Origin of the sequence: Azospirillum sp. (assembly GCF_035628975.1) — a bacterium.
Taxonomy (GTDB): domain Bacteria; phylum Pseudomonadota; class Alphaproteobacteria; order Azospirillales; family Azospirillaceae; genus Azospirillum.
The window spans coordinates 55,614-111,230 of sequence record NZ_DASPIS010000067.1 but is presented as its reverse complement, the minus strand read 5'-3'; the positions used below and the strand labels follow the sequence as shown (position 1 = coordinate 111,230).

The 55,617-nt window shown below is 68.2% G+C and carries 52 protein-coding genes and 1 other RNA gene (2 of these 53 running past the window's edge); 24 read left to right on the top strand and 29 right to left on the bottom strand.

The features are described from left to right. From VD964_RS15565 to VD964_RS15555, 3 genes are all read right to left on the bottom strand, one after another. On the bottom strand, positions 1–147 hold the 5' end (the start) of the coding sequence (locus tag VD964_RS15565) for an HAD family hydrolase (RefSeq protein ID WP_324869454.1). 594 nt of this gene lie to the left of the window's left edge; only the first 147 of its 741 coding nucleotides appear in the window; it begins with the start codon at positions 145–147; its stop codon lies beyond the left edge, outside the window. A 92-nt stretch (positions 148–239) separates the two neighbouring features. Beyond that, complete coding sequence (locus tag VD964_RS15560) at positions 240–638, bottom strand: hypothetical protein (protein WP_324869453.1); 399 nt, start codon at positions 636–638, stop codon at positions 240–242. A 196-nt stretch (positions 639–834) separates the two neighbouring features. Further along, positions 835–1,266, bottom strand: coding sequence for a Fur family transcriptional regulator (locus tag VD964_RS15555; RefSeq protein ID WP_044550826.1), 432 nt, complete (start codon positions 1,264–1,266; stop codon positions 835–837). A gap of 382 nt (positions 1,267–1,648) precedes the next feature. On the opposite strand from VD964_RS15555, the gene VD964_RS15550 reads away from it, so the two are divergent. Next, entirely contained in the window at positions 1,649–2,926 is a 1,278-nt protein-coding gene (locus tag VD964_RS15550; RefSeq protein ID WP_324869452.1) for an ATP-binding protein, read from the top strand. A 116-nt stretch (positions 2,927–3,042) separates the two neighbouring features. Here VD964_RS15550 and htpG read toward each other — a convergent pair whose 3' ends face one another. The 7 genes from htpG to VD964_RS15515 form a co-directional block, all read right to left on the bottom strand. Further along, a complete protein-coding gene (gene htpG / locus VD964_RS15545) occupies positions 3,043–4,923 on the bottom strand; it encodes a molecular chaperone HtpG (protein ID WP_324869451.1) in 1,881 nt (626 codons plus the stop codon). Positions 4,924–5,194: 271 nt separating this feature from the next. After that, entirely contained in the window at positions 5,195–6,835 is a 1,641-nt protein-coding gene (locus VD964_RS15540) for a hypothetical protein (RefSeq protein WP_324869450.1), read from the bottom strand. Positions 6,836–6,930: 95 nt separating this feature from the next. Next, the gene (locus VD964_RS15535; protein ID WP_324869449.1) at positions 6,931–7,599 is read right to left on the bottom strand and encodes a glutathione S-transferase family protein; all 669 of its coding nucleotides are present in this window, start codon (positions 7,597–7,599) and stop codon (positions 6,931–6,933) included. A gap of 134 nt (positions 7,600–7,733) precedes the next feature. Beyond that, positions 7,734–8,195 carry a GNAT family N-acetyltransferase gene (locus VD964_RS15530; protein WP_324869448.1) on the bottom strand — a complete coding sequence of 154 codons (462 nt, stop codon included), beginning with the start codon at positions 8,193–8,195 and terminating at the stop codon, positions 7,734–7,736. 118 nt (positions 8,196–8,313) lie between these two features. Continuing rightward, a complete protein-coding gene (locus tag VD964_RS15525; RefSeq protein ID WP_324869447.1) occupies positions 8,314–9,618 on the bottom strand; it encodes a TAXI family TRAP transporter solute-binding subunit in 1,305 nt (434 codons plus the stop codon). Between the two features lie 96 nt (positions 9,619–9,714). Then, entirely contained in the window at positions 9,715–10,209 is a 495-nt protein-coding gene (locus tag VD964_RS15520) for a HupE/UreJ family protein (protein WP_324869446.1), read from the bottom strand. A gap of 122 nt (positions 10,210–10,331) precedes the next feature. Next, positions 10,332–10,892 (bottom strand): hypothetical protein, encoded by a 561-nt coding sequence (locus VD964_RS15515; RefSeq protein ID WP_324869445.1) that lies wholly within the window; start codon positions 10,890–10,892, stop codon positions 10,332–10,334. Positions 10,893–11,233: 341 nt separating this feature from the next. Here VD964_RS15515 and VD964_RS15510 point away from each other — a divergent pair, with 341 nt between their 5' ends. Then, on the top strand, positions 11,234–12,721 hold the full coding sequence (locus VD964_RS15510) for a DNA polymerase Y family protein (RefSeq protein ID WP_324869444.1): 1,488 nt from the start codon (positions 11,234–11,236) through the stop codon (positions 12,719–12,721). A 133-nt stretch (positions 12,722–12,854) separates the two neighbouring features. On the opposite strand, the gene VD964_RS15505 is transcribed toward VD964_RS15510, so the two are convergent. Then, the gene (locus tag VD964_RS15505) at positions 12,855–13,811 is read right to left on the bottom strand and encodes an acetyl-CoA carboxylase carboxyltransferase subunit alpha (protein ID WP_324869443.1); all 957 of its coding nucleotides are present in this window, start codon (positions 13,809–13,811) and stop codon (positions 12,855–12,857) included. Positions 13,812–13,995: 184 nt separating this feature from the next. Between VD964_RS15505 and VD964_RS15500 the strand changes: the two genes are divergently transcribed. After that, positions 13,996–14,748, top strand: coding sequence for a class I SAM-dependent methyltransferase (locus VD964_RS15500; protein ID WP_324869442.1), 753 nt, complete (start codon positions 13,996–13,998; stop codon positions 14,746–14,748). 51 nt (positions 14,749–14,799) lie between these two features. Here VD964_RS15500 and VD964_RS15495 read toward each other — a convergent pair whose 3' ends face one another. Further along, complete coding sequence (locus tag VD964_RS15495) at positions 14,800–15,363, bottom strand: HNH endonuclease (protein ID WP_044550074.1); 564 nt, start codon at positions 15,361–15,363, stop codon at positions 14,800–14,802. Between the two features lie 411 nt (positions 15,364–15,774). Between VD964_RS15495 and VD964_RS15490 the strand changes: the two genes are divergently transcribed. Both VD964_RS15490 and gluQRS read left to right on the top strand, forming a co-directional pair. Beyond that, a complete protein-coding gene (locus VD964_RS15490; protein ID WP_014248815.1) occupies positions 15,775–15,942 on the top strand; it encodes a hypothetical protein in 168 nt (55 codons plus the stop codon). Positions 15,943–16,002: 60 nt separating this feature from the next. After that, positions 16,003–16,890, top strand: coding sequence for a tRNA glutamyl-Q(34) synthetase GluQRS (gene gluQRS / locus VD964_RS15485; RefSeq protein WP_324869441.1), 888 nt, complete (start codon positions 16,003–16,005; stop codon positions 16,888–16,890). On the opposite strand, the gene VD964_RS15480 is transcribed toward gluQRS, so the two are convergent. The 5 genes from VD964_RS15480 to ffs form a co-directional block, all read right to left on the bottom strand. Beyond that, positions 16,867–19,050, bottom strand: coding sequence for an NAD(P)/FAD-dependent oxidoreductase (locus VD964_RS15480; protein WP_324869440.1), 2,184 nt, complete (start codon positions 19,048–19,050; stop codon positions 16,867–16,869). The two genes, gluQRS and VD964_RS15480, sit on opposite strands and share 24 nt — an antisense overlap. A gap of 326 nt (positions 19,051–19,376) precedes the next feature. Then, positions 19,377–19,970: a recombination mediator RecR gene (gene recR, locus VD964_RS15475; protein WP_063635356.1), complete on the bottom strand. Its 594-nt coding sequence runs from the start codon at positions 19,968–19,970 to the stop codon at positions 19,377–19,379. A gap of 181 nt (positions 19,971–20,151) precedes the next feature. Further along, positions 20,152–20,475 carry a YbaB/EbfC family nucleoid-associated protein gene (locus VD964_RS15470; protein WP_109110420.1) on the bottom strand — a complete coding sequence of 108 codons (324 nt, stop codon included), beginning with the start codon at positions 20,473–20,475 and terminating at the stop codon, positions 20,152–20,154. 3 nt (positions 20,476–20,478) lie between these two features. Beyond that, complete coding sequence (locus VD964_RS15465) at positions 20,479–22,359, bottom strand: DNA polymerase III subunit gamma/tau (protein WP_324869439.1); 1,881 nt, start codon at positions 22,357–22,359, stop codon at positions 20,479–20,481. A 104-nt stretch (positions 22,360–22,463) separates the two neighbouring features. Next, positions 22,464–22,561: signal recognition particle sRNA small type (gene ffs / locus VD964_RS15460), an RNA gene on the bottom strand. 150 nt (positions 22,562–22,711) lie between these two features. Between ffs and VD964_RS15455 the strand changes: the two genes are divergently transcribed. Continuing rightward, on the top strand, positions 22,712–23,890 hold the full coding sequence (locus tag VD964_RS15455) for an AAA family ATPase (protein ID WP_324869438.1): 1,179 nt from the start codon (positions 22,712–22,714) through the stop codon (positions 23,888–23,890). Positions 23,891–23,951: 61 nt separating this feature from the next. Here VD964_RS15455 and VD964_RS15450 read toward each other — a convergent pair whose 3' ends face one another. Further along, positions 23,952–25,145, bottom strand: a complete 1,194-nt coding sequence (locus VD964_RS15450; RefSeq protein WP_324869437.1) for a phosphoglycerate kinase — start codon at positions 25,143–25,145, stop codon at positions 23,952–23,954. A 294-nt stretch (positions 25,146–25,439) separates the two neighbouring features. On the opposite strand from VD964_RS15450, the gene VD964_RS15445 reads away from it, so the two are divergent. Both VD964_RS15445 and VD964_RS15440 read left to right on the top strand, forming a co-directional pair. Continuing rightward, a complete protein-coding gene (locus VD964_RS15445; protein ID WP_324869436.1) occupies positions 25,440–27,044 on the top strand; it encodes a CHAD domain-containing protein in 1,605 nt (534 codons plus the stop codon). 11 nt (positions 27,045–27,055) lie between these two features. Further along, positions 27,056–27,679: a ParA family protein gene (locus VD964_RS15440; RefSeq protein WP_324869435.1), complete on the top strand. Its 624-nt coding sequence runs from the start codon at positions 27,056–27,058 to the stop codon at positions 27,677–27,679. A 21-nt stretch (positions 27,680–27,700) separates the two neighbouring features. Here VD964_RS15440 and VD964_RS15435 read toward each other — a convergent pair whose 3' ends face one another. From VD964_RS15435 to VD964_RS15425, 3 genes are all read right to left on the bottom strand, one after another. Then, positions 27,701–28,483 carry a methyltransferase domain-containing protein gene (locus tag VD964_RS15435; protein WP_324869434.1) on the bottom strand — a complete coding sequence of 261 codons (783 nt, stop codon included), beginning with the start codon at positions 28,481–28,483 and terminating at the stop codon, positions 27,701–27,703. Positions 28,484–28,574: 91 nt separating this feature from the next. Then, positions 28,575–28,850 carry a hypothetical protein gene (locus VD964_RS15430; protein ID WP_310111745.1) on the bottom strand — a complete coding sequence of 92 codons (276 nt, stop codon included), beginning with the start codon at positions 28,848–28,850 and terminating at the stop codon, positions 28,575–28,577. Positions 28,851–28,882: 32 nt separating this feature from the next. Then, positions 28,883–30,352 carry a HAMP domain-containing sensor histidine kinase gene (locus VD964_RS15425; protein WP_324869433.1) on the bottom strand — a complete coding sequence of 490 codons (1,470 nt, stop codon included), beginning with the start codon at positions 30,350–30,352 and terminating at the stop codon, positions 28,883–28,885. Between the two features lie 118 nt (positions 30,353–30,470). Between VD964_RS15425 and rfaE1 the strand changes: the two genes are divergently transcribed. The 3 genes from rfaE1 (at position 30,471) to VD964_RS15410 (ending at position 32,886) form a co-directional block, all read left to right on the top strand. Further along, positions 30,471–31,916, top strand: coding sequence for a D-glycero-beta-D-manno-heptose-7-phosphate kinase (gene rfaE1, locus VD964_RS15420; protein ID WP_324869432.1), 1,446 nt, complete (start codon positions 30,471–30,473; stop codon positions 31,914–31,916). A gap of 197 nt (positions 31,917–32,113) precedes the next feature. After that, positions 32,114–32,323: a cold-shock protein gene (locus tag VD964_RS15415; protein WP_149222407.1), complete on the top strand. Its 210-nt coding sequence runs from the start codon at positions 32,114–32,116 to the stop codon at positions 32,321–32,323. Positions 32,324–32,511: 188 nt separating this feature from the next. Continuing rightward, positions 32,512–32,886 carry a DUF6481 family protein gene (locus VD964_RS15410; protein ID WP_324869431.1) on the top strand — a complete coding sequence of 125 codons (375 nt, stop codon included), beginning with the start codon at positions 32,512–32,514 and terminating at the stop codon, positions 32,884–32,886. A gap of 172 nt (positions 32,887–33,058) precedes the next feature. Here VD964_RS15410 and VD964_RS15405 read toward each other — a convergent pair whose 3' ends face one another. Next, entirely contained in the window at positions 33,059–33,217 is a 159-nt protein-coding gene (locus VD964_RS15405; protein WP_014248797.1) for an entericidin A/B family lipoprotein, read from the bottom strand. A 173-nt stretch (positions 33,218–33,390) separates the two neighbouring features. Here VD964_RS15405 and VD964_RS15400 point away from each other — a divergent pair, with 173 nt between their 5' ends. Continuing rightward, positions 33,391–33,978 carry a Uma2 family endonuclease gene (locus tag VD964_RS15400; RefSeq protein WP_324869430.1) on the top strand — a complete coding sequence of 196 codons (588 nt, stop codon included), beginning with the start codon at positions 33,391–33,393 and terminating at the stop codon, positions 33,976–33,978. 159 nt (positions 33,979–34,137) lie between these two features. After that, entirely contained in the window at positions 34,138–35,535 is a 1,398-nt protein-coding gene (lpdA, locus tag VD964_RS15395; protein WP_324869429.1) for a dihydrolipoyl dehydrogenase, read from the top strand. Between the two features lie 102 nt (positions 35,536–35,637). On the opposite strand, the gene VD964_RS15390 is transcribed toward lpdA, so the two are convergent. The 4 genes from VD964_RS15390 to fsa all read right to left on the bottom strand — a co-directional run bounded on the left by VD964_RS15390 (position 35,638) and on the right by fsa (position 40,475). Continuing rightward, positions 35,638–37,818, bottom strand: a complete 2,181-nt coding sequence (locus VD964_RS15390) for a methyl-accepting chemotaxis protein (RefSeq protein ID WP_324869428.1) — start codon at positions 37,816–37,818, stop codon at positions 35,638–35,640. A gap of 313 nt (positions 37,819–38,131) precedes the next feature. Beyond that, positions 38,132–39,082, bottom strand: a complete 951-nt coding sequence (locus VD964_RS15385) for a tyrosine recombinase XerC (protein WP_324869427.1) — start codon at positions 39,080–39,082, stop codon at positions 38,132–38,134. After that, positions 39,079–39,801, bottom strand: coding sequence for a DUF484 family protein (locus VD964_RS15380; RefSeq protein ID WP_194909774.1), 723 nt, complete (start codon positions 39,799–39,801; stop codon positions 39,079–39,081). Before VD964_RS15380 ends, VD964_RS15385 begins: the two co-directional genes overlap by 4 nt. A gap of 17 nt (positions 39,802–39,818) precedes the next feature. Next, positions 39,819–40,475, bottom strand: a complete 657-nt coding sequence (gene fsa, locus VD964_RS15375; protein ID WP_063635338.1) for a fructose-6-phosphate aldolase — start codon at positions 40,473–40,475, stop codon at positions 39,819–39,821. A 105-nt stretch (positions 40,476–40,580) separates the two neighbouring features. Here fsa and VD964_RS15370 point away from each other — a divergent pair, with 105 nt between their 5' ends. Together VD964_RS15370 and VD964_RS15365 are read left to right on the top strand one after the other, a co-directional pair. Further along, positions 40,581–42,887 (top strand): primosomal protein N', encoded by a 2,307-nt coding sequence (locus VD964_RS15370; protein WP_324869426.1) that lies wholly within the window; start codon positions 40,581–40,583, stop codon positions 42,885–42,887. A 196-nt stretch (positions 42,888–43,083) separates the two neighbouring features. Then, the gene (locus tag VD964_RS15365; protein ID WP_324869425.1) at positions 43,084–43,590 is read left to right on the top strand and encodes a cache domain-containing protein; all 507 of its coding nucleotides are present in this window, start codon (positions 43,084–43,086) and stop codon (positions 43,588–43,590) included. A gap of 151 nt (positions 43,591–43,741) precedes the next feature. Here the strand turns inward: VD964_RS15365 and VD964_RS15360 are convergent, their stop codons facing one another. Then, positions 43,742–44,125: a hypothetical protein gene (locus VD964_RS15360; protein WP_324869424.1), complete on the bottom strand. Its 384-nt coding sequence runs from the start codon at positions 44,123–44,125 to the stop codon at positions 43,742–43,744. Between the two features lie 383 nt (positions 44,126–44,508). On the opposite strand from VD964_RS15360, the gene VD964_RS15355 reads away from it, so the two are divergent. The 9 genes from VD964_RS15355 (at position 44,509) to gstA (ending at position 53,643) form a co-directional block, all read left to right on the top strand. Continuing rightward, positions 44,509–45,078 (top strand): F0F1 ATP synthase subunit delta, encoded by a 570-nt coding sequence (locus tag VD964_RS15355; protein ID WP_324869423.1) that lies wholly within the window; start codon positions 44,509–44,511, stop codon positions 45,076–45,078. Further along, the gene (gene atpA / locus VD964_RS15350; RefSeq protein ID WP_014248784.1) at positions 45,078–46,607 is read left to right on the top strand and encodes a F0F1 ATP synthase subunit alpha; all 1,530 of its coding nucleotides are present in this window, start codon (positions 45,078–45,080) and stop codon (positions 46,605–46,607) included. Before VD964_RS15355 ends, atpA begins: the two co-directional genes overlap by 1 nt. Positions 46,608–46,694: 87 nt before the next feature. After that, positions 46,695–47,582, top strand: a complete 888-nt coding sequence (locus tag VD964_RS15345) for a F0F1 ATP synthase subunit gamma (protein WP_324869422.1) — start codon at positions 46,695–46,697, stop codon at positions 47,580–47,582. Between the two features lie 85 nt (positions 47,583–47,667). Then, positions 47,668–49,089: a F0F1 ATP synthase subunit beta gene (gene atpD / locus VD964_RS15340; protein ID WP_324869421.1), complete on the top strand. Its 1,422-nt coding sequence runs from the start codon at positions 47,668–47,670 to the stop codon at positions 49,087–49,089. A 145-nt stretch (positions 49,090–49,234) separates the two neighbouring features. After that, positions 49,235–49,651: a F0F1 ATP synthase subunit epsilon gene (locus VD964_RS15335; RefSeq protein ID WP_324869420.1), complete on the top strand. Its 417-nt coding sequence runs from the start codon at positions 49,235–49,237 to the stop codon at positions 49,649–49,651. A gap of 259 nt (positions 49,652–49,910) precedes the next feature. Then, positions 49,911–50,735, top strand: coding sequence for an acyl-ACP desaturase (locus VD964_RS15330; protein WP_324869419.1), 825 nt, complete (start codon positions 49,911–49,913; stop codon positions 50,733–50,735). A gap of 415 nt (positions 50,736–51,150) precedes the next feature. Further along, positions 51,151–51,465, top strand: a complete 315-nt coding sequence (locus tag VD964_RS15325) for a hypothetical protein (protein ID WP_324869418.1) — start codon at positions 51,151–51,153, stop codon at positions 51,463–51,465. 14 nt (positions 51,466–51,479) lie between these two features. Continuing rightward, positions 51,480–52,931: a methyl-accepting chemotaxis protein gene (locus VD964_RS15320; RefSeq protein ID WP_324869417.1), complete on the top strand. Its 1,452-nt coding sequence runs from the start codon at positions 51,480–51,482 to the stop codon at positions 52,929–52,931. 97 nt (positions 52,932–53,028) lie between these two features. After that, positions 53,029–53,643, top strand: a complete 615-nt coding sequence (gene gstA / locus VD964_RS15315) for a glutathione transferase GstA (protein ID WP_324869416.1) — start codon at positions 53,029–53,031, stop codon at positions 53,641–53,643. 75 nt (positions 53,644–53,718) lie between these two features. Here gstA and VD964_RS15310 read toward each other — a convergent pair whose 3' ends face one another. After that, a complete protein-coding gene (locus VD964_RS15310) occupies positions 53,719–55,236 on the bottom strand; it encodes a DEAD/DEAH box helicase (protein ID WP_324869415.1) in 1,518 nt (505 codons plus the stop codon). A gap of 297 nt (positions 55,237–55,533) precedes the next feature. Continuing rightward, positions 55,534–55,617, bottom strand: partial view of a superoxide dismutase family protein gene (locus VD964_RS15305; RefSeq protein ID WP_324869414.1) — the end only. The gene runs 471 nt beyond the window's last position; the window shows 84 of its 555 coding nt (coding positions 472–555); its start codon lies beyond the right edge, outside the window — the gene reads right to left on this strand; it ends in the stop codon at positions 55,534–55,536.

Below are 55,617 nucleotides of genomic sequence, written 5' to 3'. Positions count from 1 at the left end.
GAAGTCGAAGAAGGCGACGCCCAACGGACCGCAGACCGGCAAAGTGGAGGCCGGCAAATCGAGATGCTGCGCCGGCAGGAGCGCCGCCGACGTGAGGCTGATCCGGGGGGGCTGGGGCGCGGGATCGGGTAAGGGGGTGGTCTGCATGCGCCGTTTATCCGGCCGCCGCGGTATGGCGGACAAGGTCTTTTACGGCAACCCTGGGGACGATTCCCGGTCTGCCGCAAGCCGAAGGGCCGTCAATGCAGCATCGTCGGGCCGCAGGGCGTCTCGAACAGCGGGCCGTCCTCCGCTCCGTCTTCGGACTCCTCCTCGACCTCCGCGGCATCCACCCCGTCCTCCAGCTGTGCGATCAGGTCGCCGGAGGCCTCCTCCAGACCGGCCTTGACGGCGATCAGCAGGTTGATGATCTCGCCGTTGTCCTGCTCCAGGCTGCGGACCCGCTCTTCCAGCCGGTCGATGCGGCGCAGCAGCAGATCCGACAGGCGGTCCAGCCGCTCGAGAACGGGATCTGGTCCGATTGGATTTGGGCCAGTGTGATTTGGGCTGGAGCCCTGGGTTTTGATCGGTTCGGTCCCGGACGTGGTCGGCGGGCTTTCGGGCCGGGTGTCGGGGCGGTCGTCGTGGCGGTCATCCATGGTGCGGCCGGTTCCGGTCAGTGAGGTTTGCTCCTCGCCTAACCTTGGGCCATCGGCCCGCAAGGTCCAGCCCGGCACCCGATGCACCCCGCAAGCGATGGCCGCCTGACCCGCCCGTTGCGCGTGTGGCGATTCCGGATGGGGGTGAAATCAGCCGCCACCTCTTGTGCGCAACGCCGCAGAGTCCGTTATATAGTTAAGACTCAGATTTATCGGCACGCCGCTTGCGCGGGACGCCGTACAGTTCCAGCCGATGGCCGATCAGGTCATAGCCCAGTTCGCGGGCAATGCTTTCCTTCAGCCGTTCCATTTCATCATTGGTGAATTCTATGACTTCACCGGAATCGACATCGATCAGATGATGGTGGTGATCGGTTCTTGCTTCTTCATAGCGCGCGCGTCCATCGCCGAAATCGAGGCGGTCGATCACATGCGCTTCCTCGAACAGCCGCATCGTCCGGTAGACGGTGGCGATGGAAATGCGCGGGTCGATGGCGGATGCGCGGCGATGCACCTCCTCGACGTCGGGATGGTCCGTTGCCTCCGACAGCACGCGCGAGATGACGCGGCGCTGGTCGGTCATCTTCAATCCCTTCTTCACGCACAATTCTTCGAGGCGCGAGGGCATGGACATCCCCTGTAATCCTGTTCTGTGTGACGGGCGGCGGATCGCCCCTCCGGGTCTCCCTGATGCCCGGGATGCCGGCAGCAAATGCCGGCCGGCCGGACAAGTCCGGTCGGCCGAACGCGGCACCCCGAATACCCGACCATCATACTGTGTTTCGGAACCATTCTCAAATGCCCAGGTCACAGCCGGACGGCCGAACGTGCAAAAGCCTTTCCTTCCATGGTCATAGGGCTTTTGTATAGGTCTGCGGCGGGGTGGATGGCCGGAGCGGAAACCAATTGCTCATAATCCGCTGCTAGGTTTTGCCGCTGGAGCGCCGCGCATCCTGCGACCGGTGCCGACCGGGCATGATCGCGCCGGAGAGGGGAGGGGGTGAGACGCCGTGACGCCATTCGATCCGCCACTTCCCGCCGCGGCCGCCATGCCGGAGGCGCACATGGACGAACCCGCCTTCACCGCCGCCGGGCTGGCGGTTCCGGTGCCGCCGCTGGCACCCGGACAGGATTGTGCGGCAGCGGCTGCCCGATTCAACCGCCAGCCTGATTTGCCTGCCCTGCCGGTGGTCGATGGCGAGGGGTGCGTCGTCGGTCTGCTGGAGCGCAGCCGTCTTCCGCCGGACGGGGGAAATGATGCCTCGACTGTGGAGGTGTCCGCTCTCATGGATCCCCATCCGCTGCTGGTGGAGGGGACGACCCCGCTGGCGGAGATCGGGCGGCGGCTGGCCCGGCTGAAGCCGGCGGCGCTGGTGACCGGCTTCCTGGTGGTGGACCAGGGCCGCTATCTGGGCGTCGGCACGGTGACCGGGCTGATGGCGCGCTCCGCCGAACAGACGGATCTGCGTGCCCGGCAGCTGGAGGAGGCGCGCCGGCAGGCCGAGCGGGCGATCCGGGCCAAGACCGCCTTTCTCGCCAACATGAGCCACGAAATCCGCACGCCGCTGACCGCGATGATGGGGTTTGCCGAGCTGCTGGAGCAGGAGGTGGCGGGGCCGCACGCCATCCCGCTCTATCGCGACTATGCCCGCGACATCGCCGAGAGCGGCCGGCACCTGATGGAGCTGATCAACGACCTGCTCGACCTGTCCAAGGCCGATGCCGACCGGTTGGAGCTGGTGGACGGGACGGTGGACGTGGTGCGGGTGGCGATCGTCACGGCGCGGCTGCTGGCCGAACGGGCGGCGCGCCATGGCGTCCGCATCGTCACCGCCGTGCCCACGGACTTGCCGCCCTTGCGCGCGGATGAACGCAAGCTGCGCCAGATGCTGCTGAACCTGCTGTCGAACGCGGTGAAGTTCACGCCGGTCGACGGGGTGGTGACGCTGGGCGCCCGTCTGGCGGCCGGCGGCACGCTGTGGCTGTCGGTGCACGATACCGGCATCGGCATGACCGGGGAGGAACTGGCGAAGGCGCTGGAGCCCTGGGGCCAGATCGACAGCGCGCTGGCCCGCGCCCAGGTCGGCACCGGGCTGGGCCTGCCGCTGACCAAGCGCCTGATCGAACTGCATGGCGGCCGCCTGGACGTCGTCAGCCGCCGTGACGAGGGCACCGTCATGTCGCTGGTCTTCCCGGCCGACCGGGTGGGACGGAGCGGCCCTTCTCCCCTTGCGGGGCGGGGTCGGCCAAACGCCGAAGGCGTTTTGCCGACCCGCGGGATGGGATGAGGGGGGCCGGCCGAAGGCCGGGAAAGTTGCCCTTCCCCCTCACCCCCAACCCCTCTCCCGCGAGAGGAGAGGGGCTTTTTCCGGATAGCGCTTGCAAATACTCCTGGGAGCGATCCTTACGCCAGTCCCTTCTCCATCGCGCTCGCCAGACGGCGGGCGAAGGCGGCGGGGTCGGGCAGGGGCTCGCCCTCGACGATGCGGGCCTGGTCGAGCAGCAGCCACGCCGCATCCTCCAGCGCGTCGGTGGCGCCGCTGCCCTTGGCCCGTTCGGCCAGCCGCTTGATCAGGGCGTGGGACGGGTTGATCTCCAGGATGCGCTTGCCGACCTCGCCGTTCAGCTGCTTATGCTGCTTGAGCAGGCGTTCCAGATGCATGTCCATGTCGTTGTCGTCGGCCACCAGACAGACGGCGCTGTCGGTCAGGCGTTCGGACTTGCGGACATCCTTCACCGCGTCGGACAGGGTCAGCTTCAGCAGGGCCAGCAGATCGGTCAGCTCGCCCTCCGGAGTCTTCTCCTCCGGCTTCTCGGTCTCCTCGCCCTTGATCTTGCCGAGGTCGGCACCGCCGCGGGTCACCGACTTGAACGGCTTGCCGTCATAGACGCCGACCGACGGCATCCAGAACTCGTCCACCGGGTCGGTCAGCAGCAGCACCTCCACACCCTTGGCTTTGAAGCCTTCCAGCTGCGGGCTGCGCAGCAGGGTGTCGATGTCGTCGCCGCTGATGGTGTAGATGGCGTCCTGGCCTTCCTTCATGCGGGCGACATACTGCTCCAGCGAGACGAGATCCTCGCCGGCGGTGGTGCGGAAGCGCAGCAGCTTCAGCAACTCGTCCCGGTGCTCGTAGTCCTCATAGAGGCCTTCCTTCAGCACCGCGCCGAAATTCTCCCAGAAGCTGTCGTATTCGGCCGCGTTCTCGGTGTCCTTGGCCTTCTTGGACAGTTCCGACAGGACGCGCCGGGTGATGCCGGCCTTGATCTTGGCCAGCATGGGGTTGTGCTGCAGCATCTCGCGGCTGATGTTCAGCGGCAGATCCTCGCTGTCGACCACGCCGCGCAGGAAGCGCAGGTAGGGCGGGATCAGCCCTTCCGCCGCGTCGGTGATGAAGACGCGCTTGACGTACAGCTTCACCCGGTGGGCGCGCTTCGGATCGAACAGGTCGAAGGGCTTGGTCGAGGGCACATAGAGCAGGTTGGTGTATTCCAGCGCCCCTTCGGCCCGCCAGTGCAGGGTCAGCCACGGATCGTCGAAGGCGTGGCCGACATGGTGGTAGAATTCCTTGTACTGGTCGGCGGTGATCTCCGACTTCGACCGGGTCCACAGCGCCGACGCGCTGTTCAGCGCCTTGGCGTCCTCACCCTCGCCGAACAGGATCGGGATGGCGATGTGGTCGGAATATTTGCGGACGATGCCGCCCAACCGGGCCTCGTCGAGATACTCGTCGTCGCCTTCGCGCAGGTGCAGGACGATCTTCGTGCCGCGCGACAGGCCGTCGGCCTCGGCGATGGTGAACTCGCCCTTGCCGTCGGACTCCCAGCGCCAGCCATGGGGCTCGCCGGCCTTGCGGGTCAGCACGGTGACCTTGTCGGCGGCCATGAAGGCGGAATAGAAGCCGACGCCGAACTGGCCGATCAGGTTGACGTCCTTCTTGCCGTCACCCTTCTCCGCACCTTCCAGCGACTTCATGAAGGCGGCGGTGCCGGAGCGGGCGATGGTGCCGAGATTCTCGACCAGATCCTCGCGGTTCATGCCGATGCCGTTGTCGGCGACGGTCAGGGTCCGCGCGTCCTTGTCGACCAGCAGGCGGACCTTGAGGTTCGGATCGTCGGCCGAGAGTTCCGGCTGGGTCAGGGCCGCATAGCGCAGGCGATCGCAGGCGTCCGACGCGTTGGAGACCAGTTCGCGCAGGAAGACTTCCTTCTCGCTGTAGAGCGAGTGGGCGACGATGTCGAGCAGACGGCTGACCTCGGCTTGAAAACTGAGCCGTTCCTCGGTCATGGGGGCACCTTCGTTGGTTTTGCACGGGTGGGCGTCAAGACGGCGGAGATATGTGAAAGCGTCCCTGCCGTTCAAGAGGCTTGTGCCGTGCAACCGCGGGAGGTGTGCGGCGGGGTGTCGCGGTTGGGGTGAAGCGTAGACTTCGGTTGCCCCCTCCCCGACCCTCCCCCTCTTCGAGGGAGAGGGAGTCAGTTGCAGAGCGGCGGCAGTCCCCTCTCCCTCGAAGAGGGGGAGGGTTAGGGAGGGGGCAACCGCCGCCCGGCGCTTCCCCTTACTTCTTCTTCGGTGCCGGAGCCGGTGCCGGCTCGCTGCCGCCAGCCAGCAGGGCGGTCATGTCGGCGCCGTTCAGCAGGAGCTGGCCGGCATCCGTCACGTCGATCTTGTAGGTGCGGATCTCGGCGCCGCTGTCGTCCTTGCCGGCCTGGCCCAGGGCCTGGACCATCGCCAGGCCGGCCAGCAGATCCTGCGTCTCCTGGTCGGGCTTGGTGCCCGGCGCCGGCTGCATCGCCTTCACCGCGGCGTCGATGCCGCGCAGCAGGACGGTGGCGCCGCCGGTGACGCCGAAGGCGGCCTGGGTCGCGACCTTGACCGCGCCGGTGGCGGTGCCGGCGGTGGCGGGGGTGTCGAGGTTCAGCGCGTCGATGCGCAGCTCGGTCCCGGCCTCGCCCATCGCGGCCATCGCCTGCTGCATGATGACGTCGGACGACGGCGGGGGCGGCGGGGCCTTGGCCGGCTTGGCGCCCTTCTTCGGCGGCGGAGCCTCTTCAGCCTCGGCGGTCTTGGCGAGCTCGGTGAAGGCCTTCCACAAGGCGGTGTTCGGCAGTTTGGCGACCGACAGCTTCATTTCGAAGGCGCGCGGGGTGAAGGCGGCGGGTGCCGGGGACGGCGTCATGGCGAAGTCGCGGGCCTCGATGCCCATGCTGACGGTCGACAGCGCCTGGTCGAGATCGGTCAGGCCGCTGCGGAAGGCGAGCTGGCCCAGCGTGATCTTCGTGCCGTCCTCCGGGTTGACGGCCGACAGGTTCGTCAGGCGCATCGCGCCGGTGATGCCGCCGAACATGCCCTGCATCTTCGGCAGCAGTTCCGAAGGCGTCGGCGGCACGCCCCGGGCGGCGGCCTGCTCCGACAGCTTCTGCAGCGCGCTGACCTTGGTCAGGTCGACTCGGCTGTAGGCGGCCTCGGCGGTGACGCCGCCGATCTTCACCAGCTCCTTGTTCTTCTCGTCCAGCACCGACAGGCCGCCGAAGGCGAAGGCGGCCGGGCCGCTCCACAGAGTGGCGCCGCCGGCACCGGCCTCAGGCTTCAGGTCCTGGACCATGGTCATGGAGGCGATGGAAATCTTACCCTTGCCGTCGGCGGCGCTGACGGCGATGTCGTTGTAGGCGCCATCGACCGCCAGCAGGGTCTCCAGCTTGCCAGACCAGGTGCTGGTGAAGGACTGCTTGCCGATGGAGATGGTGGCCGCGTCGACATACTCGTCGTTGTCGTCCAGGTTCTGCACCTTGATCGCGCTGGGCAGCGTGATCGAGACGCCGTACTGGCCGTCGTCCTTCGGCGTCACCGACAAGAGGACGGTGCCGATGTCGAACAGGGTGCCTTCGGCATCCTCCGCCGACAGGCGCGGCAGGGCGACGTCGTAATGGTCGCCGGCCGGCTTGACGGTCGGGTCGCCCTGCCATTCGAAACCGATGCCTTCGCCATCCTCGGTGGGCGGCGGGAACCAGCGGGGCAGATCCTTCTTCAGCGACGCGGCGAGCGCCTTGGCGCCTGCTTCGTCGACCGCGGGGGCGGCGTGGGCGGCCTGGGAGAGTGGCCAGCCGGCCACCAGTGCCAGCATGCCGCCGGCGATCAGGGCAGGCCGCAGGGAACGGACCGGCAGGGCCGGGACGGACGAAAGACGGCGCAGACGCATCGAGGAACAACTCCCAACTTACGATTTTGGGAGCACGTTAAGCCTGATACGCGAGGCCGGTCCATGCCTCTGATGCGTCAGTTCCTAAGATGGCGTTAAAAATCCAGATCGGCGTAGTGCCGGGGTGGCGGGCAACCGGTGACGTTGTCGGCCAGCAGGGCGCGGAAGCTGGGGCGCGACTTGATCCGGGCGTACCAGTCCTTGGTTTCCGGACTGCGGTCCCACGGCACGTTGTCGATATAGTCCAGGCAGGACAGCTGGGCCGCGGCGGCGATGTCGGCCAGCGTGAAGACGGTTCCCGCCAGCCAGGGCCGCCGTTCCGACAGGAAGGCGATATAGTCGAGATGGTAGGTGATGTTGGCAAGACCGGCGCGAATCGCCGGCGCGAAGGGATGGCCCTGGCCGGACAGCCGCTTGATCAGCTTCTCGCCCACCAGATTCTCGCCCACCTCGCGTTCGAACTTGTACAGGAACCAGTCGGCGATCCGCCGCACCTCCGCCCGCGCCGCGACCTCCCGCGGCAGCAGGGGCGTGTCGGGATAGGCCTCCTCCAGATATTCGATCACGGCGAGGCCGCCGGCGACGACGGTCCCATCCTCCTCCACCAGCACCGGCACCTCGCCGGCGGGGTTCATCTTCAGGAATTCGGTGCGCCTCTCCCATGGTTTTTCGACCACGGGTTCGAAGGGAAGGCCCTTCTCGGCGAGCATCACGCGCGCGACGCGCGACAGGGGGTGGATCGGGTGGTGGTACAGGGTTCGCATGGCGGCGGGACTTTACCGCAACGCGGCACGCGAAAACAGTCCGCGCATCGGCGCTTGCGCGTCTCGTTGGGGGAGGGGCGACGGGGATTCCGGCAAGAGGGGCAGCAAGGAAAGATGGCGGATGAGCGGGCGCCTCACCCCGCCCGCGACAGGCGGTAGAGCACCAGTGCGTCCCCTTCGTTGGATGGCGCGGTCACCGGCGTCCAGCCGTTGCGTTCGTAGAAGGCGCGGGCGGCGGCGTTGCGGGCGGCGCAGGCAAGTTCGGCCGGGCGCTGGCCGCCGCGCAGCAGGCCCAGAGCCTCGCGCAGCAGGGCGGAACCGATGCCGCGCTTGTGCCATCCGGGGTCGATGAACAGGTTGTGGATGATGCGGGCCTGCGGATCGAGGGAGACGAAGCCGACCACCGTCCCGTCCGCCTCGGCGACCAGCACCGCATCCTCGCGCACGCAGTCGTAATAATCGTCCAGTCCGAAGCGGTCGGCGGGCTGCCAGGAAAAGGCTTGGCGGCGGCCATGCAGGAAGATCTCGGCGCAGCGCGTCGCGTCGGCGCTGCGGACGGAACGGATCGCGATGCCCCTCCCTTCGCCGGCCGGCATGCCTCCTCCCCTCTGCCCGTTGCGGTCGATCGTCTGGATCAACCGGATGGGAAACAGAATATTCCCTCGGCAGGCCGTCCGGGAACGGTCCTTTCGTCTCGTCCGATGAGCGGGCGCCTCAGCGTGCCGTCTTCTCCCCCGCAGCCTGATCCTTTGGGGTTTTATCCCCGGCAGACCTGTCCCCCGCCGGCTTGTTCCCAACCGGCTTGTCTCCGGCGGGCTTGTCTCCGGTGCCGGAACCGTTCTCGGGTGTTGATGCGGGCGCGCGATTCTCCTCGTTGGCGGCGTTGCCCAGCAGGCCGGCCTCCCGGTAATAGCGCTCCGCTCCCGGATGCAGGGGGACGGAGACGTTGGCGACTGCGCGGGCGGGGTCGAAATTGCGGCCCTGCGGATGCCCGTCGGCCAGGATGCGGCGGGTGTTCTCGTGCCACAGCGCCCGGACGACGCCATAGATCAGGTCCGGATTGCGGTCGGCGCGGGTCAGCAGTTCCGCCCCCAGGCTCAGCGTCGGGGTGGCGGCGCTGCCGGGATAGGCGTTGGCGGGGATCTCGTCCTCGATATAGAAGCGCTGGGTCCGCAGCAGCCGGGCGGCCGGCTCGCCATCCAGCGGCACCAGGCGGATCGGCACGCGCGCCGCCACGTCGGCGACCGCCGACACCGGAAAGCCGCCGACCATGAAGAAGCCGTCCAGTTCGCCCTTCGCCAGACGGTCGGCGGCCATGCCGGGCTTCAGGTAGTGCGGCGTGATCGTCGTCTCCGACAAGCCGTAGGCGTCCAGGATCAGCCGCGCCTCCACCAGCGTGCCCGATCCTTCCTCGCCCAGCGAGATGCTGCGGCCTTTCAGGTCGGCCATGCGGTCGATGAAGCCGTCGGAACGGACGACGATCTGGATCGCCTCCGCATAGAGCATGCCGAGCGAGCGCAGCTCCGCGAAGGGGCGCTTCCCGGTGAAGTTGCCGGTGCCGCTGTAGGCCCAGAAGGCGACGTCAGCCTGGGCGAAGCCGGCTTCCACCGTGCCGGCGCGCAGCAGCTCGATGTTGTCGACGGAGCCGTTGCTGGCCTGCGCCACCACGATCAGGCCGGGGATGCCGCAGCTTCCGCCCTTGTCGCAGGGCCGGGACCCCGGCGGGTTGGAGATGGCGTTGGCGATCAGCCCGCCGATCGGGAAATAGGTGCCGGCGGTGGTGCCGGTGCCGATGCGGAAATAGCGCAGGTCCTGCGCCGCCGCCGGCCGTCCTCCGCCCGACGCCAAGCCGCCGACCGAAGCCAGCAGCGGCGGCAGCGCCAACCCGCCCAACAGGCGGCCCAGCAGTCGCCGGCGGGTCAGTGGGCTGATCGGGGGGGCCGCATCGGAATGCGTCTGAAGCCCCTTCGAGGGGAGCCCCGGCGGGGTAAGGCAGGCTTTGGCGGCTGCGCGGGGCACCGGGGCGTTCCGTTCGTCTGGCCCGGTCATCCGGGCTGGGAAGAGGGGTGCCTTCAAAGATTTCCGCGCAACCCCCTCATTTCAAGGCGCAACCGGTCAAATCACGCCGACGAGGTCGAGAACGCCCGCGACTGCTACCGCACCGCCACACACGCGCACCGCCCGGTCCGACTCGGCCTGCGTCACCGCGATCGACAGGCCGAGCCCGCCGCAGGCCACCAGCATCAGCCCGGCGGCGAAGCCGGCCCAGTAGAGCGGCGGCCCCTGGTGGGTATGGCCATGGAACACCGCGGCGACCGCGGCGACCAGTACCGCCAGCACGGCCGGCGCCCGCACCCCCAGCGCCACCAGCGATCCGATCACGACCAGCGAAGCCGCCAGCCCCGGACCGGCATAGGGCAGCCGCAGCCCCATCTGCGCGGCGAAGCCCGCCGCCAGCGCCGCGGTCACGGCGGCGGCCGGCACCTGCCAGACCGCAGTGCCGCCGGCCTGCCCCGCCCATAGGCCGATGCCGAGGATGCCCAGCAGATGCTGCAGCACCCACACCGGCGTGGTCAGCCCGTTGCCGAAGGCCCCCGTCACCGTCGTCATGCGCCCGCATCCTCCGTCCGTTCCGAATCACGGGGCCGGTATGGCGGCAGAGCGGGTGCGGGGTCAAGCCGCCAAGGCGGAGGCTGCCGGGAGGATGCTGCCGGAGGGATCCTGCCAGGAGATTAGCGTGCCAGCGGGTCGCCCCATTGGCGCAGGTCGTTCTCGCGCTTCATCAGGTCGCGCTGGCCCAGCGGGTCGAGCCGCCCCATGGCGTCGTCGGTGCGCATGCGGTCCACCTCCGGCCGGATCAGGTCGCGCTTGAAGGCGTCGGTGGCGCTCTGCGAGGAGGGCGGGGGCGGCACCGGGATCGGGCGCGGCGGCTGCGGCAGGGCGGCCGGGTCGGGCGGGGGCGACGAACTGCCGCGGGGACGTTTGGGGGGCGGCCGGTCGGCGTTTCCCGAGTTGGTGTCTCTGGGGTTGGCGCGGGGCTGCGCTTCCTCGGCCTGCCGCGGCCGGGCGGCGGTGCCGGGGCTGGAGTCGCGCGACTGCTCCGCCTGGATTTGGCTCCAGGTCCGCCGCTCCCCGCCTCCCGGAACGAATGTCTGGTTGTAGACTGGCGGGAAGGCCTGGGCGCGGCCGGGGGCATCGTCGCGCAACTCCGACGGTGCACAGGCGCCTGCGGCCAGCAGAAAAGCCAGCGGTAACAGACGGCGGACGACGAGAGGCGGGAGATGTGGGGTCATGAACTGAATGTCGGCACTGCCGAACGTTTCGGCAAGATGACCCTAAAGGAGGGACTCCCCTCGCAGCCAAGCTGGCGCTAAAGTGTTCTTTCTTTGTTCTGATTGTTGGTTCCCGTATGACGCGCTTCCCTCGCCACCCGCCCTTATCCCCCTCTCCCCCCCGGGGAGAGGGTCGGGGTGAGGGGGAGCCGCTGCAGGATGCTGGCAAAGGTCCCGCCGCGCCTCCCCCTCACCCTAACCCTCTCCCCGGGGGGGAGAGGGGATTGGGTCGTTGGGGAGGAAGGCGCCGCATCCTCGCCCTGTGGCTGCCGCGGCTGCCCACCGATGCGAGGGAGCGGAGCATGCCGCCCGAGTTGCGGGCCCGCCCCTTCGCCCTGCTGCGGACGGAACGCCAGCGGCGGATGGTGGTCGCGGTCAACCGGGCGGCGGCATCGGCCGGCATCGCTCCCGGCCATACCCTCAGCGACGCCCGTGCCCTGGAACCGGCGCTGGAGGTGGCGGAGGCAACGCCGGAGGCCGATTCGGTCCTGCTCGACCGCATCGTCGACTGGGCGCGACGCTACAGCCCGTGGACCGCGGCGGACGAACCGGACGGGGTGGTGATCGACATCACCGGCTGCGCCCACCTCTTCGCCAACCATCCATGTGAGGGCCTATGTGAGGGCGAGACGGCGCTGGCCGCCGACCTGACCGGCCGGCTGCGCGCCGCCGGCTTCAGTGCCCGCGCCGCCATCGCCGACACCCCCGCCGCCGCCTGGGGGCTGGTGCGGTTCGGCAGTCCGGAGGACCGGCGGCTGGAGCGGCTGGACGGCCTGCCGCTTGCCGCCCTGCGCCTGCCCGTGGAGATGGTGGAGGGGCTGCATGCGCTGGGATTGCGCCGGATCGGCGACCTGCATGCCATGCCGCGGGCCGGCCTTGCGGCGCGGTTCGGGGGTAGGTTGTTGCAACGATACGATCAGGCCTTCGGCCGACTGGACGAACCGATCTCCCCGCGCCGGCCGGTGCCGGAGCACCGCGAGCGCCTGACCTTCGCCGAACCGATCGCCACGCCCGAATCGATCGCCGGGGCGCTCCGCCATCTGCTGGGCCGGCTGTGCAAGGGGCTGGAGGCGGCGGGGCAGGGGGTGCGCCGGTTGCGGCTGGACGCCCACCGCACCGACCAGCGGGTGGACGACGAACCGCAGAGCCTGACGCTCGGCACCAGCCGCCCGACCCGCGATCCGGCGGCGCTGGCCCGGCTGGCCGCCCCGCTGCTGGAGCGGATCGACCCCGGTCCGGGGCTGGAGACGCTGGTGCTGTCCGCGACGGAGACGGGGCCGCTCACCGCCATCCAGACCGGCATCGACGGCGAGGGGATTGACGGCCAAGGGATCGATGACCGGCTGGCGGAACTGGTCGACCGGCTGGCTCTGCGGCTGGGGGAGCGGGCGGTGCTGCGGCTGGTCCCGCGGGAAAGCTGGCTGCCGGAACGCTGTGTGGCGCCTTTGGCGCCGGTGGAAGCCTTGCCGCTGCCGAAGCCCTGGCCGGCTGGCCGGCCGCGGCCCTTGCGCCTGCTGACCCCGCCCGAACCGATCGAGGCCACCGCCCCGCTGCCCGACGATCCGCCGCTGCAGTTCGTCTGGCGCGGCCTGCGCCACCGGGTGAGCCGGGCCGAGGGGCCGGAGCGGATCGAATGCGAATGGTGGCGTCCGGAGGGATCGCTGGGGCTGGCCGTGCGCGATTACTACCGCGTGGAGGATGGCGCCGGCCGCCGCTTCTGGCTGTTCCGCGCCGGACTGTACCGGCCGGGGGAATGGCCGCGCTGGTTCCTGCACGGATTTTTGGGGTGAGGTGGTGTTGCCCCCTCCCTAACCCTCCCCCGCTTTGCGGGAGAGGGGACTGCCGCTGTACTTTTGCAAAGCTCCTGCCCCCTCCACCGCCGAGGGCGGGGGAGGGATGGGGAGGGGGCACACAGGCGAGGACTTACCCCAGCCCCTTCTGCCCCATCTCCAGGAACTTCTCGCGGCGCTTGGCGCGGAGCGTGACGCCGTCGAGGTCGTCAAGTTCGCCCAGCGACTCCTCAATGCAGTCGCCGAGCTTCTTGATGGTCTCGGCCGGGTCGCGGTGGGCGCCGCCGATCGGCTCGCTCACCACGCGGTCGATGACGCCCAGTTCCTTCAGGTCCTGGCTGATCAGGCGCAGCGCGATGGCCGCCTCGCCCGCCATGTCGGAACTGCGCCACAGGATCGACGCGCAGCCTTCCGGCGAGATCACCGAATAGATGGCGTGTTCCAGCATCAGCACGCGGTCGGCGGTGGCGATGGCGATGGCGCCGCCCGATCCACCCTCGCCGATGACCGAGGCGACCATCGGCACGTTCAGCCGCAGGCAGCGCTCGATGCTCTTGGCGATGGCCTCGGCCTGGCCGCGCTCCTCCGCCTGCACGCCGGGGAAGGCGCCGGCGGTGTCGACCAGCGAGACGACCGGCAGCTTGAAGCGGTCGGCCAGATCCATCAGGCGCTGGGCCTTGCGGTAGCCTTCGGGCTTCGCCATGCCGAAATTGTGGCGGACGCGCGATTCGGTGTCGTTGCCCTTTTCCTGGCCGATCACCACCACCGAACGGCCGCGGAAGCGACCCAGACCGCCGATGACCGCGCGGTCTTCGGCGAAATGGCGGTCTCCGGCCAGCGGCGTGAAGTCTTCGATCAGGCCGTGCACATAGTCCAGGCAATGCGGACGATTGGGGTGGCGGGCCACCTGAACCTTCTGCGCGGGCGTGAGCTTGGCGTAGGTCTGCCGCAGGAGCTTGTCGACCTTGGCCTGCAGCTTTGCAACCTCGTCGGCGATGTTGATGTCGCCGGCGTTGGTCAGGTGCCGCAACTCCTCGATCTTGCCTTCAAGCTCGGCGATCGGCTTTTCGAATTCCAGGAAGGTCTGCATGCCGGACACGGGTGGTTGGCGGGGCGCACGAAAAAGCGCGCGCTTGGTTAGCACGCCCGGCGCGCCTGCGCCACAGCGGAAAGATGCGGGACGGCCTGGGAAGGGTTCCGCGACGAACCCACAGGGTTTATCCTCATCCGCCGCGGAATTCCAACCCTAATCATTCCGGGGCGACTCCAGACCGATGACCTCCTTCAAGGACCATTTCTCCGGCCATGCCGGCGATTACCGCGCCTTCCGGCCGACATACCCGGATGCTCTGGCGGATGCATTGGCCGATGCGGCTCCGGCCCGCGGCCTGGCCTGGGACGTCGGTTGCGGCAACGGGCAATTCTCCGTCGCGCTCGCCGCCCGCTTCGAAGCGGTCCATGCCACCGATGCCAGCGCGGAGCAGATCGCGCAAGCCGAACCTCATCCCAACGTCCGCTACGCCGTCGCCCCGGCGGAGGACGGCGGCCTGCCCGACAACTGCTGCGACCTGATCGTCGCGGCGCAGGCGGCGCACTGGTTCGACCTCGACCGTTTCTATGCCGAGGTGCGGCGGGTGGCGAAGCCGGGGGCGGCGGTGGCGCTGGTCTGCTACGCGTTGCAGCAACTGGACGATCCAGTGCTCGACCCGGTGGTGGAGCGTTTTCACAACGGCACGCTGGGCCCCTACTGGCCGGCCGACCGCTGGAAGGTGATCGACGGCTACCGCAGTATGGACTTTCCTTTTCCTGAGCCACCGGTGCCGCCGCTGGCGATGGAGGCGGTGTGGTCGCTGCCCCGGCTGCTCGGCTACATGAACACCTGGTCGGGGGTGAAGGCGGCGACCAAGGCGCTCGGCCGGAACCCGTTGGAAGACTTCGCGGAGGAGATCGCGCCGCTGTGGGGCGAGTCGGAGCGCGAGCGGCGGATCCGCTGGCCCCTGACGGTCAGGCTGGGACGGGTGGAGTAGAGTGGAGGCAAGGCCCCGCCCCCGCCCCCGCCCGTATCGCATATCGCGGTCCTACATCGGGTCCAGTTCCGAATCCCAATAAAGAAAATCCCGCCAACTCTCGTGAAGGAAGTTTGGCGGGAAGGCGCGTCCATTCTCTTGCAGCTCGTAGGCGGTGGGCTGGAAGGGCGGACTGAGCGGGATCATCCCGCAGACATGGGGAAGGCGGTCGCCCTTCGCCAAGTTGCAGGCCGAACAGGAGGTGATGACGTTTTCCCACGTCGTCCGACCACCGCGGGACCGCGGAATCACATGGTCGAAGGTCAGGTCGTGGGTGGGGAAGGGGCGGCCGCAATACTGGCAGGTGAAGCGGTCGCGCAGGAAGACGTTGAAGCGGGTGAAGGCCGGACGGCGCGTTGCCGGAATGAACTCTTTCAGAGAGATGACGCTGGGCAACCGGACTTCGAAACTTGGGGATCTGACGACCCGGTCATAGTGCGATACGATGTTGACCCGCTCCAGAAAGACCGCCTTGACCGCTTCCTGCCAGGACCATAGCGACAAGGGGAAGTAACTGAGCGGGCGGAAATCCGCGTTCAGCACCAGAGCCGGACAGTGATCGGGTGGTGGAGCCAATGGCCACTCCCTTGTCTGAAACCGTGTCTGGATCCCGGCACGCGACACCAAGGCGGCTTTGTGCGCGGGGGCGTGTCTACTCCGCCCCGGCAGCCGGCCCAACTGCTGGATCGCCGATCCGGGACAACCAGATACATAGTGGATCGGCGGCCCGGACTCAACATCTTGACCCGGTGGGGCCGAATTTCTTCACCGTTGTGTAACCTTTTTCGCGCTGAGGGCATTACCGGCAGGGGCGGGAACCGGTCATCCGGCACCACGCGCGGCGGCTGTGACATCGGGAAAAAAGACCAGCGCTTGCCTTGCTCGCTTACCCCTCGTTAACCATAGCGGCGCCATGGTGGGTCTCGTTGATCCAAGCCGATCCTGCCGGCCCGCGCCGGCCGGAAGCGACCTCGAGGAAAGTCCGCCATGACCGCCGTCATCATCGACCTCGCCCAGAAGCGCCGCGAACGCGAGGAGCGTGAGCGCCAGATCCGCATCGACGCTTTCGACCGCGAGCTGCGCCGCCGCCTGGCGCTGTATCTGGAGGGCGAAGAGATCCCGGTCGAGCCGATCCGCGACAATCCCTACATCTGAGACCAATCGGATCGTCACATCCCGCGCCCTGTCCGGCGCGCGATCCGTTATAAAGCGGGAATGAGCGATCTCGTCACCCGCTTCGCCCCCAGCCCGACCGGGCACCTGCATCTGGGGCATGCCCATTCCGCGCTGTTCGGCTGGACCACCGCCCGCAGCGCCGCCGGCCGCTTCCTGTTGCGGATCGAGGACATCGATCCCAACCGTTGCCGCCCCGACTACGAGCGCGACCTGATCGAGGATCTGGCTTGGCTCGGCCTCGACTGGGACGGCCCGGTCCGGCGCCAGTCCGACCATTTCGACGATTTCCGCGCGGCACTGACCCGGCTCGAGTCGCTGGGCGTGCTCTATCCCTGCTTTTGCACCCGCAAGGACATCGCCGCCGAGATCGCGCGGGCCGGTGCAGCGCCGCACGGCCCCGACGGTCCCCTTTATCCCGGCACCTGCCGCCACCGCCTGCCCCAGGAGCGGGCGGAGCGGATCGGCCGTGGCGACAGTTGGGCACTGCGACTCGACGTGGCCGCCGCCTGCCGGCTGACCGGACCGCTGCGCTGGCATGACCGCGCCCAGGGCTGGCAGGAGGCGACTCCGGAACTGCTGGGCGACGTGGTGCTGGCCCGCAAGGACACGCCGACCAGCTATCACCTCAGCGTCACCGTCGACGACCATCTGCAGGGCGTGACGCTGGTCACCCGCGGCGAGGATCTGTTCTTCGCCACCCACCTGCACCGCCTGCTGCAGGCTCTGCTGGGCTACGACCCTCCCGACTACCACCATCACGGCCTGCTGCGGAACGCGGCGGGCGAGCGGCTGGCCAAGCGCGACCGCGCCCAGACCCTGCGCTCGCTCCGCGACGAAGGCCGCAGTCCGGCAGAGGTCCGGGCGATGGCCGGGTTTGCCGGGGCCGGGTTTGCGGAATGGGACTCAGCCCATCTGCGCCACCGGTAGAGCGGGACAACGGGCGGCGCTCCGCCCGGCGGCGTTGCGCAGGGCCTCGGGCGTCAGGCTCTCCTTGCCCAGCAGGGCTTCGGCGGCCAGACGGCCGGAGATGACGCAGGCCTCCACGCCGGGTCCGGGGAAGACGCCGGCGCCGGTCAGGCACAGGCCGGGGATCGGGCTGCGGCGGGTCAGCCGATGCTGGTCGGGGGCGATGCCGTAGATGCTGCCGGCGCTGGTGTGGGCATAGCGGGCGAAGGTGGCGGCGCTGGCCTCCTGCCGGGTGGTGATGTGCCGTTCCAGATCGGGGATCAGGCGGGACGCGGCGGCGATCATCGCGTCGCCCTCCGCCCGCTTGCGCGCTTTGTAGGCCGGATCGGCGCGGTTCCAGCCGGCATCGGCCGGGGCCAGCCGCAGCAGAGCCACCGCGGCATGCCCTTCGGGGGCGAGGCTGCGGTCGTGGGTGGACGGGACGGCGATCGCCATGCCGAAGCCGGTCTGATCCCGCGGCAGGAAGGTCATCGCCGGCAGGTCGGGGACCATGTCCAGCCCAAGCGTGACCATGAAGGCCGAGGTGGACGGACGCAGCGCCGCACAGCAGGCGGCATAGGCGGCCGGCAGATGCTTTGCCCCCACCAGTTCCAGCATGGTCCGCCGCACGTCGGCGTTGGAGATCACGGCCGGAGCACGGACGGTGCGGCCGCCAGCGATCTTAGAATCTGCGGTCTCAACCCCGGCGGCGCGGCCGTTCTCGATCAGGATACGGGTGACGGGGGTGCGCAGCCGGACCTCTCCGCCGTCAGCGCGGATCGACTGGGCCAGCGCATCGGCCAAAGCCTGCGATCCGCCGGCCGGATAGTAGCCGCCGGAGAACCAGTATCCGAAGATCGGCGCCATCTGGCCGGCCGTCAGCAGTTCCGTCCGGTCGCTGAGATAGCCGGTCAGCACGGTCAGCAGGCGCTGGCCGGCGCGGTCGGGGATGTAATGGTCCAGCATCTCCTGGAAAGGCCGGGCCATCCAGCGCATGGCGTGCGGGCTTTCCGTCACATAGCGCCGCATAGCCGCCACCGATTGCGGGATGTTGGGCAGGCCGCTGTCGGCGCAGCCGCGATACATGTCGTCATAGACCGCCCGCATCTCCGCCAGGAAGGCGGCGGCTCCGGCGGCGCTGGGCGGGTGGTCGGCGGCGATCTGGGCGGCCAGCCCATCGGCATCGTCGGCCAGTTGAAGCAACTCGCCGTCCAGCGCGACGCCGCGGTTCACCGGTTGCCAATCCACCCGGTCCTCGACCCCCAGCGAGCGCAGCAGATGGTCGACCGGACCGCCGGGATGGGCGCCGCTGATGTCGTGGACACCGGCATCGAAGACGTAGCGGAAAGGCTCGGCGCCCGGTTCGCTGCGGTTGCGCGCCTTGACCGTCCAAGAGGTGCAGAAGCCGCCGGGGCGGTCATGCGCCTCCAGCACCGTCACCCGCGCCCCGGCCCGCGCCAGCAGCGCCGCCGCCGTCAGGCCGCCGATGCCGGAGCCGACCACCACCACGTCACGCTCGTTCGGCGTTGCGCGCGTCCGGTTCAGGATCGCGGGAGCCGGCCAGGGATGCGGATCGGCTTCGGCCAGCCGGCGCCGCATTGCCCGCCCGACGATCCAATCCGGCAGCAGCCGGTTGGCGACCATGCCCAGCGCGCTGCTGCCGATGGAGAAAGCAGCTTCCCAGCCGGGCAGGGCGGCGAAGCCGAGACCGCCGATCAGGAACAGCACGCCCCAGACCGCCGTCATCAGCCGGTTGACGGCGACGAACTGCGGCAGGTGCCAATACTCGCGCGGCCAGTCGTCACGGGCATATTGGAGGGTGAAGGGGCTGCCGGCTGCGATGCTGCCGAAGGCCATGGCTGCCAGCGCCAAGTGGATGGAGAGGCCGAGATTGTGGACCGGCCAATCCCACCCGAGCGGACCGCAGACGGGCAGGATGGCGAAGAAGGCGGCAGCCACCAGTTCGGGCGCCTTGAGGGAACCGCGCAGCCTGTCGAGGACGCAGAGCGCGAGGCTGGCCGCCAGTGCCGTGAGGGAGGCCGGCAGCAGTCCGCCGAGCGGCAGGACGGCGCCGAACAGCAGCCAGGGAGAGAAGCCCAGCAGGATACGGAACGCGATGGGAAGCTTGGCGTGCGTGCGCATCGGGATGGTGCCTTCGCGGTTGGTGTGCGTTGCGAAGGACCATCGTCGGCAGGCGGGTGTACGTGCCAGTGCGGGTGCGTAAGAAGCGGGTTTGGCTTCGTGAACTGCGGCGTACGGCGGTTCGCGATGCGTGAAGTGCGGGGGCGTACGGAGGTGTACGCGTGCCCCCTCCCTCCCACGGCTTTGCCGCGGGTCCCTCCCTCCCCCGCCCTCGGTCGACCGCAGGTCGATCCGATCGCGGGAGAGGGGAAGATTCGCAATGAGGCGGCAGTCCCCTCTCCCGCCAAGGGCGGGGGAGGGTTAGGGAGGGGGCCGCGCGGTCGCCGCTACAACGGTCGCCTTGCCTTCAGTGCGGCAGTCAGCGTGCCGTCGTCGAGATAGTCCAGCTCGCCGCCGACCGGGACGCCGTGCGCCAGACGCGAGACCGACACGTCGGACTCGGTCAGCCGGTCGGTCACCACATGGGCGGTGGTTTGGCCGTCGACAGTGGCGTTGAGCGCCAGGATGATCTCGCGCACCGCCGGGTCCTTGGCGCGTTCGGCGAGGCCGGCGATGTTCAGGTCGTCGGGTCCGACACCCTGCAAGGCCGACAGCAAGCCGCCCAGCACATGATAGGTGCCGCGGAAGGCGCGGGTGCGTTCCAGCGCCCACAGGTCGCCGGCATCCTCCACCACGCAGATGACCGAGCGGTCGCGGGTGGGGTCGGAGCAGACGGTGCAGGGATCGCGGCTGTCCAGGTTGCCGCAGACGGAGCAGGCGCGGATCGACTCGCCGGCCGCCGCCATCGCCTCCGACAGGGGAACCAGCAGGCTGTCCCGCCGCTTCATCAGATGCAGTGCCGCCCGCCGCGCCGACCGGGGACCGAGCCCCGGCAGCTTGGACAGCAACTGGATCAGGCGTTCGATTTCAGGTCCGATCATTCACTTGGCGGCCGACACATATCTCCCTCTCCCGCCCCGGGAGAGGGAAGGGGCCCAAGCGGAGCTTGGGAAGGGTGAGGGGTGATGCGAGGATCAGGGGATCCATGTCCGGATTGCCCCTCACCCTCCCCGCCTTCGGCGGGTCCCCTCCCTCTCCCGGGGCGGGAGAGGGCAAGAAAGGTCAGAACGGCAGCTTCATGCCCGGCGGCAGCTTCAGGCCGCCCATCAGCTTCGAGGTTTCGTCTGCGACATGCTGCTCGACCTTCTTCTTGGCGTCGTTGAAGGCGGCGACGATCAGGTCCTCCAGCACCTCGACGTCCTCGGGATCGACCACCGACTTGTCGAGCTTGACCTTCTTCATCTCGCTCTTGCCGTTGACGGTCACGACGACCATGCCTGCGGCGCTCTGGCCGGTCACTTCGACCTGCTCCAGGCTCGCCTGCATTTCCTGCATCTTGGCCTGCATCTGCTGGGCCTGCTTCATCATGTTGCCGATATTCTTCATCGGTCAGTACTCTCCTTCGTCGTCGAGGGGGTAGTAGACCCCGTCGTCCTGCTGCTGAACCATGAAATCGGGTGTCTCGCCGTCATCCGCAACCGCCGCACTCTCCGCCGCGGCAACTTCGGCGAGGTCGCGGATGTCGATGATCTTCGCACCGGAAAAAGCGTCGAGCACGGCGCGCACCACCGGGTTGGCTTCCGCCTCCGACAGCGCGCGGCGCTTTTCGGCTTGGCCCTGCTCGGCCAGCGTCGGCTGGGCGTGGCCTTCGGACAGGGCGACGATCCAGCGATGGCCCGTCCATTCGGTCAGGAACTGCCCGACCTTGGCCGGTAGGGTCGGTGGAGCGGCGGGGCGGAGCTTCAGTTCCAGCCGGCCCGGCTCCATGCGAACCAGCTGCACCGTTTCCATCAGATAGCCGTAGAGCGCGCCTTCGCGCCGGTCGGAGAACAGCTGCACCAGTGCACGGAAGTCGTGCGGCATCGGCGACAGCTCCTCGCCGGCCGGGACGGCGACGGGGGCAGGGGCGGCTTGCGCCATGGGAGCGCTCTGCGGCTGGGCCGAACCCATCGGGCGGGCGACCGCGTGGGCTTGCTGGCTGGCAACGGCAACCGGTCCGCCGCCACCGCCGGGGCCGCGGCCCATCGGGGCGCCTCCCCCCCCGTTGGTTCCGCCATTAGCCTGCTGGGCCTGGAACTGGCGGATCAGCTCGCCCGGCGTCGGCAAATCGGCGGCGTAGGACAGGCGGACGATCACCATCTCCAGCGCCTGCTGCGGCACCGGGGCGGCCTGCACCTCGTTCAGCCCCTTCAGCAACAGCTGCCACGCGCGGGTCAGCGCCGGCATGCCGAGCTTGGTCGACAGGGTGGCGCCGCGCGTGCGTTCCGCCTCCGGCAGGGAGGGGTCGTTGGCGCTGTCGGGCACCACCTTCAGGCGGGTCAGATTGTGGACGAGGTCCAGCAGGTCCTGCAGGATCACCACCGGATCGGCGCCGACACGGTGCAGGTCGGCCAGAATGTCCATCGCCTCTGCCGGACGGGCGGAGACGGCGGCCTCGAACAGGTCGATGACGCGGGTGCGGTCGGCCAGACCCAGCATGTCGCGCACCTGCTGCGCCGTGACGGTGCCGGCGGCCAGCGCGATGGCCTGATCGAGCAGCGACAGCCCGTCGCGCACCGACCCGTCGGCGGCGCGCGCGATCAGGGCCGCGGCATCCCCCTCGATGTCGGCGCCCTCCAGGGCGGTGATGCGGGTGAAATGCTCCTTCAGCACCTGGGCGTCGACGCGGCGCAGATCGAAGCGCTGGCAGCGCGACAGCACCGTGACCGGCACCTTGCGGATTTCGGTGGTGGCGAAGACGAACTTCACATGGCTCGGCGGTTCCTCAAGCGTCTTCAGGAGCGCGTTGAACGCGCTCTTCGACAGCATGTGGACCTCGTCGATGATGTAGAGCTTGTAGCGGGCCGAGACGGGGGAATAGCGCACGCCGTCGATGATCTCGCGGATGTCGTCGACGCCGGTGTGGCTGGCGGCGTCCATCTCCATCACGTCGACGTGGCGATCCTCGGCGATGGCGCGGCAATTGTCGCAGACGCCGCAGGGGCTGACCGTTGGCCCGCCGGTGCCGTCGGGGCCGGTGCAGTTCAGCGCGCGGGCGATGATGCGGGCGGTGGTGGTCTTGCCCACGCCGCGCACGCCGGTCAGCATGAAGGCCTGGGCGATGCGGCCGGACTGGATGGCGTTGGTCAAAGTGCGGACCAGCGCGTCCTGCCCGATCAGCTCGTCGAAGGTCTTCGGCCGGTATTTGCGCGCGAGCACCCGATAGGCCTGCCCGGTGGCGGGAGCCGTGGCGGGGGCGGAAGCGGGAGTGTCGACTGTGGTATCGGTCACGCGGCTGGCCTGTCGAAACGACGGGAGGGGATTTGCGGGCCGCAGGATAGCGTCCCGGCGCCGCGCTGTCGCCGTCTGTTTCGTGCTGGCAATTTTCGGGTAGGGTGGGAGACTGGACGAACGACCCGAGCCGTAACTCGTTGCGGCTGCTTCCTTCCGGACCTGACCGGGTTGGCGAGGGACTCGTCCGACGCCAGTCTCCCGCCGCTGTTATGGACATTCGCGCAGGCGGATGCAAGGGGAAACGGTTCGTGTGCGCGGGCGGCGGTGGTGTTCAGCACGGACTATTGACGATTACTTTCCGGACTATAAATTATGGTTCTCTCCATAATCGGTCCTAATGAGGCCTTCCGTGCCGTCACAACCCGCTTCCACGCACGCGCAGAAGTTCCTGTTCCATCGGCCGAAGCTGGCGGTGTCGCTGGCCGACATCGTGACGGGGGACGCGCCGATCGGGGCGGAGCCGACGCTGTGTCTGGCGGCGCCGCGGCGGACTGGGAAGAGCACGTTCCTGCGCCACGATCTGGGGCCGGAGCTGGAGAATCGGGGCATTCTGGCGGTCTATGTCGATCTGTGGGCGGATATGGCGGCCGATCCCGCCCACCTGATCGCGGAGGCGTTGAAGGCCGAGCTTCGCCGGGCCGACAGCTTGCCGGTGAAGGCGGCGCGGGCAGTCGGACTCAGCAAACTGGGCATGGGTGGCGTCTCGGTCGATATCGACCGGATCGGGCAGGCGCAGGGGGCGACGCTGGCCGACGCGCTGGAGGCATTGCTGGAGCGGACGCACAAGCGCATCGCCCTGCTGGTGGACGAGGCACAGCATGCGCTGACGACTGAGGCCGGGTTGAACGCCATGTTCGCGCTGAAGGCGGCGCGCGACCGGCTGAACACCAGGGACGATGCCCGCGACGGCCCGAACCTGATGATCGTGCTGACGGGATCCCACCGTGACAAGTTGAGTCGGCTGGTCCTGAACCGCGACCAGCCCTTCTTCGGCACCAGCGTGCGCAGCTTTCCGCTGCTCGACCGCGCCTATACCGATGCCTACACGGCTTGGATCAACGTCCGGCTGGCCGAGGGCAACCGTTTCGATGCGGATGATGTCTTTGCGGCCTTCGACGCGGTGGGACGGCAGCCGGAAACCCTGATGCGGATCCTGTCGGATGCGGCGCTGCTGGTCGGCGACGCCCGGGAATTGAAGCGGGCGCTGGCGGACGGAGCGACCGAGCTTCGCCAGCGGGTGTGGGACGATTATGAGAACGCATGGTCGGGGCTGACGCCCTTGCAGCAGGCGGTGGTCGAACGGCTGGCGGTGGAAGGACCGCAATCCGCACCTTTCTCCGCAGCGGCGTTGCAGGCCTATGCCGACGCGGTCGGCGAGGCGGTGGAGCCGCCGGCGGTGCAGGGGGCCATTGAGGCGTTGCGGCAGAAGAACATCCTGTGGCGGTCGGCGCGCGGGCAGTATGCGCTTGACGACCAGGGAATGGCGGAGTGGCTGAAGGCTCGGACGGAGAAGGCTGGACAGGGGTGAAAAACAAAAGGCCCCGAGTCGAAACCCGGAGCCTTTCGTGTATGCGATCCCGTGGAACCGCTTACTTCTTCAGCGCGGCCACGCCCGGCAGCTCCTTGCCTTCCAGCCATTCCAGGAAGGCGCCGCCGGCGGCGGACACGTAGGTGAACTTGTCCTCGACCCCGGCATGGGCCATCGCCGCCACGGTGTCGCCGCCGCCGGCGACCGACAGCAGGCCGCCCGATTCGGTGCGGGCGGCGACCAGACCGGCCACCGCGTTGGTGCCGGCGTCGAAGGGCTGGATCTCGAAGGCGCCGAGCGGGCCGTTCCACACGACGGTCTTGGCGCCCTGCAGCTTCAGGCCCAGGAACTCCACGGTGGCCGGGCCGATGTCAAGGGCCATCTCGTCGGCGCCGATGGCGTCGAAGGCGACGACGCGGTTGGCCGCACCGGCCTTGAACTCCTTGGCGACGACGAAGTCCTTCGGCAGCAGGATCTCGCAGTTCGATTCCTTGGCGGTCGCCATGATGGCGCGGGCCTGGTCGGCCATGTCCTTCTCGCACAGCGAGGCGCCGACGTCGGTGCCCTGGGCGAACAGGAAGGTGTTGGCCATGCCGCCGCCCAGAACCAGCAGGTCCACCTTGCGGACCATGTTGCCGAGCAGCTCCAGCTTGGTGGAGATCTTGGCACCGCCGACGACGGCGGCGACCGGGCGCTCCGGCTTCTCCAGCGCCAGGGTCAGGGCCTTCAGCTCCGCTTCCATCAGGCGGCCGGCGGCGCTGGGTAGCAGGCGGGCGACACCCTCGGTCGAGGCATGGGCGCGGTGGGCGGCGGAGAAGGCGTCGTTGACGTAGAGGTCGCCCAGCTCGGCCATCTGCTTGGCGAAAGCCGGGTCGTTCTTTTCCTCTTCGGCGTGGAAGCGGGTGTTCTCCAGCAGGACGATGGCGCCGTCATGCACCTTGGCGATGGCCTCCTTGGCCTTGTCGCCGACGCAATCCTCGGCGAAGGCGACCTTCTGGCCGACGGCGGCGCTCAGCGCGTCCAGCACGTTGCGCAGCGAGTTCTTGGCGTCCGGGCCGTTCTTCGGGCGACCGAAATGCGACAGGACGACGACCTTGGCGCCCTTGGAGGACAGTTCCTTCAGGGTGGGGGCGAGACGGTCGATGCGGGTGGTGTCGGACACCTTGCCGTCCTGCATCGGGACGTTCAGGTCGGCGCGCACCAGCACCGTCTTGCCGCTGACCTCGAGGTCGTCGATCGTGTTGAAATCGGTCATCTTCACACTTCCCCTAATAATGGCCGTTTCCCGTCCGGGATCGGCCCTCGGTCGATTTGCCGGAACCCAATCACAGCGCCGACCGCATTGCAACGCCCCAAGGGTGGGGTGAAATGGGGCATATTGACCCTGCAACCCCTGTCAAAGCGCTACGAACGAAAGGAAGATGCGGGGTCGACGGGTACTGCAACCCCAGGCTTCTGCAACATTTCCGTAACTTGACCCTGTCCATGGCCTGTGCAAACACCCAACTGTAGGCCCATGGGCCGTAAAACGGGGGTTGAAGCGCAGGCGATGGCTGAGGCGGACATCAACCGCGAGACGGAATTGAAGCTGGCGGCAAAGCCGGAAGACTTTGACACGCTGCGTGCCGCTCCCGCCATTGCGGACCGGGCAACCGGACCGGCAACGGCGAAGACCCTGGAAAGCACCTATTACGACACCGAAGACCGCCGGCTCGCCGCGCGCAAGGTGACGTTGCGGGTGCGCAAGACCGGCGACGGCTATGTCCAGACGGTCAAGTCCGCGCCGGACGAGGACGGGCTGGGACGCGGGGAATGGGAATGCGCGGTGACCTCCGCCATGCCCGACCTGACGCTGATCACCGACGGCGCCGCCATCGAACTGCTGGGAACGCTCAGCGAATCGGAACTGCAGCCGGTCTTCACCTCGGTCGTCGAGCGCACGATCCAGGACGTGACGCTGGGCGAGGGGGATGACGCCGCCGCCATCGAGGTGGCCTTCGACCGCGGCCGGATCCTGCTGCCCGACGGTCGGTCCAGCGACCTGTGCGAGGTGGAACTGGAGTTGAAGAGCGGTTCGCCCACCGCACTCTACGATCTGGCGCAGGAGTTGACGAAGGCGGCACCGCTGCGGCTGGAGATGCGCACCAAGGCGGAGCGCGGCCACGCGCTGGCGAATGGGGCGACCGAGAAGGCGCTGAAGGCGGAAAAGCTGCTGCTCGACCCCGAGACGACGGTGGAAGGGGCGGTCGCCCGCATCGTGCGCGCCTGTCTTGCCCACATGGTCGCGAACGAGGCGGTGACGCTGGCCGGCGACGATCCGGAGGGCGTGCACCAGATGCGCGTCGCGCTGCGCCGGCTCCGCTCGGCCATCGCACTGTTCCGGCCCTTCATTCCGGCCGCGCAATATCTCTGGCTGGTCGGCGAGATCAAGTGGCTGGCCGGCAGCCTGGGGCCGGCGCGCGACTGGGACGTGTTCGGCGAGGAACTGCTGGCCCCGGTGCGCGACGCCTTTCACAAGGCCGACGGGCATGGCCGCTCGGCGGTGGAGGATCTGGACACGTTGGCGGCGGCGGCCGAGGCGAAGCGGCTGCGCGCCTATGAGGGCGTGCGCGAGGCGATCCGGTCGGACCGCTACACCGCCTTCCTGCTGGGCGTCGGCGGCTGGGTGGAGAAGCGCGGCTGGCGCGACCAGCCGGTCAGCGAGGATTCGGTGCGGCTGTTCCAGCCGGTGATCGGGCTGGCCGACCATCTGCTGAACAAGCGCCACAAGAAGGCCAAGCGGGCAGGACACGGCTTCGCCCATTTGCCGGTGGCCCAGCGCCATCAGCTGCGCATCGCCCTGAAGAAGCTGCGCTATGCCGTGGAGTTCTTCCGCAGCCTGTATGACGACAAGCCGGTGCGCCGCTACATCCAGCAGCTTGCCGCCTTCCAGGACGCGCTGGGCCACCTGAACGACGTGGCGACGGCGACGCGGCTTCTGCACGAGCTGCATGACGACGGCAGCCGCTCCGCCCCCGGCGAGCCGCGCGCGGCCGGCATCGTCATCGGCTGGCACGCCCGCGGGGTCGCCGACACCGAAGCGGCGCTGGTCGCCCTGTGGCATGATTTCCTCGACACCAAGCATTTCTGGTCGAAGCCGGACCCAGCGGTGTAGAGTCCGGCCCCATGCTGACCATCCTCGTCGCCAACATCAAGGGCGGCTGCGGCAAGACGACCGTCGCCACCCATCTCGCCGCCGCCTCCGCCGCGGCGGGCCTGCCCACCGTGCTGGCCGACGTGGACCGTCAGCACTCCTCGCTCGGCTGGCTGGAGCGCCGGCCGGGACAGGCGCCGACCCTGGTCGGGCTCGACTGGGCCAAGGACTTCTCCGATGCACCGCGCGGCACCAAGCGGCTGGTGATCGACGCGCCCGCCGCGCTGAAGACCAAGCAGATCGAGGATCTGGTGAAGATGGCCGACGTCGTCGTGCTGCCGGTGCTTCCCGGCGCCTTCGACGAGCAGGCCACCCAGCGCTTCCTCACCAAGCTTGATGAGTTGAAGCGCATCGCCAAGAAGAAGACCACGGTGGCGGTGGTCGGCAACCGCATGCGCGCCCGCACCAGGGCCGCCGACCGGCTGGACCGTTTCCTGGGCGGCATCGGCCATCAGGTGGTGACCCGCCTGCGCGACAGCCAGATCTACGCCGACGCGGCCGAAAGCGGCCTCAGCCTGTTCGACATGCCGGGCAAGCGCGCTGCCGAGCACCGCGGCGACTGGCAGCCGCTGCTGAGCTACATCGACGGGGTTTGAGCGGGTCGCACGCGAACGCCCCTACACCCGCACCACAACGAACAGCCATTTGGTCGGGATCAGCGTGTTGCCGCTGGAGTGCTCCGGATAGGCGGCCTCCAGGCGGCGGCGGTAGGCGGCGAGGAAGCGGTCGAGTTCGGGACCGGTCAGGCGATCCATCACCGGCGCCAGCGCCGCCTGATGCAGCCATTGCAGAAGCGGAACGTCGCCGTCGAGGACGTGGAAATACTCGGTCTCCCACAGCTCGATGGACGCTCCTTCCGGGCCGAGCCAGTCGTAATAATCCTGGGCATCGTAACCCCGGCCCTCGGTCAGCGGAGCCGCGGGCCAGGCGCCATGAAGCCGGTCCGCCCAGGGGCCGTCGGCGGCGGTTTCCAGAAGCAGGCTGTGGGTGGTCTGGTCCTGCGGGCGGGGCAGGGCGACGGCCAGCACGCCGCCGGCGCCGAGCGATTGCAGCAGTTCGGGAAACAGCCGGTCATGCCCGGCCACATGCTGAAGCCCGCCGGCCGAGATGACGAGATCCGTCGGCCAGTGCGGACGCCAGACCGCCAGATCGGCGTGGAGATAGCGCACGGGCGACGGCGTGTCGGCGGCCCAGCGCAACATCGCCTGCGAATGGTCGACCGCCAGCACGTCGGCCTGGGGCCAGTGCGCCGCCAGCAGCCGGGACAGCTGCCCGGCGCCGCAGCCGAGATCGACGACCGAGCGCGGTATGAGGGAGGAGGGAAGCGCCGCCGTCAGGTCGATGACGGGACGGCGGCGCAGGACATCGAGCGTCGCGAAGGCGTCAGGGTCCCATGCCATGCTGTGTGTCATGTGGCACCCGCTTTGTTGGGCTTACGCCCTCCAGCCTTCGCGTCGACTGTCGGGACTCCGCAGATCGGAGCCCGTACGGTCAGTGGGCGGAGCCCATGCGGTCGAAATAACGGCCGATCGACGCGAAGATGAAAAGCACGCAGCCGAGGAAGACGATCAGGCCACCGATGGCGAATGCATCGTCCGCCGCGCGCGAGGAGGCGAGCAGACCGACGAAAGCCATGAGGCCGGCGAGGATGGGATTGATCCAGTAGGAGAAGGCTTTCACGTCCCGAAGTCCTTTCAGAACAAGGCGTTGGTGGAGGGAAAGCGCCCGCCTCCCGCCCCGCCGGGCTTCCCGCGAACGCTTCGTCATTGAAGGGATTCTGCGGGACGGAACCCGCGGAATCAATGCGACACAAACGACTTGTGCCCTGCAACATCTACCGGATCGGTTTCCTTGTTGCTTTGCGGTATGTCAAGCGCGAAGACCGTTCCGGCCGCATCGCTGCGCACCAGCCGCAGTTCCCCGCCATGGGCGCGCAGCACCTCCCGCGCGATGGCGAGGCCGAGGCCGATCCCGCCGGCCCGGGCCGATCCGGCGAAGGGCTGGAAAAGGTTCTCCCGCGCCCGCGGCGCCAGTCCCGGACCATTGTCGGCGATTGTCAGGGTCAGCAGGCCCGCCGACTTGGCCTGGACCGCAATCCGCACCCGGCCGGCGCCGGCCTGCACCGCGTTGCGGCCGAGATTGACCAGTGCGCGGCCAAGTTGTGCCGCATCCACCGGCGCCGGCGTGCCGGTAGGGATGTCGTTGATCCACTCCGCTTCGACCCGTCCGCCGTCGGGGTGGACGGTGGCGAGCACCTCCGCGCCGGCCTCATCCGCCACACGGTGCAGGTCGGTGGGAACAGGGGATAGCGGCAGGACGCCGTCGCGGGTGAAGGACAGCGTCTGTCCGCACAGCTCCACCGCGCGGTCGAGCGAGGCGACCAGCCGCGGCGTCACCCGCCGCACCTCCGGGTCGGCGCTCTCGGTCAGCCGTTCCGACAGGAGGGAGGCGGTGGACAGGATGCCGCGCAGGTCGTGGTTGATCTTCGCCACGGCGGTGCCCAGCGTGGCCAGCCGTTCGCGCTGGCGCAGGGCCGCGCGCACCGTGCCCTGCATGGCGGCAAGCTCGCGCTCGGCGATGCCGATCTCGTCGGCGCGGGCTCCCGGCACCAGCGGCGGGGCGCCGTCCGGGTCGCGGCGGAAGGCGACGACCTCCGCGGTCAGCCGCCGCATCGGCCGCACCAGCAGCGCATGCAGCGTGAGATAGACCAGGATCGCCGCGATCAGCGAGATGGCGACCGACACCGCCAGGATGCGGCGGGAGAACTCCACCATCGCGTCGATCAGCGGTCGCTCGTCCATCGTCACCTCGACGCGCTGGGCGGGGTCGTTGGGCGAGCGGTCGATCACCCGGATCACCCGGTTGCTCGGCGGCCCGAAGGCGCCTTCCAGGGCAAGACGCAGGGCGTGGCCGGCATCGACGATCTGCATGCCCATGCCGGTGGTGCGGAGATCGTACACGGCATCGACCTGCGGCGGCATCGGGCGCGACAGCATGTAGACCCGCGCGCCCGGCTGGATCAGGTCGATGACATGGGTTCCGGTGTAGGCCAGCAGCTTCGCCTGCAGCTCCTTCGTCACCATCAGGTCGGGGGCGGCCTCCACCGACAATGCGGCGATGTGGGCGGTGGCCAGCCGCTCCTCCAGGTAGCTCATGCGGAAGCGGGCGATAGAGGGGGTGTAGATCAGCACCTCCGCCAGCAGCACGAACAGGATGGTCAGCACCAGCAGCTTGGCCGACAGGCTGGTCGCGACGGTGTGGCGGGGCATGGGGGAACGGAGCGTGTGTTGCAGGAACGCCATCCTACGACGGTGACAAACGAGCGTCACCCCCGCCAGGGCTCCGATGCGCTGGCGTTACCGCTTTGGCGTTGGTAAGACAGGCGCCATGAGCGACCTTGCCCGTCACATCGATTCCCTGTCGCGCGCCAACGTGCTTTGCCTTGGCGACGTGATGCTCGACCGTTTCGTCTATGGTTCGGTGGACCGGGTGTCGCCGGAGGCGCCGATCCCCGTCCTGCGTGTGGAGCGCGAGGTGCCCAAGCTGGGCGGCGCCGGCAATGTGGCCGCCAATCTCGTGGCGCTGGAGGCGGCCTGCCGCTTCGTTTCGGTGGTCGGGCGCGACGGCATCGGCACCGACCTGCTGGCCCTGCTGCGGCGCGAGGGCGTCAGCGACGGCGCAATCGTGGTGGAGGATGGGCGCCAGACCACGGTGAAGACCCGTTTCATTGCCGGCCAGCAGCAGCTCTTGCGCACCGACATCGAGACGGTGGTGCCGATCACCGTCGCCGACCGCGTGCTGGAACGGGTGCGCGAGTTGCTGCCCGACGTGGGCGGGGTCATCCTGTCCGATTACGGCAAGGGCGTGCTGACCGACGATCTGGTGATGGCGGTGATCGCCGCCGCAAGGCAGGCCGGGCGCACGGTGGTGGTCGATCCCAAGGGGCGCGACTACCGCCGCTATCGCGGCGCCGACATGGTGACGCCCAACCGCAAGGAGCTGATGGAGGCCACCGGCCTGCCGGCCCGGACGGACGAGGAGGTGATCGCCGCCGCCCGCCACCTGATCGCCACCTGCGGCATCGGCGCCGTCGTCGCCACCCGCAGCGAACAGGGCATGTCGGTGGTGACGGCCGAGGACGCGGTGCATCTGCCGGCCGAGGCGCGCGAGGTGTTCGACGTTTCCGGCGCCGGCGATACGGTGGTGGCGACGCTGACCGCCGCGCTGTCGGTGGGGATCGATCTGGTGGACTCGGCGCGGCTGGCCAATCTGGCGGCCGGCATCGTGGTGGGCAAGGTCGGCACCGCGGTCGTCCGCTCGGCCGAGCTGCTGTCCGGTCTGCACGAGCAGGAGTGGCGCCAGGGCGAGGAGAAGGTGGCGACCCGCGACACCGCGGCGGAGCGGGCGGAGCGCTGGCGGCTGCGCGGCAAGCGCGTGGGTTTCACCAACGGCTGCTTCGACCTGCTGCACCCCGGCCATATCTCGCTGCTGAAGCAGGCGCGGGCGGCCTGCGACATTCTGGTAGTCGGGCTGAACAGCGACGAATCGGTGAAGCGGCTGAAGGGCGAAAGCCGGCCGGTGCAGAACGAGACGGCGCGCGCCACGGTGCTGGCGTCGCTGGGCTGCGTCGATCTGGTGGTGATCTTCGGCGAGGACACGCCGGAAACGCTGATCCGGGCGCTGCGCCCGGACGTGCTGGTCAAGGGCGCCGACTACACCATCGCGACGGTGGTGGGGGCCGATTTCGTCCAGAGCTATGGCGGCAAAGTGGTGCTGGCCGAACTGGTCCAAGGACAGAGCACGACCAACACCATCAAGCGCATGAAGAGCTGAGACAATCCGGCGGGCCGTCGCCATGGGTATGAATTGTCACTTGTAAGCGGCCAATGCATGGCCCATCTATGGGTAATCGACGTTGCTCTGGGCTTTGTTATTCCGATCCGTCACACGGATTTGGGTCTCTTCCCCGAAGTGAAATTGATGCGCCTGCGCAACCTCGCGCAGGGCAACGCCAGGAAGGGAACTGACCCATGGCTATCGGTACCGTCAAGTTTTTCAATTCCACCAAGGGCTTTGGCTTCATTCAGCCGGAAGACGGCACGGCCGACGTGTTCGTCCACATCTCTGCGGTGGAACGCGCCGGGATCAGCAACCTCGGTGAAGGCCAGAAGCTGTCCTTCGACGCTGTTCGCGATCCGCGCCGCGGCAAGGTTGCGGCCGAGAACCTGCGCGCGCTCTGAGCGCAGCAGGTTCGAAGAGGAAGGGCGGCTCCGGCCGCCCTTTTTCGTACCGGAAATCGGGAGCGCCGCAGCCGGGATCACTGATCCCCGGCGCCGCATCGCCGCCTTCGGTGGCCCTGCCCGATACGGGACTTGCTTGATGGCCTGCCTGCGGGCACGGCCAATTCACGACCGAATTCACGAAATGGATGGAAATGAACGGCTTTAAGAATGCAGGGCTTTCGGAACGTCTGAGTGCGGCCGCCGGCGCGAAAAAGGCGCTGTTGGAAAAGTTCAAGGCGCAGCCCGGTGTGAACGATCCGGTCTTCGCCGAGCGCGAAGAGGCGCGACTGGCCGTCCGCGTCGCCCGCGAGGCCCGCGAGGCCGAACGCAACGCCGCGCGCGAAGCCCGCAAGGCCGCCGAACAGGAAGTGTTGCAGGCCGAACAGGCCGAGCGGGCCGCCCGCGAGGCTCTGGCGGTTCAGGAGCTTGCCGAGCAGGCCAAGCGCCAAGTGGCGACGGCAGCGGAGGCGAAAGCCGCCCGCGATGCCCGCTATGCGGCGCGCAAGGCCAGGAACCGCTGAGTCGGATCGCGGGAAGTCGGAAATCGATCCGAACCGCGAAATCGGTCGTTGAACAAAGCGGCCGTTGAAAAAGCCATGCCCCCATGCGGTTCGGATCGAACGCATGAGGGTCATGGCTTTTTCATTGTCGGCTCCGGGTGGATCGGTTTCCGGAGCCGTGCTGAATACTGACTTACATCTTCTTCTGGACGTTGTCGGCGCCACGCTCGATGGCGCGGCCGCCGGCCTGCACGTCCTGGCCGGCGCCTTCCATGGTGTTGCAGGCGGCCAGCGTGGTGCCGAGCAGCGTGCCCAGGACGGCGAGCAGGGCGAACTTCTTGACGGTGGTCATGGTGGTCTCCGTTGCGGTGGCTGTGTGATGTCCACTGGAACGCAAGCGGGGCCGTTAAGGTTTCCCGATCCGATCGGGGAGGGGCTTGCGCAAAAGGGGTGCCCTTCGCTTCGGTGCCGGGATGGATTACATTTGGGGTGTTGCCGCACGTCGCGCCCGGACCGGAGACTGCCATGCCGCTCGCCCGCCGCTTCACCCCGCTGACGACCGTCGACGAATTCCTGGCTATGGAGTTCCGTGACGAGGCCCAATACGAACTGGTCGACGGCGAGATCGTGGGGCAGGCGCATCCAAGCCCGGCGCACAGCACCCTGCAGGTCGCCCTGGGCGGCGCATTGCGCGATGCTTTGCGGGAGAAGGGCAAGCGGGACGGAACCCGCTGCCGCGCCCTGTCGGAGGCCGGCGTCCGTCCGCACTTCGATCCGACGCACAATTACCGCGTCGCCGACCTCGCGGTGACCTGCGAGCCCTTCGATCCGGAGATCCCCTACACCACGGCACCGGTCCTGCTGATCGAGATCCTGTCGCCGACGGAGGAGAAGGCGCAGCGGGCGAAGCTGCACGCCTATGCCGCCATGCCGTCGGTGCGGGAGATCCTGTTCCTCGACTCGCGGATCATCCGGGCGGAGCTGCATCGCCGCGACGCCGACAATCTCTGGCCCGCCGCACCCGAGGTGCTGGAGGAGGAGGGGCGGCTGGTGCTGGAAACCGCCGGCCTCGACATACCGCTGGCCGAGCTTTACCGCGACCTCGGGTTCTGACCTCGTCCATTAGGCGACCCTGCTTGCAGAGACGAAGTGTCCCGTTGCCACCGGGCGTGAGCGCGGGCATAAATCGCCCCGCGGATTATTCCGCGCGCCCTCCCCGCTGGATGGGACGGCTTTTGGCAACGAGCAAGAATGGCGAAAGGAAAGCCTCTCATGGCTGAAAGCACTTTTGACGTCGTTGTGATCGGCGGCGGTCCCGGCGGGTATGTCTGCGCGATCCGCGCGGCGCAGCTCGGCTTCAAGGTTGCCTGCGTGGAAAAGCGCGGCACGCTGGGCGGCACCTGCCTGAACGTCGGCTGCATCCCGTCCAAGGCTCTGCTGGCGGCGTCGGAGAAGTTCGAGGAAGCGGCCCATGGCCTCGCCAAGTTCGGCATCAAGGTCGGCGGCGTGGAACTGGACCTGCCGGGCATGCTGGCCCACAAGGACAAGGTCGTTAAGGACAACGTCGGCGGCATCGAGTTCCTGTTCAAGAAGAACAAGGTCGCCTGGCTGAAGGGCGCCGGCAAGATCACCGCCGCGAATACCGTCGAGGTCGAGGGCGTCGGCACGATCACCGCGTCGAAGGCGATCGTCATCGCCACCGGTTCGGATGTCACCCCGCTGCCGGGCATCGCCATCGACGAGAAGCGCGTGGTGTCCTCCACCGGCGCCCTGTCGCTGCCGGAAGTGCCGAAGCATCTGGTCGTCATCGGCGGCGGCGTGATCGGGCTGGAGCTGGGCTCCGTCTGGGGCCGCCTGGGCGCCAAGGTGACGGTGGTCGAGTATCTCGACCGCGTGCTGCCGAGCATGGACAACGAACTGTCCAAGCAGGCCCAGCGCATCTTCGCCAAGCAGGGCATGGATTTCAAGCTGGGCACCAAGGTGACCGGCGCGTCCGTGACCGAGGCCGGCGTGGCCCTGACGGTCGAGCCCGCCGCCGGTGGCGAGGCGCAGACCATCGAGGCCGACACCGTCCTGGTCGCCATCGGCCGCCGTCCCTACACCGAGGGCCTCGGCCTGGAGGCGGTGGGTGTCGAGCTGGAGCGCGGCCGCGTCAAGATCGACGGTCATTTCCAGACCAACGTGCCGGGCATCTACGCCATCGGCGACGTGGTGGAAGGCCCGATGCTGGCCCACAAGGCCGAGGAAGAGGGCGTCGCGCTGGCCGAGCAGCTGGCCGGCCAGAAGAGCCACGTCAACCACGACCTCGTCCCCGGCGTCGTCTACACTTGGCCGGAAGTCGCCGCCGTCGGCAAGACCGAGGAGCAGCTGAAGGCCGCGGGCGTCGCCTACAAGACCGGCAAGTTCCCGTTCACCGCCAACGGCCGCGCGCGTGCCGGCGGCAACACCGACGGCTTCGTGAAGATCCTGTCGGATGCCTCCACCGATCAGGTGCTGGGCGTCCACATGATCGGCCCGAACGTGTCGGAGATGATCGGCGAGCTGGTGCTGGCCATGGAGTTCAGCGCGTCCGCCGAAGACGTCGCCCGCACCTGCCACGCCCACCCGACTTTGTCGGAAGCGGTTAAGGAAGCGGCCCTGGCGGTGGACGGTCGTCCGCTGCACATCTGATCCCCTGTCCATCTGATCCGCGGTCCGCAAGGTCCGTAACGACGAAAGGCTCCCTCGCCGTTTGGCGGGGGAGCCTTTTTGGTATGGCGCCTGGGCCGCTCGTCACGCCGCGCGGATGGTCGACAGGAAGCCGTTCACCACACTGCGCAGGCGGCCGGCGTCGCCGGCGAGCTGGCCGGAGACCGACAGGACGGTCTCGGCGGAATGACCCGCCTCGACGGCGGCGCTGCGGACGTCGGCGATGGTCTTGGTCACCTCCTGGGTGCCGCTGGCGGCCTGCTGGACGTTGCGGGCGATCTCGGCGGTGGCCGATCCCTGTTCCTCCACCGCAGCGGCGATGGCGGTGGAGATCTCGTCGATCTGGGCGATGATTCCGCCGATGCCCTTGATGGCGCTGGCGGTCTCGTCGGTGACGCGCTGCATGCCGCTGACGTGGCCGGCGATCTCCTCCGTCGCCCGGGCGGTCTGGCTGGCGAGGCTCTTCACCTCCTGCGCCACCACGGCGAAGCCCTTGCCGGCCTCACCGGCCCGGGCGGCCTCGATGGTCGCGTTCAGCGCCAGTAGGTTGGTCTGGCTGGCGATGTCCTGGATCAACTGAACCACCGTGCCGATCTTCTCCGCCGCCTCGGTCAGGCTCAGCACCTGGCCGTTGGCCTGCTGGGCAGCCTCCACCGCCTCGCGGGCGATCTGGGCGGAGCGGTTGACCCGCTCGCCGATCTCCTGGATCGAGGCCGACAGCTCCTCCGTGGCGCTGGCGACGGTTTGCACGTTGCTGCTGGCATCCTGGGAGGCGTTGGCGACGACGCCGGCCTGCTGGCTGGTCTGGGTCGCGGTGGCGGTCATGGTCTGGGCCGTGCCGGTCATCGACTGGGCCGCACGGTCGACGCCGTCCACCACATTCATCACCTGGGCTTCCAGGGTGTCGGCCAGTTGCAGCATGGCGGCGCGGCGTTCGGCGTCGGCCTTGGCCTGATCCTCCGCCCGCTGGTCGATCATCCGCTTCAGGTCCGCCAGCATCTTGCGCAGGGCGTCGGCCAGGGCGCCGACCTCGTCGGACTGGCGGACATCGAGCGTCTGGTCGAAGCGACCGGCGGCGATGCCCTCGGCGAAGGCGACGCTGGCGCGGATCGGCCGGGCGACGCCGCCGGCGACCACCCACATCACCGCGACGGCGCCAAGCGCGACCAGGGCGCCGACGGCGATCTGCCACAGGATGTTGGAATTGGCACGCTCGCCCAGGGCGGAGGACAGCGCCATGCCGTCGGCCAGCACGATGTCCTTCGGCACCTGGACCAGCACCGCCCACGGCTTTTCGGTGTTGCCCATGGTGATGGGGGCGAAGCTGCGCAGCATGTTGGTGGAGGCTTCGATATCGACATGGGCCTTGCCGGCCTGGACATTCGCCAGATCGGCCTGCCACGAGGCGTCGAAGGTGGAAATCGGCTGACCGATCAAATCGGGCCGTGCGCTGTGGGCGACGATCAGGCCCATGTTGCTGATGATGACCACCTGGCTGCGGCCGTCGAACACGGCGGCGCTGACCTTGGTCGACAGCTGCTGCACGAAGTCGAGGTTGAAGTCGGCACCGGCCACGCCGCGGAACTTGCCGTCGATCACCACCGGCACCGAGAGGGTCGCCAGGAAGACCTGCTTGCCCTGCACGATGTAGGGCAGGGGGTCGAGCACGCTTTCACGCCCGTTCTCCTGCGGGCCGATGTACCAGCCACCCTTCATGACGCCGTTGGGATGGCGCTCGCGGCTGTCATACTCCACCAGGGGCTGCATGGCGATGTGGCCCTTCTGGTCGCGGTTCCAGTAGGGAATGAAGCGGCCGGTGGCGTCGGTGCCGGTTTCGCGGCGGTTGCGGAACTCCTCGTCCCGGCCATCGAGAGCGTTGGGCTCCCATGCCGAATAGGTGCCGTTGAACAGCGGGTTGCGCTTCAGCACCGACAGAAGCACGCCGTTGAAGGCGTCGCGGCGCTGGTCGGACGGGACATGGCCGCCCGCGCTGCCATCGGCGAGGCTGGAGAAGCTGGCGGCCATGGTCCGGGCGGCGTTCAATGCGGTGTCGAACTCCGACCGAAGCAGACCGGCCTGGGTGGCGGCGAGGTTCTGCAGGGATTCCGTCGTCTTGCTCTCAAGAATTCGCTCTACGTTGTCCGTGACGAATTCGTTGCTGGAGCGTGTCGACAGGATTCCGAAACCGACGAGTACGGCAACCGTGCCGGCCAAGCAAAGTCCAGATAGGACGGATATCTTCGATTGGATTGATTTTATTTGCATTTCGGTTTCCCCCGCGTGAGATTCGCGCTGGGATAATATTAACAAATTGAAATGTTAAGCAAACGATAACAGTTTGTAAGGGTCCCCCGCCGATATCCAGTACAAAAGTCTTAGAGTCTCAGAGAGTTTGATAATCATTATTATTGAGCATTCTGCAATGTGCAGAATGCGTTTGATTGACCTAAAAGTGAATGCGGTCAGTTCGATTGTTGCGCGTTTTGCAGCATGACCGCGAGTGCTTCGATAGAAAATTCGGTCAGACGTTGGGGCGCATACCAGAATATGCCGATCGGGTTGAGCAATCCGGCGTCGGTCAGCCCTTGCGCGCCCGAGGATGGGCGTTGCGGTACACGTTCATCAGCTGCTCGTTCTCCACATCCGTGTAACGCTGGGTTGTGGAAAGCGAGGCGTGACCGAGCAGGTCCTGGATTGCGCGCAGGTCGCCGCCGTCTGCCAAAAGGTGGGTCGCGAAACTATGCCGCAGGGCGTGCGGGGTGGCGCTGTCGGGCATTCCCATCAGGGCGCGCAGTTTCTGCATCTGGTGCTGGGCGACGCTGGCGTTCAGCCGGCCGCCGCGTGTGCCGACGAACAGCGGACCGTCGGGTGCCAGCGTGAAGGGGCAGGATTCGATATAGGCACGCACCGCTTCCGTCACTGCCGGCAGGACGGGGATCATGCGGTCCTTGCGCCCCTTGCCGGTGACGCGCAGCGTGTCGCCCAGCGGCGCGTCCTTGGCCGCCAGCCCCAGCGCCTCAGAAATGCGCAGGCCGCAGCCGTAGAGCAGTGTGAACAGGGCGCGGTCGCGCTTGCCGATCCAGGGCTCCTCGCGGTCGCGCTCGGCCTCCTCCAGCAGGCGGTCGGCGTCGATCTCCGTCAGCGGGCGGGGGGCGGGGCGCTTGACCTTCGGGGTGGCCAGGGTGGCGACGGCGGGATTGTGCAGGCGGCCGCTGCGGTCCATCCAGCGGAACAGGTTGCGCACCGCCGCCAGCTTGCGTGCCCGGCTGGCCCCGACCAGCCCATCCATCGCCAGCCTGGACATCCAGGCGCGGAAATCCGCCGCCTTCAGGTCGCCAAGTTCGTTCAGCGAGGGCGGGGAGCCGCCGCGGAATTCGGTGAGGAAGCGCAGGAACTCGCCCACATCGGCGGTGTAGGCCGACAGCGTGTGTCGGGAAACCGCCTTCTCGCTCTCCATCCAGCGCCGCCAGTGGGCCAGCACGTCCTGAACGTCCGGCTTTGCGGAGAATCCCAAAACAGGCTCGGTCACGCGGGCAGCTCCAGCCAGCCGCGGATCACCCGCTCGATCACGCGGGCGAGGAAGCCGACCAGTTCGGTGCCCTGGCCGCTGTGGAAGGTGTCGGGTTCGCGGCTGCCGAAGGCGAGCAGGCCGTCGGGCGTCTCGCTGGAGACCTGGATGCGGATCAGCGCCTCCGACCGGACGAGGCCGGCGCCGGGGCCGTAGATCTCCGGATCGCCCTGGATGTCGGTGTTCAGCACCACGTCGGCGCGGCCCAGCCGCTCGGCGATGGCGCCGGGCTCCACCACCCGCACGCCGGATCGGTGGACATGGGGAATGTCGCTGCCGTTGGATTCGATGACCAGACAGGCGACGTCGAGGTCGAGAAGGACCGCGAGGTCGGTGGTGATGGTCTGGATCAGCTGCTCGAAGCTCTGCGCGTCGAGCAGGAACAGCACCGCGGCATGGATGCGGTTCTGGCTGTTCAGGTTCGCCCGGCTGGTGCCGATCAACTCGCGCTGCTGGTCCTTGAGGGTGCGGACCTCGGCGCGCAGCCGGTCGACCATGAAGGCCTGGAGGTCCACCACCCCACGCCCGCGGTCGACCGACGGCGGGGTCAGGTGGTGGACCAGATCGGCGTTCTGGGCCAGGAAGTCCGGGTGGCTCCGCAGATAGGCGCGCACATCCTCCGAAGAGAGCGTCGACGCCTGACGCGGGGGGTGGCCCGGTTCGCGGCCCCTGTCGGCCATGATCGCTCCGGCCCGCCTTACAGGATCGACTGGCCGGTCTTCTTCCAGTCCTCGACGAACTGGGAGAGACCCTTGTCGGTCAGCGGGTGGTTGAACAGCTGCTTCAGCACCGACGCCGGCGCGGTCACCACATGGGCACCCAGGCGGGCGGCCTTGACGATGTGCATCGGGTTGCGGATCGAGGCGACCAGCACCTCGGTCTTGAAGGCGTCGTAATTGTTATAGATCTCGCAGATGTCCTTGATGATGCCCATGCCGTCCTGGCCGATGTCGTCCAGCCGGCCGACGAAGGGCGACACGAAGCTGGCGCCGGCCTTGGCCGCCAGGATCGCCTGGGCGGGGGAGAAGCACAGCGTGACGTTGACCATCGTCCCTTCGGACGAGATGATCTTGCAGACCTTCAGGCCGGCCGGGGTCAGCGGCACCTTCACCGCGACGCGGTGGGAGATCTTGGCGATCTTGTGGGCCTCGGCGAGCATGGTCTCGAAGTCGGTGGACGCCACCTCGGCGCTGACCGGACCGTTGACGACGTCGCAAATCTCGGCCACGAGGTCGAGGAATTGACGGCCGGACTTGGCGATCAGGGAGGGGTTGGTGGTAACACCGTCCAGCAGACCGGTATCGGCCAGATCGCGGATCTCGGCGATGTCGGCGGTGTCGACGAAGAACTTCATGACGAAGGGTCCATGCTTGCTGATGTTGACCGGAACCGGCCGCGCCGGAAAGCTGACCGACGCGCCGTCCCGCCCGGTGCCCGGGACATGAGGCCACTCTAGCCGATGCGTTCGACTTCCGCCAGTTCCGCCCCGGGCATTCAGGGGGATCTTCTTGGGGACACGCCCGAAACGGGGCAGCCCGAAGGCGATTTTGCGCGTGAAACCACCGAAGTTCCGGCAAAGCCGCAGCTTCGCGGGCCGGACCGCCGCGTCGCCGTTCTGCTGCCGTTGCCGCTCCGCGAGGCCTACGACTACCGCGTGCCGGACGGCATGGAGCTTGTCCCCGGCGATTTCGTCGAGGTGCCGCTGGGCCCACGCCGGGTCATCGGCGTTGTCTGGGGACCGGGCGCCGGGACCCTGGAGTCCGGCCGGCTGAAGGCGGTGGTGCGCCGGTTCGACGTGCCGCCGATGACCGAGGTCGGCCGCCGCTTCGTCGAATGGGTCGCCGCCTACACCATGACGCCGCCGGGCTTCGTCCTGCGCATGGCGGTCAGCGTGCCGGCGGCGTTGGAGCCGCCCAAGGCGATGCTGGCCTATCTGCGCAAGCAGGGGGCCGAGCCGCCGCCCGGCTTCAAGATGACCGACCCGCGCAAGCGCATCCTGGCATTGCTGGACGATGGCCCTCCCCGCACCCCGGTGGAACTGGCCGACGAGGCCGGCTGCGGCGTCACCGTGGTGCGTGGGCTGGCGGAAGCCGGGCTGCTGGAGCCGGTGATGCTGCAGCCGACCCGGCTCGGCCGGCCGGACTGGCAGCGGCCCGGACCCACCCTGTCCGCCGATCAGCGGGCGGCGGCCGACGATCTGCGCGAACGGGTGGCGTCGGGTCGCTACTCCACCGTGCTGCTCGACGGCGTCACCGGGTCGGGCAAAACGGAGGTCTATTACGAGGCGATCTCTGCGGCGCTGGAGCAGGGCAAACAGGCTTTGGTGCTGCTGCCGGAAATCGCGCTGTCGGCGCAGTGGCTCGACCGCTTCGCCCGGCGCTTCGGCGCGCCGCCGGCGGAATGGCATTCGGAACTGACCGGGGCGCAGCGCCGCGACACCTGGCGCGCGGTGTCGAAGGGCGAGGTGCCGGTGGTGGTCGGCGCGCGCTCGGCCCTGTTCCTTCCCTATCCGGACCTCGGCGTCATCATCGTCGATGAGGAGCACGACTCCGCCTACAAGCAGGAGGAGGGGGCGATCTACCATGCCCGCGACATGGCGGTGGCGCGGGCGCATCTCGGCGGGCTTCCGATCGCGCTGGTCTCGGCCACGCCGTCGCTGGAGACCAAGGTCAACGCCGACAGCCACCGCTATGCCCGCATCGCCCTGCCGGCCCGCCACGGCGGCGCCGTGCTGCCCGATGTGGAGCTGATCGACCTGCGGCGCGACCGTCCGCCGGCCCGGCATTGGCTGGCCCCCAGCCTGCGCAAGGCGCTGACCGACACGCTGGCGGGGGGCGAGCAGGCGATGCTGTTCCTGAACCGCCGCGGCTATGCCCCGCTGACCCTGTGCCGCGCCTGCGGCCACCGCATGCAATGCCCGAACTGCACGGCTTGGCTGGTGGAGCACCGGCTCGCCCGCAAGCTGCAATGCCACCATTGCGGCCTGCAGCAGCCCTTGCCCCATGCCTGCCCGGAATGCGGGGAGGAGGGCACGATGGCCGCCTGCGGTCCCGGGGTGGAGCGTATCGCCGAGGAGGTGGCGGAGCTGTTCCCCGATGCCCGCGCCGCCATCATGGCGTCGGACACCCTGCACGGCCCGCGCGCCATCCAGGAGATGGTCGAGAGCATCGGCCGGCACGAGCTGGACATCATCATCGGCACCCAGGTGATGGCGAAGGGCCACCATTTCCCCATGCTGACGCTGGTGGGGGTGGTCGATGCCGACCTGGGGCTGAATGGCGGCGACCTGCGGGCGGCGGAGCGCACCTACCAGCTGCTGCATCAGGTGGCCGGCCGTGCCGGGCGCGGCGAGCGGCCGGGGCGGGTGATGCTGCAGACCTTCATGCCCGAACATCCGGTGATGCAGGCCCTGGCAGCCGGCGACCGCGACGGCTTCTACCAGCTGGAGGCGGAGATGCGGCTGGAGGCCGGCATGCCTCCTTTCGGCCGGCTGGCGGCACTGATCGTGTCGGGGGAGGACCCGACGCTGGTGGAGCGGGTGGCGATGGCGTTGGGGCGCGCAGCCCCGCGCAGCGACGACGTCCATGTGCTGGGGCCCGCCCCGGCGCCGCTGGCCCTGCTGCGCGGGCGTCACCGCCGCCGGCTGCTGCTGAAGGCACCGCGCAGCACCCAGGTGCAGCCGCTGATCGCGGAGTGGCTGGAGCGGGTGGAGATCCCGCCCGCCATCCGGGTGCAGATCGATGTCGACCCTTACAGCTTCCTTTAGGCGTTCTTAGCGCCGTCCGGTGAAGCTGCGGCGAATTGACCCGAATCGGTCGCCGCGACGGCGGGGCATGGCACCTGTGACGTTTGGTCCATTGCGCCGTGGCGGCCATGGTACTACCACGGCCGGGATGGTTCCGATTCCAAACATCCTTCCCGGACCCAAACATCACAGGCACAGGTTCAGGCTGATGGTCGGCATGATCTCCAAGCTTCGTCTGCGCGTACAGCGTCAAACCCTGCTGACCGTGCTGCCGGTTCTGCTGCTGCTGCTGGTCATCGCCTTCGCCGCCGGCGCGCCGGCCCATACCCGCGGCACGGATGCGGAGGCGCTGACCATGATCGACCGTGCCCAGCATCTGCTGGAGCGGATCGGCCCGGATGCGGCGGCCGAAGCCTTTGCCGGTCATGATAGCGCTTACATCGACCGCGACCTCTACCCGATGCTGCTGGACGACAAGGGCGTGATGATCGCCCATGGCTGGACCGCGACGCTGAACGGGTCGGACCTGCAGGATCTGCGCGACGTCGACGGCAAGCCCTTCATCCGCGAGGCGCTGGCCGGGGTGGCGCGCGACGGACGCACCGACGTCACCTATCAGTGGATCGATCCGCTGACCGGGCAGGTCGCGCGCAAGACGATGCACGCCCGCCGTCTGGTGCTGAACGGCAAGCCCTACATGCTGGCGGTCGGGGTCTATCGATAAGCGGAGAGCTGCGGAGACCGGCCGGACGAAGGTGCGGTTCGACGGTCCGCCTTGTCAGTGGAACTCATGCGGCATCCTGCCGCACGTCACTTTTTTACATGGTGGAATTCAGCGGACGGCGATCGTGAGCCGGCTGGAGTCCGTCCGGTGGTCACGGCGCCCGCGGTCGGCGCGGGCGCCAGATCGACAGGCATTCGGCGGCGCTGTCGCCGGCTCCGATGCCGTACCAGCCGGAACGGTCGTGGAAGGACAGGCTGTAGCGCCCCTTGGCGTCGCGTTCGAAGCGGAAGACGGGGCGGTCCACCTCGGGCAGAAGCACCAGCAGGCGGTCATGGTCGCGGCCCGACTCGCGCAGCACGCCGGCCCAATGGCCGTGGCTCAGCTTCGGTTCGGCGACCGCCGAGAAGGCGTCCAGGTCTTCCGGAGTGAAACGGGCGCGGCAGAATTGGATGACGTTCGACGGCCGGGACCCGGTGCCGGCATCGGCGATCGCAACGGTATCGGCACTAGGATCTGGCGTCGGCAGGATGGTCATGGCGGAAGGGCCCCTGGTCTCTCTGGACCGGCCTCGAGCGTGGCGAAACGACCGGAAACGGTGGCGGATCGGCCGGCTGGGCGGTTCGGTTCGACCGTGGATCAGATTGGTTAACCTTGAATTAAGCTGAGATTGGGGCCACATCGAAGTCACAGCCGGTATGACCAGTCGAGGCCGACTCGAGTCATTGGCGAGCGCAGTTGCGACCAATGATTCCGCAGTTGCTCAAAACGCCGCAGTCAAATTGTCCAGACCCCGTTGCGTAGGCGCGATTCCTGTGATATTGGACCGCTCGCTTTCGCGGCCGGGGTGTTTGTGCCTCGGGTTGACACCCTATAAGGCCGCCGAATTCACCGTCTACCGAACTCAATTCGAGGGATCAGGTGGCATCCGAAGGAACAGGCGTATCCGAACTCGCCGCGCGTTACTCCATCGCGCTGTTCGAGCTTGCGGACGAAAACCAGGCGTTGGACACGGTCGCGAGCGATCTGACCACGCTGAAGCAGATCCTGGCCGAGAGCGCTGACCTCCGTCGCCTCGTCCGCAGCCCCGTCATCAGCCGTGCCGATCAGGGCAGGGCCATGGCCGCCGTCCTGGACGGCGCCGGCCTGTCGGAGCTGACCAAGCGCTTCATCGGGCTCGTGGCGGCAAACCGCCGCCTGTTCGCGATCGACGGGATGATCGAAGGCTTCCTGGCCGAACTGGCCCGGCGCCGCGGCGAGGTCACGGCGCAGGTCACGACGGCCCAGCCGCTGAACGACGCCCAGCGCAACGCCGTCATCGACGCGCTCAAGGCGTCCATCGGTTCCAAGGTGCTGGTGAACACCTCCGTCGATCCGGAGCTGATCGGCGGCATGATCGTTAAGTTCGGTTCGCGCATGGTCGATACCTCGGTGCGCACGAAGCTGAACAAATTGCAACTCGCCATGAAGGCCTCAGGGGGATCAGTCTGATGGATATCCGCGCCGCAGAAATCTCTGCGATCCTCAAGCAGCAGATCGCGAATTTCGGGACCGAGGCGGATGTCGCCGAGGTTGGTCAGGTCCTGTCGGTGGGTGACGGCGTCGCCCGCGTGCACGGCCTGGACAACGTCCGCGCCGGCGAAATGGTCGAGTTCCCGGGTGGCCTGCAGGGCATGGCGCTGAACCTCGAGACCGACAATGTCGGTATCGTGATCTTCGGCGACGACCGCGGCATCAAGGAAGGCGACACCGTCAAGCGCACCGGCACCATCGTCGACGTTCCGGTCGGCCGTGGCCTGCTGGGCCGCGTGGTCGACGGCCTGGGCAACCCGATCGACGGCAAGGGTCCGCTGGTCAACGTCGAGCGCAAGCGCGTCGAGGTGAAGGCCCCCGGCATCATCCCGCGCAAGTCGGTGCACGAGCCGATGCAGACCGGCCTGAAGGCCGTCGACAGCCTGGTTCCGATCGGGCGCGGCCAGCGCGAGCTGATCATCGGTGACCGCCAGACCGGCAAGACCGCCGTCGTCATCGACACCTTCCTGAACCAGAAGCCGATCAACCAGGGCGACGACGAGAGCAAGAAGCTCTACTGCATCTACGTCGCCGTCGGCCAGAAGCGCTCCACCGTCGCCCAGATCGTCAAGACCCTGGAAGACGCCGGCGCCATGGAATACTCCATCGTCGTCGCCGCCACCGCGTCGGAGCCGGCTCCGCTGCAGTTCCTGGCGCCGTACACCGGCTGCACGATGGGCGAGTATTTCCGCGACAACGGCATGCACGCCCTGATCGTGTACGATGACCTGTCGAAGCAGGCCGTCGCCTACCGGCAGATGTCGCTGCTGCTCCGCCGTCCGCCGGGCCGCGAAGCCTACCCGGGCGACGTGTTCTACCTCCACAGCCGCCTGCTGGAGCGCGCCGCCAAGATGGGCGACGCCCACGGCAACGGCTCGCTGACCGCCCTGCCGGTCATCGAGACCCAGGCCGGCGACGTGTCCGCCTACATCCCGACCAACGTGATCTCGATCACCGACGGTCAGATCTTCCTGGAAACCGGCCTGTTCTATAAGGGCATCCGCCCCGCCATCAACGTCGGTCTGTCGGTGAGCCGCGTCGGCTCCGCCGCCCAGATCAAGGCGATGAAGCAGGTCGCCGGCACCATCAAGATGGAACTCGCGCAGTACCGCGAGATGGCCGCCTTCGCCCAGTTCGCCTCGGACCTCGACGCCTCGACCCAGCGCCTGCTGGCCCGCGGCGCCCGTCTGACCGAACTGCTGAAGCAGGGCCAGTTCCAGCCGCTGCCCGTCGAAGAGCAGGTCGTCTCGATCTTCGCCGGCGTGAAGGGCTACCTGGACGCCATCCGCGTCGAGGACGTGAACCGCTTCGAGGCCAAGTTCCTGTCGGAAATCCGCGCCAAGGGCGCCGATATCCTGGCGGCGATCCGCACCGACAAGCAGATCACCTCGGCGACCGAAGAGAAGCTGAAGGCGTTCCTCGACGGCTTCGCCAAGGTCTTCGCCTGACCGACCGCGCGCGGGGGCGGGAGACCGCCCCCCACCGTCTTGTAGAGACGGTCACGGAACGACCTCGAGCGGAATTGAAGGGCCGGCATGCCTAACCTCAAGGACCTAAAGAACCGGATCTCGAGCGTCCAGTCGACGCGCAAGATCACCTCGGCCATGAAGATGGTTGCGGCTTCCAAGCTGCGCCGCGCTCAGGACCAGGCGGAAGCCAGCGGTCCCTACGCGGAGCGTATGGGCCGCATGCTGTCCTCCCTGGCCGCCAACGTGCAGGACAGCGGCAACGGCCCGAAGCTGATGACCGGGACGGGCGCCGACAAGGTGCACCTGCTGGTCGTCATCAGCTCCGACCGCGGTCTGTGCGGCGCCTTCAACGGCTCCATCGTCCGTGAGGCCAAGCGCCAGATCACGCGCCTGCAGAGCGAAGGCAAGACCGTCAAGCTGCTGACCGTCGGCCGCAAGGGCCGCGATCAGCTGAAGCGCGAGTTCGCCTCCCTGATCGTCGAGAGCTACGAGGATGTCGGCCGCCGCCGGCTCGGCTTCAGCGACGCCGACATGGTGGCGACGAAGGTGCTGGCGATGTTCGATGCCGGCGAGTTCGACGTCTGCTCGGTCATCTTCAACAAGTTCAAGTCGGCGATCTCCCAGATCGTCACGGTTCAGCAGCTCATTCCCTTCGCCGTCGCCACCGAGGCCGCCGAGGCCGCCGGTGCTGAGGCCAAGGCGATGTACGAGTTCGAGCCGGACGAGGAGCAGATCCTCGCCGAACTGCTGCCGCGCAACCTGTCCATCCAGATCTACCGCGCCCTCCTGGAGAGCGCCGCGTCCGAACAGGGCGCCCGGATGACCGCGATGGACAACGCGACGCGCAACGCCGGCGACATGATCAACAAGCTGACGATCACCTACAACCGGACGCGCCAGGCCTACATCACCAAGGAGCTGATCGAGATCATCTCCGGTGCCGAGGCCCTGTAACGGCCGCATCCGCACGTAGCGTCCAGCCTATTTGCGCCGGCGACGGCATACCGACACTTACCGAGTTCCTAGGGAGCTTTACTCCATGGCCACCACCAATTCTGTCGGCAAGATCACGCAGGTCACGGGCGCCGTCGTGGACGTGCAGTTCGACGGCGACCTGCCGGCGATCCTGAACGCGCTGCACACCCAGAACGACGGCAAGACCCTCGTTCTGGAAGTGGCGCAGCACCTGGGCGAGAGCACGGTCCGCACCATCGCCATGGACAGCACCGACGGTCTGGTGCGTGGCGCCGAGGTGACCGACACCGGCGCGCCGATCGCCGTGCCGGTCGGCCCGGAGACGCTCGGCCGCATCATCAACGTCATCGGCGAGCCGATCGACGAGCGCGGCGCGGTCAACGCCGCCCGCTCGCTGCCGATCCACCGTCAGGCCCCGGACTTCGTCGACCAGTCGACGGACGCCGAAGTGCTGATCACCGGCATCAAGGTCATCGACCTGCTGGCTCCCTACGCCAAGGGCGGCAAGATCGGCCTGTTCGGCGGCGCCGGCGTCGGCAAGACCGTGACGATCATGGAGTTGATCAACAACGTCGCCAAGGCGCACGGCGGCGTGTCGGTGTTCGCCGGCGTGGGTGAGCGTACCCGCGAGGGCAACGACCTCTACCACGAGATGATCGAATCGGGCGTCATCAAGCTCGACGGCCCGGGTTCCAAGGTGGCCCTGGTGTACGGCCAGATGAACGAGCCGCCGGGCGCCCGCGCCCGCGTCGCGCTGAGCGGCCTGACGCTCGCGGAATACTTCCGCGACGAGGAAGGCCAGGACGTGCTGTTCTTCGTGGACAACATCTTCCGCTTCACCCAGGCCGGTTCGGAAGTGTCGGCTCTGCTGGGCCGCATCCCGTCGGCGGTGGGTTACCAGCCGACGCTGGGCACCGACATGGGCGCCCTGCAGGAGCGCATCACCTCGACGAAGAAGGGCTCGATCACCTCGGTGCAGGCCATCTACGTGCCCGCCGACGATCTGACCGACCCGGCCCCGGCCGCCTCCTTCGCCCACCTGGACGCCACCACGGTGCTGTCGCGCTCGATCGCCGAAATGGCCATCTTCCCGGCCGTGGACCCGCTCGACTCGACCAGCCGCATCCTCGACCCGCGCGTCGTCGGTGAGGAGCACTACTCGGTCGCCCGCTCGGTGCAGAAGGTTCTGCAGACCTACAAGTCGCTGCAGGACATCATCGCCATCCTGGGCATGGACGAGCTGTCGGAAGAGGACAAGCTGGTCGTGGCCCGCGCCCGCAAGATCCAGCGCTTCCTGTCGCAGCCGTTCCACGTCGCCGAGGTGTTCACCGGCACCCCGGGCGTGCTGGTCCCGCTCGAGGAGACCATCAAGGGCTTCAAGGGCATCGTGAACGGCGACTACGATCATCTGCCGGAGGCCGCCTTCTACATGGTCGGCACCATCGACGAGGCGATCGCCAAGGCCAAGAAGCTGGCCGCCGCCTGATCCCCACCTGGGATTGCGGCATTCCGACCCGGCTCCATCGGCCTTGTGAAGGGGCCTGAGAAGGCCGGGCGGAAATCGACATCAGCACACCCCCTCCCCCCGTCATCGGGGGAGGGGGTTCCTATGAAGAGGCACCAGGAAACCCATGGCCGATAAAGTCGAATTCGAGCTGGTCTCGCCGGAAAAGCTGCTGAAGTCGCAGCCCGTGGACATGGTCGTGGTGCCGGGTTCGGAAGGCGATTTCGGCGTGCTCGCCGGTCACTCGCCGATGATCTCGACCGTGCGTCCGGGTGTCATCGACGTCTATGAGGGCGACCGCGTGGTCGACCGCGTCTTCGTCGCCGGCGGCTTCGCCGAGGTCACCGAGGCCCGCTGCACCGTGCTGGCCGAGGAAGCGGTGGCGCTGACCGACCTGGACCGCGCCGCGGTCGAGAAGCAGATCAAGGACCTGTCCGAAGATCTGGACGACAGCAAGTCGGACGCCGAGCGCGCCGCTGCCGAATCCAAGCTGGCCGTCGCGCGCGCCAAGCTGGACGCGCTGAGCCAGTCTTCCGCTCACTGAGCGGAAAGTCCGTCGGCGCAGGGGTTTCCCGAGGCAGACGGCATACATCTCTTCGGTCGAACGGGCGGCTTGGGCTTCCAGGCCGCCCGTTTCCGTTGCGACTCGGTTGCATCGCCGAAAAGACGAATTACATTCGAAGGCCTGAACCGCAAGCCCCGCCGCACCCCGACGGCACTGGTGGGGACACGGGAACAGACCCTACCCGATACTGGAAACGGCCGCCGCCAGGGCGGCCCAAGACGAGGCGGCAGAGCGGATCATGGCGCGTGCGCATTGGCGGATCGATGAGCTTCCCTGGGACCGTTTCGATGCCGGCCGGGTGGATCCCGACCTGGTCCCCCTGATCAAGGCGGCGGCTCTGGTCGAGTTCAATGCCGACGACTACACGGCCTATCTGTGCAACGTCTTCAATGACGATCCGGAGTTCCAGGAGGTCGCCCGCGGCTGGGCGGTCGAGGAGGTCCAGCATGGCGAGGCGCTGGGCCGCTGGGCCGAACTGGTCGACCCGACCTTCGATTTCCGGGCGGCGGTGGAGCGCTTCCGCGCCGGCTACCGCGTGCCGATCGACCTCGACGCCTCGGTGCGTGGATCGCGCACCGGCGAGATGATCGCCCGCTGCATGGTGGAGACCGGCACAAGTTCCTATTACGCCGCCATCGGCGATTCGACCGACGAGCCGGTGCTGAAGGAGATCTGCCGCAACATCGCCGCCGACGAGTTGCGCCACTACAAGATCTTCTACACCTACGCCAAGAAGTACCTGGACCGTGAGGGGCTGAACAAGGTCCAGCGCCTGAAGGTGGCGCTGTCGCGCATCGGCGAGTCCGAGGATGACGAGCTGGCTTATGCCTATTACGCCGCCAACGCCCCGGCCGACGCCGCGTACGAGCACAAGGTCTACAACGCCGCCTACAAGCGCCGCGCGTTCGGCCGCTACCGCCGCAAGCACGTCGACCGCGCCATCGCCATGGTGTTCAAGGCCTGTGGCCTGAAGCCGCACTCGCGGCTGTGCAGCGTGGCCTCGCGTGGGGCCTGGTGGTTCATCGACCGCCAAGCCAGGAAGCTGGCCGCCCAAGCGGTCTGACTGCATCGGGCCTGCCGGTTCCCTTGCCCACCCCCGTCGCGCCGATGCCGGCCTTCGGGTGGTGGGTTGGCATCATGCGGTCGTTATCTTTCAAAGAACTGGTTTGTTCTTTTCGCCTCTGTCACGTGATGTGCAAGAGGTCATCCGCCGCCATTGGGGGAAACACCAGGGGCGGCGTTGATGAAATGAAAAATCCCCAATCTGTTTACTGCTACGCTCTGTTCAGCGGATGTGTTCAGCGCCGCAGATCAGCCGTAACGATTGGGTTCGGATGCCGTCATAGGCATCATCTGCTTGGCGCATCCGCCTTGTTGCGGATCGAATTTTAGGCCAAGCCTGAGATCCAGGCGTGCAGGCGCTGCGTAACGATCGCTGTGAACATATCCGTTCGTATGCGCATGGATGTCCGCCGCCGATGATCCGCTCCTATCTTCCCGCCATCCTCCTGCTTCTGGCCGGTGCCGCCGCCCTGCCGTTGGCGGTGTCCGGCGCGGGTGAGCCAACCGAACCGGTCGCCGCGGTATTCGCTCCCGGCACGACGCTGGCCGAGGCGATGGCGCGTGTGTCGGCGGCCGGCGGAACCCCGCTGCGCGGCGGCCCCTTTGCGAACATCATCGTCGCCACGTCGGCGCATCCGGACTTCGCCGCTTCCCTCCACCAGCATGGCGCCTGGCTGCTGCTCGATCCGCTTCTTGCCGGATGCGCGGACCCGCGCCGTCCCCAGTCATGACCCGGAGCCACTCCATGAACAATCTCGACCGCCTGCGCGCCGCCAGCGAGTGGGCGATTCTCGCCTATCTGTGGAGCTATGTGCCGATCCTGGCCCTGTTCTCCTGGTCGATGGACCGCGGGTGGGTCATTCCGGCCCTGGCACTGCTGGTCACGGCCGGCGCGACGCTGGGCCGGCTCTCGGCCAATGGTGCCACGCGGCGCAGCCTGTCGGCGGTGGCGCTGATGCTTCAGAGCGCCTTGGTCGTTGCCGTGGGGCAGGGACAGCCCTGGCAGGTCGATCTGCATTTCCTGTTCTTCGCCAATCTGGCGGCGCTGATCGCCTTCATCGATGTCGGCGCGTTGGTGATGGCGACTCTGGCCGTAGCCGGCCATCATCTGGTCCTGAATTTCGCCCTGCCCTATGCCCTGCTGCCGGAAGGCGGGAACCTTGTGCGGGTGCTCTACCACGCGGTGGCGGTTCTGGTGGAGGTGACGGTTCTGGTGGCAGTCGCCTGGAAAGGGCAGGGCCTGCTGAACAGCCTGGAGGCGACACTGGCCACCGCCGAGGAGGCACGTCGCCGGGCCGAGCTGCTGGCCGCCGAGCAGCGGGCGACGGAGGAACGCGCGGGCGAGGAGCGCCGTCGTACCCTGACCGAGGTGGCCGGCAGACTGCAGGCGGTGATCGGCACCTCCGCCGACCAGATCCTGACGGTGTCCGATGCGCTGAGCGGCGACTCTCAAGCCGTTGCCTCCACCATCGGCAGCACGCGCGTGCAGTTGGGTGACGCCTTGCGTTCCATCGGCGGGGCGGTGGAACGGGCGCATGACATGACGGTGGCGGCGGATCAGCTCGCCGGATCGACCGGCATCATCCGCGGACAGCTCGACCGTGCGACCGGCATCGTCTCCACCGCCAGCCGGCAGGCGTCGGCGACACGGGAGATCGTCTCCCTATTGGAAAGCACCGCCGCCCAGATCGAAGACATCACCCACCTGATCGGCGACATCGCCAGCCAGACCAACCTGCTGGCTCTCAACGCGACCATCGAGGCGGCGCGGGCCGGGGAGGCGGGCAAGGGCTTTGCCGTCGTTGCCGGCGAGGTCAAGCAGCTGGCCAGCCAGACCGCGCGGGCGACCGACGACATCGCCCGGCAGGTGGCGGACATCCAGGCTTCGTCCCGGCGCACCGCACAGGCCATCGGCGAGATCGTCGACACCATCGGCAGCATGAATGAAGTGACCGTGGGAATCGCCGGGGCGATCGAGCAGCAGGGTGTCGCCGCCCAGTCGATCATCGGCCAGATCCAGACCACGGCGGAGGAAGCCCGTGGCTTGGCGATGACGGTGGAAGGGGTGCGCGCGGTCGCCGACGGTTCCGGTTCCGCGGCGGAGGCGATGGAGCGGCGGCTGGACGTGGTGCGCCGGAGTGCCGCCCAACTGCAGAGCGAGGTGGCGTCGCTCGCCACCTCGATCCGCGCGGCGTGAAACGGTGAGGACGGGGCGGGAGGGGGCTGGCGGCGGCCGGCGGACTGCGCTACCCCTTCCGCTCCAACCACCAACACCCAAACGGGGTTCCGGAGACATGAAGCTCTATTACAAGCCGGGTGCCTGTTCGCTGTCGCCGCACATCGTCCTGCGCGAGGCCGGGCTGCCCTTCGAGCTGGTGAAGGTCGATCTGGTGACCAAGACCCTGCCCGACGGCAGCGATTTCCTTGCGGTGAACCCCAAGGGGCAGGTGCCGACCTTGGCGCTCGACGAGGGTGGCATCCTGACCGAGGGCGCTGTGATCGTGCAGTATATCGCCGATAAGGTGCCGGGCAGCGGCCTGATCCCTCAGGTGGGCACGATGGAGCGCTACCGTGTCCAGGAACTGCTGAACTACATCGGGTCGGAGCTGCACAAGGGCGTCGTCCCACTGTTCCCGATGCTGAAGGATGTGGTGTCCGACACCCACCGCGAGTTCGCCGCCAAGGTGCTGCGCGGCAAGCTATCGGTGCTGAACGCACAGCTGGAGGGCAAGGCGTATCTGACCGGCGACGTCTTCACCGTCGCCGACGCTTATGCCTACACGGTGCTGAGCTGGTTGCCGCGCATCGGCTTCGACCTGTCGGCCTTCCCGAATCTGGTCGCCTTCAGCGAACGTGTCGGTGCCCGTCCGGCGGTGCAGGCGGCGCATGCCGCGGAAGCCCAGGGCTGACGATTGCGATTGTGAACGGAAAAGGCCCCGTCTCGGCGAGAAACGGGGCCTTTTTCTTTGCTGGCGCTGCCCGAATCAGGCGGCGCTGGGCTTGCGGCGCATGGGCGTGTTGCCGCCGGGAGTGCCGGCCGCACGCGGGGTCTGCTTGCCGCCCCCGTGGTTGTTGCCGTGCGAAACCGCATGCGGAGCCGGGCGGCGGTCATGCCGGTTCTGGTCGTTGCGGGCGGCATCCGGCCGCGGCGCGCCGGTCGGCTTTCCGGCCTTCTGCGGGGCCTTGGCGGCCGACGCGGCAGGCTTCGGCTGCGCGGCCTTGGGCGCTGCCGGCTTCGGCGCGGCGTTGGAGCCGGCGTTGCCTGTGCGCGACTGCTGCTGGTTGCGGTTGTGCTGGTTGCGGTTGCTGCCCGGCGCCTTGGGACGGGGCGGCGGCTTGCTGGAGGCATGGATCTGCGCCACCTCCACCGCATGGTAGGGGTGGGTCGCGTCGGCCGGGATCGGCTGGCGGATCGTCTTTTCGATGTCCTTCAGGTAGCCGACCTCTTCATGGTCGCAGAAGGACACCGCGCTGCCGTCGGTGCCGGCACGCGCGGTCCGGCCGATGCGGTGGACGTAGCTTTCCGGCTCGTTCGGCAGGTCGAAGTTGATGACGTGGCTGATGCCGTCGATGTCGATGCCGCGGGCTGCGATGTCGGTCGCCACCAGCGCCCGCAACTCGCCGCTGCGGAAGCTTTCCAACGCGCGGACGCGGGCCGACTGCGACTTGTCGCCATGGATGGCGTCGGCGGCGATGCCCGCCTTCTTCAGGTGGTCGGCGATGCGGTCGGCACCGTGCTTGGTGCGGGCGAAGACGATGGTGCGGGCCATCGCCGAGTCTTCGAGCAGGTCGGCCAGCAGGCGGCGCTTGTCGCTGCGGTCCACGAACAGGACGCGCTGGTTGATGCGCTCCACCGTGGTCGACTGCGGCGTCACCTCGATGCGCTCGGGATCGGTCAGGATGCTGTGCGCCAGCTCGACCACCGCGTCGGGCATGGTGGCGGAGAACAGCAGCGTCTGCCGTTCCTTCGGCAGCACCGCGACCACCTTCCGCACGTCGCGGATGAAGCCCATGTCAAGCATGCGGTCGGCTTCGTCGAGGACGAACACCTCGATCGCGCCGAGATTGACGTGGTTCTGCGCCATCAGGTCGAGCAGGCGGCCGGGGGTGGCGATCAGCACCTCGACGCCGCGGGCGATGGCGGCGACCTGCGGGCTTTGGCCGACGCCGCCATGGATGACGGTGCGGCGGATCGGCAGATGGCGGCCGTAGGTGGTGAAACTGTCACCGATCTGCAGCGCCAGTTCCCGCGTCGGGGTCAGGATCAGCGTGCGCGGCGACTTGGCGGCCACGCGCTTCTTGTTCTGGAACAGCCGCTGCAGGATAGGCAGCGTGAAGGCTGCGGTCTTGCCGGTGCCGGTCTGGGCGAGGCCCAGAACGTCGCGGCCGGCCAGCAGGAGCGGGATGGCGCCGGCCTGGATCGGCGTGGCCGTGGAGTATCCCTCCTCCGCGACGGCGCGCAGAAGAGGCTCGATCAGGCCGAGGCCGGAGAATTCGGTCATGGAGGCGATGGTCCTGGTCACCAAAATGGGGGCCGCGCCAGGAGGGAGCGGCCGGGCTTGCGCGCTCCGCGGCGGGTTGGCGCGGAGCCGTCGGGCGGCGGGCGATCCGGGCGCGCGCAAGTCCTGCGCGGCGCCGGGCGCCGTCCGACCCCGGACAGATAGGGCCGGTGGCTTGATTTGGCAAGCAAACTCGGCGCGCGGCAGGGGTGCGCCGGTCAGGACGCGCGGGGGAGGGGCGCGAATCCCTGCCGCAACGCCGCGGCAAATGGTCGCGCCCCGGGGCTGTTCAGGAGGTGCTTACGGCTTCTTGATGACGCCGCAGGCGATGCGGTCGCCCGAATTGCCGGCGGGCTGGCTGAGATAGTCGTCGGGCTGGGCATG

What these genes read in the sequence shown, in the direction of transcription:
- VD964_RS15400 (WP_324869430.1), top strand. Translation starts at nt 33,391, where the DNA reads ATGCCGCTCGCCCGCCGCTTCACCCCGCTGACGACCGTCGACGAATTC.
- lpdA (WP_324869429.1), top strand. Translation starts at nt 34,138, where the DNA reads ATGGCTGAAAGCACTTTTGACGTCGTTGTGATCGGCGGCGGTCCCGGC.
- atpD (WP_324869421.1), top strand. Translation starts at nt 47,668, where the DNA reads ATGGCCACCACCAATTCTGTCGGCAAGATCACGCAGGTCACGGGCGCC.
- VD964_RS15470 (WP_109110420.1), bottom strand. Translation starts at nt 20,475, where the DNA reads ATGAAGAATATCGGCAACATGATGAAGCAGGCCCAGCAGATGCAGGCC.
- gluQRS (WP_324869441.1), top strand. Translation starts at nt 16,003, where the DNA reads ATGAGCGATCTCGTCACCCGCTTCGCCCCCAGCCCGACCGGGCACCTG.
- VD964_RS15320 (WP_324869417.1), top strand. Translation starts at nt 51,480, where the DNA reads ATGAACAATCTCGACCGCCTGCGCGCCGCCAGCGAGTGGGCGATTCTC.
- VD964_RS15425 (WP_324869433.1), bottom strand. Translation starts at nt 30,352, where the DNA reads ATGCCCCGCCACACCGTCGCGACCAGCCTGTCGGCCAAGCTGCTGGTG.
- VD964_RS15510 (WP_324869444.1), top strand. Translation starts at nt 11,234, where the DNA reads ATGCCGCCCGAGTTGCGGGCCCGCCCCTTCGCCCTGCTGCGGACGGAA.
- gstA (WP_324869416.1), top strand. Translation starts at nt 53,029, where the DNA reads ATGAAGCTCTATTACAAGCCGGGTGCCTGTTCGCTGTCGCCGCACATC.
- VD964_RS15440 (WP_324869435.1), top strand. Translation starts at nt 27,056, where the DNA reads ATGCTGACCATCCTCGTCGCCAACATCAAGGGCGGCTGCGGCAAGACG.
- VD964_RS15540 (WP_324869450.1), bottom strand. Translation starts at nt 6,835, where the DNA reads ATGCGTCTGCGCCGTCTTTCGTCCGTCCCGGCCCTGCCGGTCCGTTCC.
- VD964_RS15325 (WP_324869418.1), top strand. Translation starts at nt 51,151, where the DNA reads ATGATCCGCTCCTATCTTCCCGCCATCCTCCTGCTTCTGGCCGGTGCC.
- VD964_RS15330 (WP_324869419.1), top strand. Translation starts at nt 49,911, where the DNA reads ATGGCGCGTGCGCATTGGCGGATCGATGAGCTTCCCTGGGACCGTTTC.
- VD964_RS15560 (WP_324869453.1), bottom strand. Translation starts at nt 638, where the DNA reads ATGGATGACCGCCACGACGACCGCCCCGACACCCGGCCCGAAAGCCCG.
- VD964_RS15490 (WP_014248815.1), top strand. Translation starts at nt 15,775, where the DNA reads ATGACCGCCGTCATCATCGACCTCGCCCAGAAGCGCCGCGAACGCGAG.
- VD964_RS15530 (WP_324869448.1), bottom strand. Translation starts at nt 8,195, where the DNA reads ATGCCGGCCGGCGAAGGGAGGGGCATCGCGATCCGTTCCGTCCGCAGC.
- VD964_RS15430 (WP_310111745.1), bottom strand. Translation starts at nt 28,850, where the DNA reads ATGACGAAGCGTTCGCGGGAAGCCCGGCGGGGCGGGAGGCGGGCGCTT.
- atpA (WP_014248784.1), top strand. Translation starts at nt 45,078, where the DNA reads ATGGATATCCGCGCCGCAGAAATCTCTGCGATCCTCAAGCAGCAGATC.
- VD964_RS15505 (WP_324869443.1), bottom strand. Translation starts at nt 13,811, where the DNA reads ATGCAGACCTTCCTGGAATTCGAAAAGCCGATCGCCGAGCTTGAAGGC.
- VD964_RS15415 (WP_149222407.1), top strand. Translation starts at nt 32,114, where the DNA reads ATGGCTATCGGTACCGTCAAGTTTTTCAATTCCACCAAGGGCTTTGGC.
- VD964_RS15370 (WP_324869426.1), top strand. Translation starts at nt 40,581, where the DNA reads ATGCGTTCGACTTCCGCCAGTTCCGCCCCGGGCATTCAGGGGGATCTT.
- VD964_RS15535 (WP_324869449.1), bottom strand. Translation starts at nt 7,599, where the DNA reads ATGCGAACCCTGTACCACCACCCGATCCACCCCCTGTCGCGCGTCGCG.
- VD964_RS15435 (WP_324869434.1), bottom strand. Translation starts at nt 28,483, where the DNA reads ATGGCATGGGACCCTGACGCCTTCGCGACGCTCGATGTCCTGCGCCGC.
- VD964_RS15555 (WP_044550826.1), bottom strand. Translation starts at nt 1,266, where the DNA reads ATGCCCTCGCGCCTCGAAGAATTGTGCGTGAAGAAGGGATTGAAGATG.
- VD964_RS15520 (WP_324869446.1), bottom strand. Translation starts at nt 10,209, where the DNA reads ATGACGACGGTGACGGGGGCCTTCGGCAACGGGCTGACCACGCCGGTG.
- VD964_RS15380 (WP_194909774.1), bottom strand. Translation starts at nt 39,801, where the DNA reads ATGGCCGACAGGGGCCGCGAACCGGGCCACCCCCCGCGTCAGGCGTCG.
- VD964_RS15365 (WP_324869425.1), top strand. Translation starts at nt 43,084, where the DNA reads ATGATCTCCAAGCTTCGTCTGCGCGTACAGCGTCAAACCCTGCTGACC.
- VD964_RS15515 (WP_324869445.1), bottom strand. Translation starts at nt 10,892, where the DNA reads ATGACCCCACATCTCCCGCCTCTCGTCGTCCGCCGTCTGTTACCGCTG.
- VD964_RS15445 (WP_324869436.1), top strand. Translation starts at nt 25,440, where the DNA reads ATGGCTGAGGCGGACATCAACCGCGAGACGGAATTGAAGCTGGCGGCA.
- VD964_RS15410 (WP_324869431.1), top strand. Translation starts at nt 32,512, where the DNA reads ATGGAAATGAACGGCTTTAAGAATGCAGGGCTTTCGGAACGTCTGAGT.
- VD964_RS15450 (WP_324869437.1), bottom strand. Translation starts at nt 25,145, where the DNA reads ATGACCGATTTCAACACGATCGACGACCTCGAGGTCAGCGGCAAGACG.
- VD964_RS15345 (WP_324869422.1), top strand. Translation starts at nt 46,695, where the DNA reads ATGCCTAACCTCAAGGACCTAAAGAACCGGATCTCGAGCGTCCAGTCG.
- VD964_RS15335 (WP_324869420.1), top strand. Translation starts at nt 49,235, where the DNA reads ATGGCCGATAAAGTCGAATTCGAGCTGGTCTCGCCGGAAAAGCTGCTG.
- rfaE1 (WP_324869432.1), top strand. Translation starts at nt 30,471, where the DNA reads ATGAGCGACCTTGCCCGTCACATCGATTCCCTGTCGCGCGCCAACGTG.
- VD964_RS15390 (WP_324869428.1), bottom strand. Translation starts at nt 37,818, where the DNA reads ATGCAAATAAAATCAATCCAATCGAAGATATCCGTCCTATCTGGACTT.
- fsa (WP_063635338.1), bottom strand. Translation starts at nt 40,475, where the DNA reads ATGAAGTTCTTCGTCGACACCGCCGACATCGCCGAGATCCGCGATCTG.
- VD964_RS15310 (WP_324869415.1), bottom strand. Translation starts at nt 55,236, where the DNA reads ATGACCGAATTCTCCGGCCTCGGCCTGATCGAGCCTCTTCTGCGCGCC.
- VD964_RS15360 (WP_324869424.1), bottom strand. Translation starts at nt 44,125, where the DNA reads ATGACCATCCTGCCGACGCCAGATCCTAGTGCCGATACCGTTGCGATC.
- VD964_RS15405 (WP_014248797.1), bottom strand. Translation starts at nt 33,217, where the DNA reads ATGACCACCGTCAAGAAGTTCGCCCTGCTCGCCGTCCTGGGCACGCTG.
- recR (WP_063635356.1), bottom strand. Translation starts at nt 19,970, where the DNA reads ATGATCGGACCTGAAATCGAACGCCTGATCCAGTTGCTGTCCAAGCTG.
- VD964_RS15500 (WP_324869442.1), top strand. Translation starts at nt 13,996, where the DNA reads ATGACCTCCTTCAAGGACCATTTCTCCGGCCATGCCGGCGATTACCGC.
- htpG (WP_324869451.1), bottom strand. Translation starts at nt 4,923, where the DNA reads ATGACCGAGGAACGGCTCAGTTTTCAAGCCGAGGTCAGCCGTCTGCTC.
- VD964_RS15480 (WP_324869440.1), bottom strand. Translation starts at nt 19,050, where the DNA reads ATGCGCACGCACGCCAAGCTTCCCATCGCGTTCCGTATCCTGCTGGGC.